Annotated in this window: 49 protein-coding genes, 4 tRNA genes and 1 riboswitch; of the genes, 46 read left to right on the top strand and 7 right to left on the bottom strand. The window is 53.3% G+C overall.

All coding sequences use genetic code 11. The features are described 5' to 3' along the window. Positions 1 to 54 precede the first annotated feature (54 nt). Together ABWP27_RS02270 and ABWP27_RS02275 are read left to right on the top strand one after the other, a co-directional pair. Positions 55 to 492, top strand: coding sequence for an antitoxin Xre-like helix-turn-helix domain-containing protein (locus ABWP27_RS02270; RefSeq protein ID WP_353152981.1), 438 nt, complete (start codon positions 55 to 57; stop codon positions 490 to 492). After that, positions 492 to 1,181: an RES family NAD+ phosphorylase gene (locus tag ABWP27_RS02275; protein WP_353152983.1), complete on the top strand. Its 690-nt coding sequence runs from the start codon at positions 492 to 494 to the stop codon at positions 1,179 to 1,181. Before ABWP27_RS02270 ends, ABWP27_RS02275 begins: the two co-directional genes overlap by 1 nt. A gap of 25 nt (positions 1,182 to 1,206) precedes the next feature. On the opposite strand, the gene ABWP27_RS02280 is transcribed toward ABWP27_RS02275, so the two are convergent. Next, the gene (locus tag ABWP27_RS02280) at positions 1,207 to 1,491 is read right to left on the bottom strand and encodes a hypothetical protein (protein WP_353152985.1); all 285 of its coding nucleotides are present in this window, start codon (positions 1,489 to 1,491) and stop codon (positions 1,207 to 1,209) included. 310 nt (positions 1,492 to 1,801) lie between these two features. On the opposite strand from ABWP27_RS02280, the gene ABWP27_RS02285 reads away from it, so the two are divergent. The 5 genes from ABWP27_RS02285 (at position 1,802) to ABWP27_RS02305 (ending at position 8,349) form a co-directional block, all read left to right on the top strand. After that, the gene (locus ABWP27_RS02285; protein WP_353152987.1) at positions 1,802 to 2,815 is read left to right on the top strand and encodes an adenosine deaminase; all 1,014 of its coding nucleotides are present in this window, start codon (positions 1,802 to 1,804) and stop codon (positions 2,813 to 2,815) included. A 149-nt stretch (positions 2,816 to 2,964) separates the two neighbouring features. After that, positions 2,965 to 5,466, top strand: coding sequence for an ABC transporter permease (locus ABWP27_RS02290; protein WP_353152989.1), 2,502 nt, complete (start codon positions 2,965 to 2,967; stop codon positions 5,464 to 5,466). Between the two features lie 75 nt (positions 5,467 to 5,541). Continuing rightward, the gene (locus ABWP27_RS02295) at positions 5,542 to 5,943 is read left to right on the top strand and encodes a group II truncated hemoglobin (protein ID WP_353152991.1); all 402 of its coding nucleotides are present in this window, start codon (positions 5,542 to 5,544) and stop codon (positions 5,941 to 5,943) included. Positions 5,944 to 6,005: 62 nt separating this feature from the next. Further along, entirely contained in the window at positions 6,006 to 7,475 is a 1,470-nt protein-coding gene (locus ABWP27_RS02300) for a DNA recombination protein RmuC (protein ID WP_353152993.1), read from the top strand. A gap of 96 nt (positions 7,476 to 7,571) precedes the next feature. Continuing rightward, positions 7,572 to 7,746, top strand: a riboswitch (FMN riboswitch). Between the two features lie 99 nt (positions 7,747 to 7,845). Further along, on the top strand, positions 7,846 to 8,349 hold the full coding sequence (locus ABWP27_RS02305) for a 6,7-dimethyl-8-ribityllumazine synthase (protein ID WP_353152995.1): 504 nt from the start codon (positions 7,846 to 7,848) through the stop codon (positions 8,347 to 8,349). Between the two features lie 118 nt (positions 8,350 to 8,467). Here the strand turns inward: ABWP27_RS02305 and ABWP27_RS02310 are convergent, their stop codons facing one another. Then, entirely contained in the window at positions 8,468 to 11,401 is a 2,934-nt protein-coding gene (locus ABWP27_RS02310) for an Rne/Rng family ribonuclease (protein WP_353152997.1), read from the bottom strand. Positions 11,402 to 12,102: 701 nt separating this feature from the next. Here ABWP27_RS02310 and ABWP27_RS02315 point away from each other — a divergent pair. The 4 genes from ABWP27_RS02315 to ABWP27_RS02330 all read left to right on the top strand — a co-directional run bounded on the left by ABWP27_RS02315 (position 12,103) and on the right by ABWP27_RS02330 (position 15,271). Continuing rightward, positions 12,103 to 13,122 (top strand): RluA family pseudouridine synthase, encoded by a 1,020-nt coding sequence (locus ABWP27_RS02315; RefSeq protein ID WP_502905309.1) that lies wholly within the window; start codon positions 12,103 to 12,105, stop codon positions 13,120 to 13,122. A gap of 72 nt (positions 13,123 to 13,194) precedes the next feature. Then, entirely contained in the window at positions 13,195 to 13,854 is a 660-nt protein-coding gene (locus ABWP27_RS02320; protein ID WP_353153001.1) for an HAD-IA family hydrolase, read from the top strand. 6 nt (positions 13,855 to 13,860) lie between these two features. Beyond that, a complete protein-coding gene (locus ABWP27_RS02325; protein WP_353153003.1) occupies positions 13,861 to 14,232 on the top strand; it encodes a Rieske (2Fe-2S) protein in 372 nt (123 codons plus the stop codon). A gap of 28 nt (positions 14,233 to 14,260) precedes the next feature. Continuing rightward, positions 14,261 to 15,271 carry a S49 family peptidase gene (locus ABWP27_RS02330; RefSeq protein WP_353153004.1) on the top strand — a complete coding sequence of 337 codons (1,011 nt, stop codon included), beginning with the start codon at positions 14,261 to 14,263 and terminating at the stop codon, positions 15,269 to 15,271. Positions 15,272 to 15,542: 271 nt separating this feature from the next. On the opposite strand, the gene ABWP27_RS02335 is transcribed toward ABWP27_RS02330, so the two are convergent. Both ABWP27_RS02335 and ABWP27_RS02340 read right to left on the bottom strand, forming a co-directional pair. Further along, a complete protein-coding gene (locus tag ABWP27_RS02335; protein WP_353153006.1) occupies positions 15,543 to 16,295 on the bottom strand; it encodes an SAM-dependent methyltransferase in 753 nt (250 codons plus the stop codon). 48 nt (positions 16,296 to 16,343) lie between these two features. After that, on the bottom strand, positions 16,344 to 16,958 hold the full coding sequence (locus ABWP27_RS02340) for a Maf-like protein (protein WP_353153008.1): 615 nt from the start codon (positions 16,956 to 16,958) through the stop codon (positions 16,344 to 16,346). 106 nt (positions 16,959 to 17,064) lie between these two features. On the opposite strand from ABWP27_RS02340, the gene ABWP27_RS02345 reads away from it, so the two are divergent. The 31 genes from ABWP27_RS02345 (at position 17,065) to ABWP27_RS02495 (ending at position 40,663) form a co-directional block, all read left to right on the top strand. Next, positions 17,065 to 17,562 (top strand): YceD family protein, encoded by a 498-nt coding sequence (locus ABWP27_RS02345; RefSeq protein WP_353153010.1) that lies wholly within the window; start codon positions 17,065 to 17,067, stop codon positions 17,560 to 17,562. Between the two features lie 123 nt (positions 17,563 to 17,685). Further along, the gene (gene rpmF / locus ABWP27_RS02350) at positions 17,686 to 17,868 is read left to right on the top strand and encodes a 50S ribosomal protein L32 (protein ID WP_011871497.1); all 183 of its coding nucleotides are present in this window, start codon (positions 17,686 to 17,688) and stop codon (positions 17,866 to 17,868) included. Positions 17,869 to 18,016: 148 nt separating this feature from the next. Continuing rightward, positions 18,017 to 19,108 (top strand): phosphate acyltransferase PlsX, encoded by a 1,092-nt coding sequence (gene plsX, locus ABWP27_RS02355; RefSeq protein ID WP_353153012.1) that lies wholly within the window; start codon positions 18,017 to 18,019, stop codon positions 19,106 to 19,108. After that, positions 19,105 to 20,091, top strand: coding sequence for a beta-ketoacyl-ACP synthase III (locus ABWP27_RS02360; protein ID WP_353153014.1), 987 nt, complete (start codon positions 19,105 to 19,107; stop codon positions 20,089 to 20,091). Before plsX ends, ABWP27_RS02360 begins: the two co-directional genes overlap by 4 nt. Before the next feature lie 58 nt (positions 20,092 to 20,149). Further along, a complete protein-coding gene (gene fabD, locus ABWP27_RS02365; protein ID WP_353153016.1) occupies positions 20,150 to 21,082 on the top strand; it encodes an ACP S-malonyltransferase in 933 nt (310 codons plus the stop codon). Further along, the gene (gene fabG / locus ABWP27_RS02370; RefSeq protein ID WP_353153018.1) at positions 21,082 to 21,825 is read left to right on the top strand and encodes a 3-oxoacyl-ACP reductase FabG; all 744 of its coding nucleotides are present in this window, start codon (positions 21,082 to 21,084) and stop codon (positions 21,823 to 21,825) included. Before fabD ends, fabG begins: the two co-directional genes overlap by 1 nt. Positions 21,826 to 21,951: 126 nt before the next feature. Next, entirely contained in the window at positions 21,952 to 22,194 is a 243-nt protein-coding gene (gene acpP / locus ABWP27_RS02375; RefSeq protein ID WP_011871492.1) for an acyl carrier protein, read from the top strand. 29 nt (positions 22,195 to 22,223) lie between these two features. Further along, positions 22,224 to 23,465, top strand: a complete 1,242-nt coding sequence (gene fabF, locus ABWP27_RS02380; RefSeq protein ID WP_353153021.1) for a beta-ketoacyl-ACP synthase II — start codon at positions 22,224 to 22,226, stop codon at positions 23,463 to 23,465. A 52-nt stretch (positions 23,466 to 23,517) separates the two neighbouring features. Then, a complete protein-coding gene (locus ABWP27_RS02385; RefSeq protein WP_353153023.1) occupies positions 23,518 to 24,018 on the top strand; it encodes a protein YgfX in 501 nt (166 codons plus the stop codon). Positions 24,019 to 24,100: 82 nt separating this feature from the next. Beyond that, the gene (gene rpoE / locus ABWP27_RS02390) at positions 24,101 to 24,703 is read left to right on the top strand and encodes an RNA polymerase sigma factor RpoE (protein WP_353153025.1); all 603 of its coding nucleotides are present in this window, start codon (positions 24,101 to 24,103) and stop codon (positions 24,701 to 24,703) included. 60 nt (positions 24,704 to 24,763) lie between these two features. Beyond that, on the top strand, positions 24,764 to 25,339 hold the full coding sequence (locus ABWP27_RS02395) for a sigma-E factor negative regulatory protein (RefSeq protein ID WP_353153026.1): 576 nt from the start codon (positions 24,764 to 24,766) through the stop codon (positions 25,337 to 25,339). Between the two features lie 5 nt (positions 25,340 to 25,344). Beyond that, the gene (locus ABWP27_RS02400; RefSeq protein WP_353153028.1) at positions 25,345 to 26,361 is read left to right on the top strand and encodes a MucB/RseB C-terminal domain-containing protein; all 1,017 of its coding nucleotides are present in this window, start codon (positions 25,345 to 25,347) and stop codon (positions 26,359 to 26,361) included. Between the two features lie 30 nt (positions 26,362 to 26,391). Continuing rightward, complete coding sequence (locus ABWP27_RS02405) at positions 26,392 to 27,867, top strand: DegQ family serine endoprotease (RefSeq protein WP_353153068.1); 1,476 nt, start codon at positions 26,392 to 26,394, stop codon at positions 27,865 to 27,867. Between the two features lie 119 nt (positions 27,868 to 27,986). Next, positions 27,987 to 28,217 (top strand): glutaredoxin family protein, encoded by a 231-nt coding sequence (locus tag ABWP27_RS02410; RefSeq protein ID WP_353153070.1) that lies wholly within the window; start codon positions 27,987 to 27,989, stop codon positions 28,215 to 28,217. Between the two features lie 153 nt (positions 28,218 to 28,370). Beyond that, the gene (gene lepA, locus ABWP27_RS02415) at positions 28,371 to 30,164 is read left to right on the top strand and encodes a translation elongation factor 4 (RefSeq protein ID WP_353153030.1); all 1,794 of its coding nucleotides are present in this window, start codon (positions 28,371 to 28,373) and stop codon (positions 30,162 to 30,164) included. Continuing rightward, a complete protein-coding gene (gene lepB, locus ABWP27_RS02420) occupies positions 30,161 to 31,084 on the top strand; it encodes a signal peptidase I (RefSeq protein WP_353153032.1) in 924 nt (307 codons plus the stop codon). The genes lepA and lepB overlap by 4 nt, the downstream gene beginning before the upstream one ends. A gap of 18 nt (positions 31,085 to 31,102) precedes the next feature. Further along, positions 31,103 to 31,495 (top strand): DUF4845 domain-containing protein, encoded by a 393-nt coding sequence (locus ABWP27_RS02425; RefSeq protein ID WP_353153034.1) that lies wholly within the window; start codon positions 31,103 to 31,105, stop codon positions 31,493 to 31,495. A 20-nt stretch (positions 31,496 to 31,515) separates the two neighbouring features. Continuing rightward, the gene (gene rnc / locus ABWP27_RS02430; protein WP_353153036.1) at positions 31,516 to 32,502 is read left to right on the top strand and encodes a ribonuclease III; all 987 of its coding nucleotides are present in this window, start codon (positions 31,516 to 31,518) and stop codon (positions 32,500 to 32,502) included. After that, the gene (era, locus tag ABWP27_RS02435; RefSeq protein WP_353153038.1) at positions 32,499 to 33,401 is read left to right on the top strand and encodes a GTPase Era; all 903 of its coding nucleotides are present in this window, start codon (positions 32,499 to 32,501) and stop codon (positions 33,399 to 33,401) included. Before rnc ends, era begins: the two co-directional genes overlap by 4 nt. Positions 33,402 to 33,413: 12 nt before the next feature. Further along, positions 33,414 to 34,268: a DNA repair protein RecO gene (gene recO, locus ABWP27_RS02440; protein ID WP_353153040.1), complete on the top strand. Its 855-nt coding sequence runs from the start codon at positions 33,414 to 33,416 to the stop codon at positions 34,266 to 34,268. A gap of 13 nt (positions 34,269 to 34,281) precedes the next feature. Further along, entirely contained in the window at positions 34,282 to 35,049 is a 768-nt protein-coding gene (gene pdxJ, locus ABWP27_RS02445) for a pyridoxine 5'-phosphate synthase (protein WP_353153042.1), read from the top strand. Beyond that, the gene (acpS, locus tag ABWP27_RS02450; protein WP_353153044.1) at positions 35,046 to 35,438 is read left to right on the top strand and encodes a holo-ACP synthase; all 393 of its coding nucleotides are present in this window, start codon (positions 35,046 to 35,048) and stop codon (positions 35,436 to 35,438) included. Before pdxJ ends, acpS begins: the two co-directional genes overlap by 4 nt. Positions 35,439 to 35,512: 74 nt before the next feature. Then, positions 35,513 to 36,526: a beta-N-acetylhexosaminidase gene (nagZ, locus tag ABWP27_RS02455; protein ID WP_353153046.1), complete on the top strand. Its 1,014-nt coding sequence runs from the start codon at positions 35,513 to 35,515 to the stop codon at positions 36,524 to 36,526. 40 nt (positions 36,527 to 36,566) lie between these two features. Further along, positions 36,567 to 38,423: an excinuclease ABC subunit UvrC gene (uvrC, locus tag ABWP27_RS02460; protein WP_353153048.1), complete on the top strand. Its 1,857-nt coding sequence runs from the start codon at positions 36,567 to 36,569 to the stop codon at positions 38,421 to 38,423. Positions 38,424 to 38,491: 68 nt separating this feature from the next. Then, a complete protein-coding gene (pgsA, locus tag ABWP27_RS02465) occupies positions 38,492 to 39,079 on the top strand; it encodes a CDP-diacylglycerol--glycerol-3-phosphate 3-phosphatidyltransferase (protein WP_353153050.1) in 588 nt (195 codons plus the stop codon). 63 nt (positions 39,080 to 39,142) lie between these two features. Continuing rightward, positions 39,143 to 39,218: transfer RNA gene (locus tag ABWP27_RS02470), tRNA-Gly, on the top strand. 120 nt (positions 39,219 to 39,338) lie between these two features. Further along, positions 39,339 to 39,414 (top strand) — tRNA-Gly (locus ABWP27_RS02475). Between the two features lie 130 nt (positions 39,415 to 39,544). Continuing rightward, positions 39,545 to 39,618 (top strand) — tRNA-Cys (locus tag ABWP27_RS02480). Between the two features lie 58 nt (positions 39,619 to 39,676). Next, a tRNA-Leu gene (locus ABWP27_RS02485) sits at positions 39,677 to 39,763 on the top strand. 5 nt (positions 39,764 to 39,768) lie between these two features. Then, positions 39,769 to 40,191: a DUF1178 family protein gene (locus tag ABWP27_RS02490; RefSeq protein WP_353153052.1), complete on the top strand. Its 423-nt coding sequence runs from the start codon at positions 39,769 to 39,771 to the stop codon at positions 40,189 to 40,191. Positions 40,192 to 40,207: 16 nt separating this feature from the next. Beyond that, positions 40,208 to 40,663, top strand: a complete 456-nt coding sequence (locus ABWP27_RS02495) for a MaoC family dehydratase (protein WP_353153054.1) — start codon at positions 40,208 to 40,210, stop codon at positions 40,661 to 40,663. Positions 40,664 to 40,713: 50 nt separating this feature from the next. Here the strand turns inward: ABWP27_RS02495 and ABWP27_RS02500 are convergent, their stop codons facing one another. The 3 genes from ABWP27_RS02500 to ABWP27_RS02510 form a co-directional block, all read right to left on the bottom strand. Continuing rightward, complete coding sequence (locus ABWP27_RS02500) at positions 40,714 to 41,406, bottom strand: glutathione binding-like protein (protein WP_353153056.1); 693 nt, start codon at positions 41,404 to 41,406, stop codon at positions 40,714 to 40,716. 125 nt (positions 41,407 to 41,531) lie between these two features. Continuing rightward, the gene (locus tag ABWP27_RS02505) at positions 41,532 to 42,242 is read right to left on the bottom strand and encodes a histidine phosphatase family protein (protein ID WP_502905310.1); all 711 of its coding nucleotides are present in this window, start codon (positions 42,240 to 42,242) and stop codon (positions 41,532 to 41,534) included. 1 nt (position 42,243) lies between these two features. Continuing rightward, the gene (locus ABWP27_RS02510; protein WP_353153060.1) at positions 42,244 to 43,023 is read right to left on the bottom strand and encodes an oxepin-CoA hydrolase, alternative type; all 780 of its coding nucleotides are present in this window, start codon (positions 43,021 to 43,023) and stop codon (positions 42,244 to 42,246) included. Between the two features lie 237 nt (positions 43,024 to 43,260). On the opposite strand from ABWP27_RS02510, the gene ABWP27_RS02515 reads away from it, so the two are divergent. The 4 genes from ABWP27_RS02515 to ABWP27_RS02530 all read left to right on the top strand — a co-directional run. Further along, positions 43,261 to 44,964: a GspE/PulE family protein gene (locus tag ABWP27_RS02515; protein ID WP_353153062.1), complete on the top strand. Its 1,704-nt coding sequence runs from the start codon at positions 43,261 to 43,263 to the stop codon at positions 44,962 to 44,964. Positions 44,965 to 45,408: 444 nt separating this feature from the next. Beyond that, positions 45,409 to 46,638, top strand: a complete 1,230-nt coding sequence (locus ABWP27_RS02520) for a type II secretion system F family protein (RefSeq protein ID WP_353153064.1) — start codon at positions 45,409 to 45,411, stop codon at positions 46,636 to 46,638. Then, entirely contained in the window at positions 46,638 to 47,186 is a 549-nt protein-coding gene (locus tag ABWP27_RS02525; protein ID WP_353153066.1) for a prepilin-type N-terminal cleavage/methylation domain-containing protein, read from the top strand. Before ABWP27_RS02520 ends, ABWP27_RS02525 begins: the two co-directional genes overlap by 1 nt. Positions 47,187 to 47,216: 30 nt before the next feature. Beyond that, positions 47,217 to 47,288, top strand: a 72-nt coding sequence (locus tag ABWP27_RS02530) for a type II secretion system protein (protein ID WP_353153072.1), incomplete at its 3' end; no start/stop codon positions are given.

The raw sequence follows: 47,288 nt of genomic DNA on the forward strand, positions 1-47,288 counted from the left end.
TTATGCTTGAATTTCCTGAAATGGAGTATATTATGTCCATAAACGGAGAAAATAATGAGCGCCGCTTACACCTATCCAAAAAGCCGATTCGAACCAGTCGGTCTGCTTGACTTGAATGTGAAGTCGGAACGGGAACGTTTGTCGCGTTCTGCGCTGAAGGGATTTTTTCGCCTTGCAGAAGCCTGGAAAGTGCGCGATGAAGATGCGCGCGAGTTGCTGGGCGGGCTGTCGAGCAGTGCGTTCTATGAATGGAAAAAGAATCCCGAGCGTGTGCTCGAAGTTGATCGCATTACCCGTATTTCGTATCTGATCGGCATCTACAAGGCCTTGCACATCCTGTACGGCGACAAGCTGGCTGATGAATGGGTGAGCCTGGCCAACAAGAATGTTATTTTTTCCGGACAGGCGCCGCTGGCCTACATGCAGGCGGGTGGCTTGCTGGCGATGCAGACTGTGCGGAAATTACTCGACGCCCGGCGCGGCGGATTGTAATGGCAGTTGCTCTGCCGATAGTGCCCTTGCGCCAGTTCGATACCTGCAGGCTGATTCCATCGCGTTTTGTCGATCGCGAGGATTCGGTGCTGGTGCCGCTCTCCGACAGTAGCGCGCATCTGGCGGATATCTTTGAACTCGATAATGCAACGAATGAAAGACTGATTGCCGAGCACGGACGCGCAAGCGGGATCGGCGTGGACGAGCTGGTATTCGGCGTGCCGAATTTCCGCATGATTAACGCGGCGTTTGCGTATGCGCGGCCGGAAGGCAGTCGCTTCAACAGCGATGAGCGCGGTGCCTGGTATTGCGGTTTCGATATCGAGACTGCGCTCGACGAAATAATTTTCCACAAGACGGTGGAGTATCACGAGATCAATCGTTTCGACGATAGCGTGCGCTATCAGAATCTGCTGGCGGATTTCAACAGTGAATTCCACGATCTGCGCGGTGCTAGCCGTCATGCACAATGTCTGACGCCGGATAGCTATGTCGCTTCGCAGAAACTGGCGGAGCAATTGCTGGAAGAGGGTTCGCTGGGCGTCATTTATCCCAGTGTCCGGCACGCAGGCGGAACCAATCTGGCCTGCTTTCGTCCTGCGCTGGTGGGAAATGTACGGCGCGGCATGGCGTATGAACTTACCTGGTCCGGCACGCCGCATCCCGAAGTCCGGTCCATCGCTGTTTGAATTGTCAAATGCAGCTGGCGAATGGCTAGCTTTCCGGCTTCATTGCCTTGGCAACGTTCTCTTTATTCAGTATCGTGCCCCACGATGCAATACGATAGGTTTCACCGAACTTATGGATGACCATGCCGTATTGCTCGCGCAACTTGTCGACCTCGCTGTCTATCGTGCTCTTGTCGATACCGGTCAGATCATCGATCGCGGTTGCAGTCGGGTGTTCCAGCAAATCGATGGCGGAAGCAAGCACAAATAATCTGCGAGCGTCGTCGTGAGGATACTGCGGTACGCCGAACTGATTCTTGTGGAATGTCATTCGTTTTCCCCTTCCTGCTATTTTTTATCGCCTGCGTTGCGAACACCTTGCTGGTTCATGTTTTCCTGATGTTCGGCAGACGCGATTGGTTTGCCGTATCGTGTTCGCAATTCCCCTTGCGCCATAGAACTGATTCAATACGCGAACGACGGGGATGAGAGCAGGCGTTCCGGTCTCACTATAATACTGACCGGGGTATATGACAAAAATTCCAATTGTTTTTCATCAATGCGAAGAATGCGAGGCTGCATTATTCGTCACGTAGAATAAGACTCTCGTCCGCATCTGCAAACGCAAGGAAAAAACAATCATGAACACGGCCCTGATCGACACGGCAAGGAAAATGCCGAAGGCAGAATTGCATATTCATATCGAGGGTTCGCTTGAACCGGAATTGATTTTTGCATTGGCGCAGCGCAATGCGATCGTGCTGGATTATCCATCGATCGAGGCATTGCGCGCAGCCTACGCATTTACCGATCTGCAATCCTTTCTCGATATCTACTATGCCGGCGCCAGTGTCTTGCAGACCGAGCAGGATTTTTACGATATGACCTGGGCGTATTTGCAGCGTGCACATGCCGATAATGTTTTGCACACGGAATTGTTTTTCGATCCGCAAACACATACGGCGCGCGGTGTGGCGTTTGGCGTAGTCGTCAACGGCATACATCGGGCATTGAGCGATGCCCATGAAAAATGGGATATGAGCGGTGGCCTGATCATGTGCTTCCTGCGCCATTTGTCGGAAGAAGAAGCCTTCGTGACGCTGGAACAGGCATTGCCGTATCGCGACAAGATGATTGGCATCGGCCTTGATTCGTCCGAGCGCGGTCATCCGCCGGAAAAATTTGCGCGTGTCTTTGCGCAATGCAGGGAACTGGGCTTTCATCTGGTGGCGCATGCAGGCGAGGAAGGCCCGTCGGCCTACATTGAAACTGCGCTGGATCTGCTGCAGGTGGAGCGCATCGATCACGGCGTGCGTTGCATTGACGATCCGGTATTGATGCAGCGTCTGGCGCGTGAAAAAATGCCGCTCACGGTTTGCCCATTGTCCAACATCAAGTTGTGCGTGTTTGAAAAAATGTTGCAGCACAATCTGCTGACTTTGCTGGATGCCGGCTTGACGATTACGATCAACTCCGACGATCCGGCGTATTTCGGCGGTTACATGAACGATAATTTTGCTGCGATCGTGGAAGCTCTGCCTGTGCAAAGACATCATCTGCAGCAGCTGGCGCGCAACAGTTTCACGGCCGCTTTCATAGCTCCGGATATCAAACAAAAGTATCTCGCTCAGGTCGATGCGTTTTTTGCGCGTTGAATCTGGTAGGCAAGGATTTTTTCGGTATCGGCGATGCTTGTGCTTTTACGCTAACCTTGTGCGTGCTGGTTTTTTCCTATTGTAATTTCCTGTGTCTGCCTCGCTTCATGACAAGCTGAGTGCAGCAGCTCCAGAAAGCGAATGTCCCGATGTTTGTTCAATCTTTTCGTATGACGCAGCGCGATTGGCGCGCCGGTGAACTGCGCTTCCTGCTGGTGGCGCTGATTGTGGCGGTGGCGGCCTTGTCGTCGGTCGGTTTCTTTGTCGATCGCATGCGCACCGGTTTGAATCAGGATGCACATCAATTGCTGGGCGCGGATATGGTGATCCGCGCGGATGAGCCGATTGCAGCAGCCTTGCGCAATGATGCCAAACAGCGTGGCTTGCAACTGGCCGAGACGGTTGTTTTTCCCAGCATGGCAATTGCCGGCGAGGGCGAGCAAAGCGTGTCCAGGCTGGCATCCATCAAGGCCGTCAGCAATGGCTACCCATTGCGTGGCAAGGTCAAGGTATCGGAGCAGCCGGAGAGCGAGGGTGTCGTCGCCGATTCAATTCCTGCCGCCGGGACGGTGTGGGTCGATGCAGCTATTCTGGATAGCCTGCATGTGGCGGTAGGCAGTCCGCTGAAACTGGGCGACAAGGTGTTCACGATTGCCAAAATCCTGACCTTTGAACCGGATCGCGGTGCCGGTTTCATGAACTTTGCACCGCGCGTGATGTTGTCGCAGGCTGATCTTGCTGCAACCAGCCTGGTGCAGAACGGTTCGCGTGTCACTTATCGCTTGCTGCTAGCAGGCAAGCCGGCCGATGTAAGGGCTTTCGATCAACAGGTGCAGAGCGCCATCGATACGCAGAATATCAAAGGCATGCGTACCGAATCGCTGGAATCCGGGCGGCCGGAAATGCGCGCCACGCTGGAACGCGCCGAGCAGTTTCTGTCGCTGGTGGGTTTGCTGTCGGCCATGCTGGCTGCAGTTGCCGTCGCGATGGCTGCACGCCGCTTCATGGTGCGTCATGTGAATGCCTGCGCGATGCTGCGTTGCCTGGGTATGACGCAAAATCAGGTGACGGCGTTATACCTGATCGAATTTCTTCTGGTTGGCGTGGTAGGCAGCGTGATCGGTGTGCTGATCGGTTTTTCTGCACATTTTGTCTTGATCGAATGGCTGGGCAAACTGGTTACCAAGGAATTGCCGGCGGCCTCATTCGTTCCTGCATTGCAGGCACTGGCAACCGGCTTGCTGCTGTTGATCGGTTTTGCGATTCCACCGATTCTGCAATTGCGCAACGTGCCGCACAATCGCGTGATTCGGCGCGAACAGGAGTTGCCGCAGCCGATGACGGTGGCGACTTATACGCTGGGTTTGCTGACCTTTATCGGCTTGCTGTTGTGGCAGGCCGGGAATGTAAAGCTGGGCCTGCTGACGGCGGTCGGTTTCCTCGGCGGACTTGCAGCTTTTGCCTTGATCAGCTGGCTGGCCTTGAAGTCGCTGCAGTTCTTGCGCGGAGCAATCGCAAATCCGGGTTGGCGCTTTGCAATCACGGCGCTGCAACGCCGCCCTGGCGCAACGGTGGTGCAGGTGGTCGCACTGGCATTGGGCTTGATGGCTTTGCTGCTGCTGACGGTAATACGAGGCGATCTGGTCAGCGCATGGCGCAACGCCACGCCGCCCGATGCACCGAACCGCTTCGTCATCAATATCCAGCCCGATCAGAAAGCGCAGTTTGAAGCACGGCTGGAGCAAAACAATATTGCCGGCAACGATTTGTATCCGATGATACGAGGTCGCTTGCTGGCGATTAACGATGTACCGATTACCGGCGAAACCTTTATTGAAGATCGCGCCAAGCGCCTGGTGGATCGCGAATTCAATTTATCCACCATGCTGGATATACCAGAACAAAATCAAATCACTGCCGGACGCTGGTATGACAATAGCAAGCCGGAAGCTTCGGTCGAGGAAGGTTTGGCAAAGACACTGAAGTTGAAGCTGGGCGATCGCCTGCAGTTCGAGATCGCCGGTGAAACGGTGGATGTGCCTATCACCAGTCTGCGCAAGCTGGAGTGGGGCTCGATGCGGGTGAACTTCTTTGTCATCATCAATCCCGCGACGATGAAAGACATGCCGCAAAGCTGGATCACGGCTTTTCATTTACCGGCAGCGAATGTCGCGTGGGAAAACCAGCTGACGCGTGACTTCCCGAATCTGACGGTGGTTGATATTGGCAGCGTGCTGAAACAGATACAGGAAGTTATTGATCAGGTGGTATCCGCAGTCGAGTTCCTGTTCCTCTTTACGCTGGCATCCGGCATGCTGGTTTTGTACGCTGCGCTGGTCAGTTCGCAGGATGAACGTACACGCGAGGCCGGCCTGTTGCGCGCGCTCGGTGCGACGCGCAAGCAGCTATCACAATCGCAATGGATAGAATTTCTGCTGGTTGGCAGCCTCGCAGGTTTTCTCGCCGCGACCGGCGCGACTGCGGTGGGCTGGAGTCTGGCGCATTTCGTCTTCGACTTCGCCTGGGTGTTCAGCCCTGTTGTGTGGCTGGCGGGTGTGGGCACCGGCGCAGTGTGTGCATTTATTGGAGGCTGGGTCGGCTTGCGGCATGTGCTGAATCAACCGCCGCTGCAAACCTTGCGCGAGGCTTGAAACACCGTATTCAGAGGCGTGTTGTTGAGCCTGCAAGCATGTCGTCCTGCATACCTATGCGTTATCATGCAGGCTATGACTACTGAAGATACTCAACAGCACACTTTGTACGAACTTCTGGACGGCGCGACCGGCCTGCGCGCGCTGGTCGATCGCTTTTACGATCTGATGGATCTGGAACCCGCTTTCGCCGGGATACGCGCGATGCATCCGACGTCTATGGATGGTTCACGCGATAAATTATTCTGGTTCCTGTCAGGCTGGACTGGCGGCCCCAATCTGTTTGTCGAGCGCTTCGGCCATCCGCGCCTGCGTGCGCGTCACTTGCCTTACGCCATTGCCACCGACGAGCGCGATCAATGGTTACGCTGCATGGAAATGGCGATGCAGGATGTCGGTATCGTTCCATCCCTGCAGGAACATCTGCAAAAAGCATTTGCCGAAACTGCCGACTGGATGCGTAACACGCACGGTTAAACAGTCGTGCTTGTGCCATGCATATTCGCGATTTGATTTGCCTTACCCGGACATAAACCTATATGACACAACTGCATTTTATTATCTTGCTGCTGCTTGCAGTCGTCATCATTGCGCTGCAAATCGTCGCGATACTGCGCAATCGCGCCGTCGATATCACGCCGCAACTGACGACCTTGCAAAACGAATTGCAGCGGCACCAGCAACAAGGCAGCGAACGTATCGAACGCGAATTGCGCGAACAGGTGCAATCGACAGCGCAAGCCACACGGCAGGAACTGGGCAGCAATTTCACGCAATTTCAGCAGGCGCTGGCAACCCAATTGACCAGCGTCGCGACCTTGCAAAACAATCAGATCGATTCCTTCGCGCAGCAACTCGCCAAATTGAACGAAGCGAATGCACAGCAACTGGAAGCGATGCGGCAGGCGATTACGCTGCAGGCACAGACCGGCAGGGAAGAGCAGGCAACGGCGCTCAAGCGTTTCGGCGACACTTTGAATCAGACATTGACGACGCTGACGGAATCCAATGCGCAACGCATGGCTGAAGTACGCGCCACGCTGGAAGCCAAGATCAAGGATCTGCAAACTGACAACGGCGCGCGCCTGGAAGAAATGCGCAAGACCGTCGATGAAAAACTGCATGCAACGCTGGAACAGCGTCTGGGCGAATCCTTCAAGCTGGTTTCCGATCGGCTGGAAAAAGTCCATCAAGGCCTGGGCGAAATGCAGCAACTGGCAATTGGCGTTGGTGATCTGAAACGCGTGCTGACCAACGTCAAGACGCGCGGCACCTGGGGCGAAGTACAACTGGAAATGCTGCTGGAACAGGTGTTGACGCCGGACCAGTATGCGAAGAATGTGGAAACGATACCGGGCAGCGGCGCGCGCGTCGAATTCGCGATCAAACTGCCGGGCAACGATGACGGCCAGACGCCGATCTGGATGCCTATCGATGCGAAATTTCCGAAGGAACAATACGAACGTTTGGCTGAAGCAGCCGATCGTGCTGATGCAGATGGCGTACTGTTGGCAGGAAAAGAACTGGAAGCCGTCGTGCGTGGCGAGGCAAAAAAAATCGCCGAGAAATATCTGTCGCCACCTTTGACCACTGATTTCGCCATTCTGTTTTTGCCGACCGAAGGCTTGTATGCAGAAGTCATGCGCAGGCCAGGTCTGGCTGACGATCTGCAGCGCACGCATCGTGTCAGCATTGCCGGCCCATCGACCTTGTCGGCATTGCTGAACAGTCTGCAAATGGGATTCCGCACGCTGGCACTGGAAAAGCGTTCATCGGAAGTGTGGCAGGTATTGGGTGCAGTCAAAACCGAATTCGGTAAATTCGGCGATGTACTGGCTGCGACCAAGGCGACGCTGGAGCGGGCAGCCAAGAACATCGAGCAGGCCGAGACCAGAAGCCGTCAGATGACGCGCAAACTGAAGTCGGTAGAGGCATTGCCAAGCGAGGCTGCACAACAGCTGCTCGGCGTGGATTTGCCGCTGGGTGATTTGCTGGATGATAAAGAGTAGATTTTTGTTCGCTGTCAGCAACATTTTTTGAATCATGATAAATTCACGTCTCACTGATGAAGTGATGCGCTGAGTTTTCAACACAAACCTTCATTAGAACGTTCTCGGGGCGGGGTGAAATTCCCCACCGGCGGTAATGACACGAATTTGTGTCTAGCCCGCGAGCGCTTGCTGGAAGTTCAAGCTGTTTCCTCAGCTTATTTCAACAAGGTCAGCAGACTCGGTGTGATCCCGAGGCCGACGGTCATAGTCCGGATGATAGAGAACGGGATGACTCATTACTCACTGACACTTTGTGGTCACGTGCGTTTGCCATTCCCGCTTGATATTCAAATTGCCCTGTACTTTCATTTGTACACAGGAGCTTTACATGCAACACGCTATCGACATCAAAACAAAATCGGCAACACGTCGTATCGCTTTTATTCAAGCAAGCTGGCACAAGGAAATCGTAGATCAATGTCGTATCGCCTTCGTGGCAGAAATGGCTGTGCGCGGCTATTCGGAAGATGTAATCGATTTCTTTGAAGTTGCCGGCGCATTTGAAATTCCACTGCACGCCAAAGTGCTCGCCAAAAGCGGCCGTTATGCTGCAATCGTCGGCACCGGCCTGGTAGTGGACGGTGGAGTTTATCGTCACGAGTTCGTCTCGCAAGCCGTGATCAGTGGTTTGATGCAGGTGCAACTGGAAACGGAAGTGCCGGTTATTTCCGCTGTGCTGACGCCGCATCATTTCCATTCGCACGATGAACATCAGGGTTTTTTCTTCGATCACTTCCTGGTCAAGGGAAAAGAAGCTGCGCATGCGTGTGCAGATACCATCCAGCGGTTGCAGCAGATCGATGCAATGACGCAGGAGCGTATTGCGGCATAAGTTTTATTTGCCAGTGGTTTTTTTCAGCTACTGGCAGAAGAAAACGAGGAAATAAAAAAGGGAGCCTAGGCTCCCTTTTTTGTGACTGAATATCCTGCCTATGCAGGATGAATCAGTCTTAGCGCTTTGTTTCCATCTGTACCAAAGGCTCAGTCGATTGCGGTGGCAGCGGTTTGCGTTCACGCGGTACGCGTGGAGGCGGAACGAACTTTGCAGCTTCTTCCTGTGCTGCACGCAATTTTTCCGGATTGGTGGACGCCAAAATCAAACCGACACTTTGCAGCACCTGGTCCAGGTCTTCAACTGTACTCGTACGTGTTGCCGGAGCTGCTGCAACAGCAGGTGCTGTAGCAGGAGTAATTGCCGGAGCTGCTTGAGGAGCTGGCGCTGCTGCTGGTGAAGCCTCAGCAACTGGTGCTGTCTCAATAACAGGTGCTGCTGTTACGACCGGTGCTACTTCAACAACCGGAGTTACTTCAGCCACTACAGGTGCAACGGCGACTGGTTCCGACTCGGCAACCGGTGCAGCAGCTTCAACAGCAACGACAGCTGGTGTGGCAACTTCCACTTCTGCCTGACGCATCACTTCTTGCGGAATCAGCGGTGCAGCGATGATTGATGTCAATGCGCTGACTGGTGCTTCGGCTGCAATGACTGTTTCCGCTGCGTGTGTGACTGTTTCCCGAGTTGTTGCGTTGACGGCGGCGGATGCCATTTCCGTTGCACTTGCATGTGCCGTAGCTGGAGTCTGGACCGCTTCATCCTGCGAGGAGTTCTCTTGCAGCGCGGCTACGCCATCTTCATTGCTTTCGTTTTCAGTACCGGATTCGGTAGTGTCACGATCACGACGATTACGGTTGCGACCGCCACGACGACGACGACGACGCGGTTGCTCTTCGCCTTCCACTGCTTCTACCGGAATGCCGTTTGCATCCAGTACGACAGCAACGTTGCCGTTTGCTTCAGCTGCTGGCAGTGTTGTTCTGGCTGGCGCGGTGCCGGCAACTACTGCGCTGACTGGCAACAAAGCTGCATCCTCAGCAACGACTTCCTTGCGGTCTTCGCGTGGTGGACGCGGATTACGCTGGCGTCCTTCATTGCCTTCACGTGGTTCACGCGGTTCGCGTGGCTCACGCGGAGGGCGAGGAGGGCGTGCATTTTGCGTTTCGCTGGCTGCCGGTGCTGCTTTTGTGGCTGCTTCTTCGCGCTCTTCGCCACGCTCACGACCACCACGGCCGCCACGACTGCGATTGCGCTGATTGCGGCCGCCGTCTTTGCGTTCGCCACGCTGGTTGCGCTGATTCTTGTCTTCCTTGGCAGCTTGAACCGGTGCAGCTGTCGGTTGTTCCGAGCTGCCGCTGAAGAAGGCCATGAGTTTCTGGAAGAAGCCTTTTTCGGCGGGGGCGGCTTTTACCGTTTCTGTCAGTTTGCGTTCAACGATAGGTGCCTGATCAGGTGTAATCCCTTTGACCACAGCTTCCTGACGCGGTTTGGCATCTTCCTTCTGACGCTTGCCATAGCTGATGTCGGTGTCGGCTTGTTCGGTCATTGCGTAGCTGGCTTGTGTTTCTTCCAGGCGTGGATCGTCGTGCTTGATGCGTTCGAGTTTGTAGTGCGGCGTTTCCAGATGCTTGTTCGGAATCAGGATGATGGAGACACGATGACGCGTTTCGATCTTCAGGATTTCGCCACGTTTTTCGTTCAGCAGGAAAGCGGCGACGTCGACTGGCGCTTGCACGTGAATCGATGCCGAATTTTCCTTCATTGCTTCTTCCTGGATGATGCGCAGGACTTGCAATGCGGATGATTCGGTATCGCGGATGTGGCCGGTGCCGTTGCAACGCGGGCAAGTCACATGGCTGCCTTCGGACAGCGATGGACGCAGGCGCTGACGCGACAATTCCATCAGGCCGAAACGCGAAATCTTGCCCATCTGGACGCGAGCGCGATCGTAGTGCAGAGCGTCTTTCAGACGTGTTTCGACTTCGCGCTGGTTTTTCGAATTCTCCATATCGATGAAGTCGATGACGATCAGGCCACCCAGATCGCGCAAGCGCAATTGGCGGGCGACTTCTTCAGCGGCTTCACAGTTGGTATGGAATGCAGTGGTTTCGATGTCGCTGCCGCGGGTTGCGCGCGCCGAGTTGACGTCGACGGATACCAGTGCTTCGGTGTGATCGATCACGATCGCGCCACCGGATGGCAAAGGCACGGTACGCGAGTACGCGGTTTCGATCTGATGTTCGATCTGGAAGCGCGAGAACAGCGGCACGTCGTCGCGATAGCGTTTGACGCGATGCACCATGTCCGGCATCACGTGACTCATGAACTGCTGAGCCTGCTCGTAGATGTCGTCAGTATCGATCAGGATTTCGCCGATGTCAGGCTGGAAGTAATCGCGGATGGCGCGGATGACCAGCGACGATTCCTGATAAATCAGGAATGCGCCAGCGCCGGATTGACCAGCGCCTTCAATGGCACGCCACAATTGCATCAGGTAGTTCAAATCCCATTGCAGTTCGTCGACGTTACGACCGATGCCGGCGGTACGTGCAATAACGGACATGCCTTGCGGCAAATCCAGTTTGTCCATGGTTTCGCGCAGTTCCTGGCGATCTTCACCTTCGACGCGACGCGATACACCGCCGCCGCGTGGATTGTTAGGCATCAGAACCAGATAGCGACCAGCCAGCGATACGAATGAAGTCAGTGCCGCGCCTTTGTTGCCGCGCTCTTCCTTCTCGACCTGGACCATGATTTCCTGGCCTTCGCGCAATGCATCCTTGATGGATGCGCTGCGAACATCGACGCCTTCCTTGAAGTAGGTGCGTGCGACTTCTTTAAAGGGGAGGAAACCGTGGCGATCTTCACCGTAGCTGACGAAGCAGGCTTCGAGTGACGGTTCGATACGGGTGATAACACCTTTGTAGATATTGGACTTGCGTTGTTCGCGTCCGGTTGTTTCGATATCGATGTCGATGAGTTTTTGCCCATCAACAATGGCAACGCGCAATTCTTCTTGTTGCGTTGCATTAAATAACATGCGTTTCATGTAAGTGCTCCGTGACCCGAAGGTCGGTTTAATGCCATAGCGTTACCTAAAGACATCAAATGCAGGCAGAAGGCATCTGGCGCGCCGGCGTGAAGCGATGAGCGGCAATAGCATTGTGGCTATCGGGGAACATCGCAGCGAATTGCGGCTCGCTGAGCGTTTCTATCTTGCATTGACGGCAATAAGCGCCATCTACAGCATCAGTACAGGGATGTACGCGGGGCAGGAGTGCTTGGGGAGGGAAATTGCCTTGGTGTGTGATACTTAGCGCAGACGCGCTGTAGTCACAACGGGGCGCGGATGCAGTAAAACGGTTGCCGAATGCTCACTTGATCCGCATCGTGCGCGTCGAATAAATCGAGCGCAACGAACGTTGCAGGTGGTGAACACAGTACTTGAGCCATATAAAACATAGCAGAATCGGCAAACAGTTGAACTACATCAACCAGCGAGCTTTCCCTTAAACGGCGAGCTTGCCGGACTTTATCCTAACAATCCAAACATTCTTGACCAACACCCTTGCGCGTTATCCGATTACAACAACGGTGCAACCTTGACTCGCACAGGGGCGGTGCATACACATCTTTTCCATCGAATTTGCAAATTGGCGAGGCCGATGGAGACGCCCCTGTGTAGAATGTCTTTTTTATTCTTACACCAGCAATGGTTTGTGACCATTGCGAAACGATTATATATTCAAAATGAAGGACTTAGCGAGATTTTCAGGGAAACAGGCTGAAATGCCATTACCCACCCGCTCGTCGCAGGTCCAATCCCAAGTTTCGGTCCAAGTTCAGCTTGTCACCATTTCCGAAGAAGAAGCCGGTCAGCGTATAGATAACTATTTGCTACGCATATGCAAAGGCGTGCCGAAAAGTCACATCTATCGTGTGTTGCGTTCTGGCGAAGTGCGCGTCAATAAAGGCCGTATTGACCAAACCTATCGTTTGGCTGAAGGCGATGTTGTTCGCATCCCGCCTATCCGCATTGCGGAAAAAACACCATCCACTGCGCCAGGTGCGGAATTCAAGATATTGCTTGAAGATAATCATCTGCTGGTGATCGACAAGCCGGCCGGGGTTGCAGTACATGGCGGTTCCGGTGTCAGTTATGGCGTGATCGAACAGTTGCGCGCAGCCCGCCCGGATGCCAAATTTCTGGAGCTGGTGCACCGGCTGGATAGAGATACCTCGGGGGTGCTGGTGCTGGCCAAAAAACGCTCGGCATTGACAAATTTGCATGAACAGATACGTGGCGGAGAGCCGGACAAGCGCTATTTAGTATTGGTGCATGGCGATTGGAAAAACACACGCCAGCATATTAAATTGCCGCTTCATAAATACTCGACGGCGGATGGCGAGCGACGGGTTCGCGTGCAGGCCGACGGCATGGAGTCGCACACGATCTTCAATCTGATTCAGCGTTATGGCGAATTCGCCTTGCTCGAAGCGGAATTGAAAACCGGTCGTACGCATCAGATACGCGTGCATCTGGCATCCAGCGGGTTTGCGATTGCAGGAGATGATAAATACGGTGATTTTGCATTGAATCGCGATCTGCAAAAAGCGGATGGCGAGCGCGTTGCGTTGAAACGCATGTTCCTGCACGCACATCAGATCACCTTCATTCATCCAGAAAGTGGCAAACCAGTGACGCTGAATGCGCCGCTGCCGCCAGAATGCGAACGCTTTCTCAAGAGCTTGAAGAAAACATCCAGCTAATATAAATAGTCACGAGCCAAGTAGGCTCATCGATACCGGAAAAGGAGTTGGCAGCGCGCGCTGTCAGAGGAAATGGCAAGAAAGCAATTTGATCTCATCGTTTTCGATTGGGACGGTACCTTGATGGATAGCACTGCAGTGATCGTCAACTGTATACAAGCAGCAGCCAAGGATCTTGGTTTGCCTATCCCTGACCAAAAGGCGGCGTCGCACGTCATCGGCCTGAGTTTGCAGAATGCAATGGAAGTTGCGTTGCCGGATATTGATCCCAAGTATTATCCGCGCATGGTTGAGCGTTATCGCTATCACTACCTGAATCAGGATGGTGGCCTGGTACTGTTTGATGGCGTGCATGAAATGCTGAACGATCTTTCGCAGCAAGGTTATTTCCTTGCCGTGGCAACCGGGAAGAGTCGTGTCGGTTTGAATCGCGCGCTGAATGCATCCAAATTATTGTCATTGTTTGATGCAACGCGCTGTGCGGATGAAACTTTTTCCAAGCCGCATCCGGCGATGTTGCAGGAACTGACGCGCGAATTGGGACAGGACATGAAACGCACAGTCATGATAGGCGACACTACCCATGATTTGCTGCTGGCGCAGAATGCCGGCGCATCCGGTGTTGCCGTGCATTACGGCGCGCATACACCGGCCGAACTGCAGGCGCTGAATCCGCTCTATGCGGCAAACTCAGTTGCCGAGTTGCATGCATGGCTGGGTACAAACGGGTAATCAGTTTTGACGACGGTGCTTATTCCTATCTGCGACGCCTCCGCTCTTGAAGAGGGCGGTAAAGGAGTGCGTTTTCCCGTGACTGCGGGGGGCGACGATGCCACCGGTTTTGTCGTTCGTTATGGCGGCCTCGCGCGCGGCTATCTGAACCGGTGTGCACATGTCCCGATAGAGCTGGACTGGAATGAAGGTGATTTTTTCGAGTCGAGCGGCTTGTACCTGATCTGCTCCACGCATGGCGCGGTCTATACACCGGAAACCGGGCGCTGCGAGGGCGGACCTTGTCGTGGCCGTAGTTTGCGACGGATAGAAATCATGGAAAAAGATAATCAGGTATTCTGGCAACCGGATGAATACGTAAGACCCGCGCGCGCATAAGCCAGCGTGGAACAAACAAAGTGATGATATGAGTAACGATAGCGATCAATTGAATCAAGCTCCATCGTGGCAGGCCGCAACGCCGGCTGCCGCTGCTCCCAAGAAAGAAGGCTGGGAGCGTGAGGTGCTGGAAAAGCTGGCCTTTGCGACAATCAAGGAACAGCGTGCGCGTCGTCGCTGGGGTATCTTCTTTAAATTCACGACCTTGCTGCTGATTGCGTTCGCCTTGTGGACGAGCTTTGGTCCCAGCGTCAGCGATATGGAAAATGTCGGCCCGCATACTGCCTTGATCAAGATAGACGGCACTATAGAAGCGAAGGGCGCCGGCGATGCGGAAACGGTTATTTCAGCGCTTACCAAGGCGTATGCAGATCCGGGTTCGGTCGGATTGATCCTGCAAATCAACAGTCCGGGCGGTAGTCCGGTGCAGGCAGGCATCATCAATGATGAGATCACGCGCCTGCGCAAGCAATATCCAAAGAAACCTTTGTACGTAGTGGTGAATGAAATTTGCGCTTCCGGCGGGTATTACATTGCTGCCGCCGCCGATCGTATTTATGTCAACAAGGCGAGCATCGTCGGCTCGATCGGCGTGTTGATGGATGGTTTCGGCTTTACCGGTGCGATGGAAAAACTCGGCGTTGAACGGCGTTTGCTGACGGCCGGCGAAAACAAGGGTTTCATGGACCCGTTCAGTCCGCAAACTGAAAAACAGAAAGAATATGCGCAGGGTATGCTGAATGAAATTCATCAGCAATTTATCGATGTCGTGCGCAAAGGCCGTGGCAAACGCCTGAAAGAAACACCGGAAATTTTCTCCGGTTTGTTCTGGAGTGGCGCGAAGTCGGTTGAGCTTGGTTTGGCAGATGGTTTTGGTACTGTTGAAAGCGTGGCACGCGACGAATTCAAAGTGAGCAATATTGTCGATTACACACAGCGCGAAGGCTTGTCTGATCGCGTGCTGCGGAAGTTGGGTGCGGCGGCCGGTGAGTCTGCAGTCAAATCGTTTGCTTCGCAAGCGGCGCCGAGTCTTAAATAATTTTCTCTGCTGGAAGAGTCAAAATTATTTTTGCAGCGCCTTGGAATTGACTTGTAATTTGATTCTGCTGGACTATATTAGAGATGCGTTACCGACATCTGAAGATGTGAATGCAACAACGTATGCAATTGAACAGTTGTAGTCGCTCGCATTTTGGTGACGTGTCGATGTAAAACATGAAGGTCTTTTGACCTCTCCTCATGTCTCCTTCGGAGGCAGGCAAAACGGCGGTGAAACACCGTCGTTTTGCGTTTACCCGCCAGGAATTTTTTTATTCCGCGAGTAATAAAAATACCGTTGGTTTTTTGTGGAAATCAGGTGTCTTGCCAGATGCGCATTCGGCTTTCCATTTTGCTGCTGTTTTCGTCTGGATATTTTCGGAAGGCAAGGTCAGATCGGTAGCGACGCTGATCAGCGTATTGCTGTTGCAGGTAGCGGCCAGTGTTTCCAGCATGCCTGCATTGCGATACGGCGTTTCAATAAAGAATTGGGTCTGCTTTTCTGCGCGTGAACGCTCTTCGAGTTGTTTGATGCGCTTGATGCGCGCCGCTGCATCGATAGGCAAGTAGCCGTTGAATGCAAAGTTCTGTCCGCTCAGGCCGCTTGCCATGACAGCAAGCAATAAAGAAGATGGGCCGACCAGGGGTTTGACTTGAATGCCTTGTGCATGCGCCAGGCGCACCAGATTTGCCCCTGGATCGGCAACCGCCGGTACGCCAGCTTCAGAAATTAGTCCGGCATCTTGCCCGGCCAGTATCGGCTCCAGCAAGGCGGGCAAATTCTTTGCGTCAGTGTTGACGTTCAGTTCGGCAATGCGGATTTCCTGTATCGGTTTTGTCAGCACATTGCGGGTGCCGATTAATTTGAGGAAAGCGCGCGTAGTCTTGGCATTTTCAGCAATGAAGTAATCCAGTTTGGCGGTCCTTGCCTGCACCTCGACCGGGATGATATGCGCGAGCGGATCGACAGCGTCGATTTCAGCCTGACCTAGTGTGTTGGGAATGAGATAGAGAATGCCGGGCATATGCTGAATAGATATAAGAATGGTTGAGTGCGCAGCCGAGTCTGGCTGTCAGGAATGGAAAAAACCGATTCCGGCCTGCCGTAACATGGAGGTGAGGGCGATCAAGGGCAGGCCTGTCAATGCCGTCGGATCGTCGCTTTCAATTTTTTCGAGGATGGCGATACCCAAGCCTTCATTTTTTGCGCTGCCTGCACAATCGTAAGGTTGTTCTATGCGTAAATAGGCGTCGAGTTCGGCGTCAGGCAAATTGCGGAAAGTCACGAAAGTCTGGATATTTTCCAGCTGGATGTGCGGCGATGCAATGCCGGAGCGCCCATCGAACAGACATAGGGCGGTATGGAATGTTACTTTGCGTCCGCGCATTTTCTGCAATTGTCTGAGCGCATTTTCATGCGTGCCGGGCTTGCCGATCTGTTCGCCATCCAGCGTTGCCACCTGATCCGAGCCGATGACGATTGCGTTCGGTGCCGTTGCGGCGATGACGGCTGCCTTTTGCTGTGCGAGCCTTAGAGCAGTTGCTTCCGGTGATTCACCGGGCATCGCGATTTCATCGATATTCGGCACCATCACTTCAAAAGGGAGCCCTAGCCGACTTAGCAATTCCTTGCGGTAAATCGAGCTGGAACCGAGTATCAATCGTGCTTGCGGGGAAGATGAAGGCATTATTTGAGGTTTATTTGAACGACCGCTCAATAAAAGTGCGCTAACACTTTGACGAATAAGGGAAAAGGCTGTTATTATCGCAGGTTTTGCGGGTTCGACTAAGCCTATGAGCGCTTTTGTAATCGATGCCTTCGAGTTCAGCCGGCTTAAAGAGCGGCGTGAAGGCGATGTTCCCGTCGCCAGTATGGCAAGATTTGCGGCAGAAACCGTGAATACGTCTGCATCCCTGCATTGGTCCTTGCAAGGCGGTTCCGATACGCTGAATCATCCGCAATTGATCATGTCGGTCTCTGGTTCGGTTGAGTTGATGTGTCAGCGTTGCATGACGCCGCTGAAATTCGCAATTGAGTCGGAATCAATATTGATTCTGGCAAAAGACGAAGAGCGCGCAGACGAGATCGACACCTTGCTGGCTGACGATACAATAGATGTCATTGTTGGTTCGAAGACGCTGAACGTGATGGAATTGATCGAGGATGAGGCTTTGCTGGCCTTGCCTTTGGCACCGAAGCATGATGTCTGTCCGGATAATGCAGCACTGAATGATTTGATGGGGGCAAAGAAACCATCGCCGTTCGATGTGCTGAAGGGCATGAAACAATAGATTTTTTACAATCGTTGCGTGTTGAGCGGACGTATTGAAAATGTGTGGCAAAGATTACGGTTTTTGCGTTGGTTTGCAAACCGGATGTGTTAAAATTTTAGAACTTAAGGTTTAGGAGTTATCATGGCTGTTCAACAAAACAAAAAGACACCGTCGAAACGCGGTATGCATCGTTCGCACGACTTCCTGGTTGCTCCGCAACTGAGCGTTGAGCAAACCACGGGTGAAACGCACATGCGTCACCACATCAGCCCGAACGGCTTTTACCGTGGTCGTAAAGTCCTGAAAACCAAAAACGACGAATAATTTGTTTGTCGTTCAGGCGAAGAAAGCGGCGCGATGAGTGTAAACTTTGCGCCGTTTTTTCATGTGCCGAGACAGCACAGTGCGTCATTTTGAATCAAGCCCGAATTTGGCCCATAATTGCGGCTAGAGTGAGGCACGAGTCAAACCAATGACAATAAAAATATCTATAGACTGCATGGGCGGTGATCATGGCCCTGCGGTCACTATTCCCGCCGCCATTTCGTTTGTCGAGAGCGAGCCAGACGCCGAGCTGATTTTAGTCGGACTGGAAGATCAGCTTTTGACAGAATTGAAAAAACACAAGGCCAGCGAACATCCGCGGCTGTCAGTCGTCAACGCGACTGAAGTTGTCACGATGGACGATACCCTTGAGGTTGCATTGCGCCGCAAGAAGGATTCTTCCATGCGTGTGGCAATCAATCTCGTCAAGCAGGGGAAGGCCGATGCTTGTGTCTCAGCCGGTAATACGGGCGCCTTGATGGCGATTTCGCGTTATGTGCTGAAGACCATTCCCGGTGTCGATCGTCCCGCCATCTGCAGTATTCTCCCCAATCAAAAAGACGGCCCGACTTATATGCTCGATCTCGGCGCCAATGTCGATTGCGAGCCGCAGCATTTGCATCAATTTGCATTGATGGGTTCTGCGCTGGTGTCGGCGATGGAAGGCAAGCCAAGGCCGACGGTCGGCTTGCTGAATGTCGGCGAAGAAGATATCAAGGGTAATGACATCGTCAAGCAGACGGCTGTCTTGCTGCGTGCCGATCATGAGCGTGGCACCTTGAATTTCTACGGCAATGTCGAAGGCAACGATATCTTCAAGGGTACGACGGATATCGTCGTCTGCGACGGCTTCGTCGGCAACGTGACCTTGAAGGCATCGGAAGGCCTGGGACGTTTTGTCAAAAGCGTTTTGACGACCGAATTCAAAAGAAATCCGCTGACGATGCTGGGTGCCTTGATTGCGCGTCCGGCATTGAAGGCAATCTCGCAACGCCTGAATCCTTCCCGCTACAATGGCGGCAGTTTGCTGGGTTTGCGTGGTCTGGTTTTCAAAAGCCATGGCGGTGCCGATGCCTACGGTTATCAATGGGCGATCAAACGCGCCTTCGATGCTGCCAAATATGATGTGCTGACGCGTATTTCAACCAAAATCGCTGATCTGATGCCGCAATCGGCATTGACGCCGCTTCCCGAAGATTCAGTTACTGCAACAGAAACAATAGAACAGAAAACCGCATGACTCCCTATAGCAAAATTATCGGTACCGGCAGCTACCTGCCACCTCAGCGTGTGACCAATCAGGATTTAATGGAGCGACTTGCTCTCGACGGCATAGAAACATCCGATGAGTGGATTGTTTCGCGTAGCGGCATCTCTGCGCGCCATTACGCCGATGCTGACATGCAGTCCAGCGATCTGGCGGTTGAGGCGGCAAAACGCGCGCTGGACATGGCCCAGTTGGCGCCGAACGATATCGATCTGATTATTTTGGCGACCTCGACACCGGATTTTTTCGGCGGCTTTCCGAGTACTGCATGCGTCGTGCAACGCAAGTTGGGTATCACAAACGAATGCGCAGCCGTCGATGTGCAGGCAGTGTGCAGCGGCTTTGTCTATGCGGTTGCGACTGCCGATAAATTCATCAAGTCCGGTTCGCACAAAAACGTTTTGGTGATCGGCGCCGAAGTGTTTTCGCGCATTATCGATTTCAAGGATAGAACGACTTGCGTACTGTTTGGCGACGGTTCCGGTGCGGTCGTCATGACTGCGTCTGAGGAGCCTGGCGTGCTGGCGACCAAGCTGCATGCAAACGGCAGTTATGGCGATATTCTTTGCGGACCTGGAAGAATCAGCAATGGCGTGCTTGAAGGCAGTGCGTTCATGTACATGGATGGTCAGGCGGTATTCAAATTGGCAATCGGACTGCTCGACAAGGTTGCCAACGAAGCCTTGAAGCTTGCAAAAATGGATGCATCCGAAGTCGACTGGATAGTCCCGCATCAGGCCAACATCCGCATCATGCAGGGCACCGCGAAGAAACTCGGCCTGGGCATGGATAAAATGATCGTGACGGTCGATCAGCATGGCAATACATCTGCTGCATCGATTCCGCTGGCACTGGACGTCGGCGTGCGCGATGGCCGTATCAAGCCGGGTCAGAATGTCATGATGGAAGGTGTGGGCGGCGGCTTTACCTGGGGCGCCGTGCTGGCGCGCATGTAATTCCATATTCAATTCCGTATTCGCATATATCTGTTGACCATTCAAATTAAAAAATAACATGAGCAAATTCGCATTCGTTTTTCCAGGGCAAGGTTCGCAAGCAATCGGTATGTTGAACGGCTTTGCCGATAACGCCGTGGTGCAGCAAACACTGGCAGAAGCATCGGACGCATTGCAGTTCGATCTGGCCAGATTGATTGCGGAAGGTCCGAAAGAAGAACTCGATCTGACGACCAATACCCAGCCTGTGATGTTGACAGCGGCGGTTGCGATGTATCGCGCCTGGATTGCTGCTGGCGGAAAAACACCAGCGCTGGTCGCAGGCCATAGCCTTGGTGAATATTCGGCACTGGTGGCTGCTGGCGTTATTCCATTCAAGGATGCCGTACCGCTGGTGCGTTTCCGTGCCAAAGCCATGCAGGAAGCGGTTCCTGTCGGCCAGGGCGGCATGGCGGCGATTCTCGGTTTGTCCGATGCCGATGTGCTTGCCGTATGCGCAGAAGCAGCGCAAGGCGATGTGGTCGAAGCGGTTAATTTCAATGCACCTGCGCAAGTCGTGATCGCCGGACACAAGGCAGCAATCGAGCGTGCTTGCGAGCTTGCAAAAGCCAAGGGCGCCAAGCGTGCATTGGTGTTGCCAGTTTCTGCGCCTTTCCATTCGTCCCTGCTGAAACCTGCATCGGATCGTTTGCGCGAATACATGGCTGCAGTGGTTTTCAGTACGCCGCAAATTCCCTTGATCAATAACGTCGATGTTGCAACTGTCAGCGATGTGGACAGCATCAAGGATGCATTGGTGCGTCAGGCAGCAAATCCGGTGCGATGGGTTGAGTCGGTGCAGAAGATGGCGGCCGAAGGGATAAAAGATGTGGTTGAATGCGGCCCTGGTAAAGTGCTGGCTGGTTTGACCAAGCGTATTAATGGCGAACTGACAGGTCACGCCATTGTCGATCAAGCGTCGCTGGATGCTGTTTTGGAGCTATTGAAATAATGACTACAGTTGAATTGGCAGGTCAGGTTGCCCTCGTCACCGGCGCATCGCGCGGTATCGGCCGTGCCATCGCGCAGGCACTGGCGAAGCAGGGTGTAAAAGTAATCGGTACGGCAACGTCGGAATCCGGCGCGGCTGCAATCTCGGAATATCTCGCCGATGGCGGCAAGGGTGTTGTGCTGGATGTCAACGATGCTGCGCGCTCGGTGGCATTGATTGACGAGATCCAGAAGGAATTCGGTACCGTTACGATTCTCGTCAACAATGCGGGTATTACTCAGGATCAGCTGGCCATGCGCATGAAGGATGAAGAGTGGGACAGCGTGATTGCGACCAATCTGACATCAGTGGGGCGCTTGTCGCGCGCAGTGTTGCGCGGCATGATGAAAGCCAAGCATGGTCGTATTATTAACATTACATCGGTTGTGGGTTCTGCTGGTAATGCAGGCCAAATGAATTATGCTGCTGCCAAGGCAGGTGTGGCCGGCATGAGTCGTGCGCTGGCGCGCGAAATTGGCAGCCGCAACATTACCGTCAATTGCGTGGCACCGGGTTTTATCGATACCGATATGACCAAAACGCTGAGCGAACAGCAAATTTCTGCCTTGCTGCAACAGGTTCCGTTGGGACGTTTGGGTGTGCCGGAAGACATCGCCGCTGCTGTCAGCTTCCTTGCATCGCCTCAAGCGAGTTACATTACGGGTACCACCTTGCATGTCAACGGCGGAATGTACATGAATTAATGTTGTAATTAGGTACTTTTAGCTGAAGTTTCTGTTTTATTGGCGACAAAAGCTAAAAGTGAATTTTCAGTGCGCAAACCTGCTAAAATGCGCGCACTTTCTGTAACCACTCATTGGAGTTAAAACATGTCGGATATCGAACAACGCGTTAAGAAGATCGTCGCTGAACAACTGGGCGTCGCCGAAGCAGACATCAAAATCGAATCGTCTTTCGTGGACGATCTGGGTGCCGACTCGCTCGACACCGTTGAACTCGTGATGGCACTCGAAGATGAATTCGAAATGGAAATCCCTGACGAACAAGCTGAGAAAATCACTACTGTGCAGCAGGCGATCGATTACGCCAAGGCACACGTAAAAGCAGCCTAAGTTTTGTTGAACGACTCCAGGAGAATTGCTTGAGCCGCTCTAGTAAACGTCGTGTCGTAGTCACTGGTCTAGGTTGTGTTTCTCCCGTTGGTAACACTGTTGCTGATGCATGGAATGCCATCCTTGCAGGACAATCCGGTATTGCTACCATCACCAAGTTTGATGCGACTCCCTTCAGCACGCACTTTGCTGGAGAAGTAAAAAACTTCAATATCGAGGACTACATTCCCGGTAAAGAAGCGCGCCACATGGATACATTCATCCATTACGGCGTGGCAGCAGGTATGCAAGCCTGGCAGGATTGCGGTTTGGTCGTGACCGAGGAAAATGCCGAGCGTATCGGCGTCATTGTCGGTTCCGGCATTGGCGGTTTGCCGCTCATCGAAAATACGCATGCTGAACTGGTTAATCGCGGCCCACGTCGCATCAGCCCGTTCTTTGTGCCTGCTTCGATCATCAACATGATTTCCGGCCATCTTTCGATCATCTACGGTTTGAAGGGCCCGAATCTGGCGATTGTGACTGCATGCACCACCGGTTTGCATTCGATCGGCGCTGCCGGTCGCATGATTGAATACGGCGATGCGGACGTGATGATTGCCGGCGGTGCGGAATCGACCATATCGCCATTGGGTCTGGGCGGTTTCGCTTCAGCTCGTGCGCTGTCTTCGCGCAATGACGATCCGGCAACGGCTTCGCGTCCGTGGGACAAGGATCGCGATGGTTTCGTGCTTGGTGAAGGCGCCGGTGTCATGGTGCTGGAGGAGTACGAACATGCGAAGGCACGTGGTGCGAAAATCTATGCGGAGCTGGTTGGCTTCGGTATGAGTGGCGATGCCTACCATATCACTGCGCCGAACATGGATGGTCCGCGTCGCAGTATGGTCAACGCTTTGAAGAGTGCGGAAATCGCAGCCGATCAAGTGCAGTACCTGAATGCGCATGGCACATCGACTCCGTTGGGCGACAAGAATGAAACAGATGCAGTGAAAGCCGCATTTGGCGCGCACGCGAAAAAACTGACTGTCAATTCGACCAAGTCGATGACAGGTCATTTGCTTGGCGGTGCGGGTGGTCTGGAATCGGTATTTACCGTGCTGGCCCTGCATCACCAGATTTCGCCGCCGACCATCAATATCCTCAATCAGGATCCGGAATGCGATCTCGATTACTGCGCCAATACGGCGCGTGAGATACCGATTCAGTACGCCATGAAAAATAACTTCGGTTTTGGCGGTACGAACGGTACCCTGATTTTTGGTAAAGCCTGATAAGAATCCGGTCACCTTTCAAGGCTGACCGGATTTTTTACTTCAACCACACATGTCTATCGCGGTCTCTGCCGTGGTGCAGCCATCCAGGCAATTATTCTTGCTGGTTGGCGGAATGCTTGTGATACTGTTTTTCATAGCTGGCCTCATTGCTTCCGGCAGCATGGAAACTCTGCCGAGTGCAGCAAGAATTGTATTGGTGCTGATGTGTATTGCAGTGGCGTCGCACGTGTTTTTTCGTACGATGTGGCGCCGGAAAATACATGTCATCCACATTTCAGGCACCGGTCAGATTCGCGTGGCGCAGCGACAAAAGAGTGGGCTGTCTGAAGGTGGTAGTGTTGAAGGAGAGGTGGTGCATTTGCTGCCAGTATCCACACTATGGTCAGGTTTGTTACTCTTGCATTTGCAGAATGACCGGCAGCAAACTATTGTCGTGACGATTTTGCCAGACTCGGTTTCTCCTGCCAGTTTCAAGGCGCTGCTGCTTGCCTGTCGCTGGATAGTGTTGCGTCATGCAGATGCCGAAATCAAGCGTCAAACCGGGAATTAATTCTGGAATTTTTGAACCAATCGCGTTTCGCCCAGTCAATAATGCGAACCGCGTGCGTGTTGCAAAATAACAAGGGAATGGATTGACGACAGAACGCGATATTGATCAGCTCCTTGTCGAGCGCGTACAGCGTGGCGACAAAAAAGCTTTCGAGCTGCTAGTGATCAAATACCAACGAAAATTGATGCGACTGGTTTCGCGGCTTGTGCGCGACCAGGCTGAGGCCGAAGATGTGGTGCAGGAAGCATTCATCAAGGCATATCGCGCACTACCGCAGTTTCGCGGTGATTCAGCGTTTTATACTTGGCTTTATCGCATCGGTATCAACACTGCAAAAAATTATTTGGTTACTCAGGGACGTCGTGCACCGACATCAACTGAAGCTGATATCGAAGAGGCCGAAACTTTTGACGACGGCGAGCACCTAAGAGATATCAACACACCAGAATCGCTATTGGCTACCAAGCAAATCGCGCAAACGTTGAATCTTGCGATGGAAGAGTTGCCAGAGGAGTTGCGTATGGCAATTACCTTGCGAGAGATCGAAGGCTTGAGTTACGACGAAATTGCTGAGTCGATGGGTTGTCCCATCGGCACAGTGCGTAGCCGGATTTTCCGCGCACGCGAGGCAATCTCGGAGAAGTTAAGGCCGTTGCTGGATACGGCGCTCGATAAACGTTGGTGAAAAATAAATAAACGCTTTTGCTGTAAGTACAGGGGTAGCCTTAATTTTTTCGAGGTAGCGATGAATACGACGAATATGACGCGTGAACAGATTTCCGCTTTTGCTGATAACGAATTGTCCGATGGACATCTCGATATCACCTTGGCTGCGTTGCGTCAGCAGGACGGACGTGAGGCATGGAGTTTTTATCACAAGATTGGTGATGCCCTGCGCTCCGACGATTTGAACCTGCAGCCTGATGCTGCTTTCACTGCACGGATATTTGCCAGCCTTGACGCAGAACCGACGATCATGGTGCCGGCGGAAAAGCGCATTGGCGGCGGACGGGAAAATACACTTAAACGTTTTGCAATGCCCGGCATGGCGGTAGCTGCCGTTGCGGTTGCTGCATTCCTGACCGTGCCGCAAATGATGTCGCAGAATGCGCCACTGGTCGCGTCCCATTCCTCATCCGCACCTGTCGTACTGGCCGCAACCACACCGGAAACGGTCACTGTCGCCAGCCACGAAGGCGATGTGTTGCGCGATCCGCGCATAGACGAATATCTGCTGGCGCACCAGCGTTTCTCATCCTCTGTGTATAACAGTGCGCAATATGCACGCTCAGCCACGTTTGCTGTTGACTCGGACAAGTAATCGACATGCGGCAGACATTAGGAATTTTCCGGCTGGTTATTCTTTTTTCCAGTCTTCTTGCGTTTACTTCACACGCACAGAACGTTGAGTCATCAAGCGCGCAGCAAGACACGCACGCCTGGTTGAAGAAAATTCAATCTTCGGCACAGAAATTGAGCTATTCGGGCACCTTTGTGTATCAGCAGGGGAATCATGTTCGTACTTCCCGCATCACGCATATCCTGCATGGCAAGAACGAAGTCGAAAAACTTGAAATCCTCGATGGCAAACCACGCGAATACATACGCAACAATGAAGAAATTACCTGCTATGTTCCGGAGAGCAAATCGATACGGGTAGAAAAGCGCGTGACGCCGGACGTGTTCCCTGCAATTCTGGGTGCAAGCCCGGCCGATCTGGCAGAACACTACAAGCTGAAGAAAGGTGAAACGGGTCGCGTTGCCGGCTTCGATTGCCAGGCCATCATTCTGGAGCCGAAAGACAAGCTCCGTTATGGTTACAAGCTGTGGTCGGAAAAGACGACGGGTCTGTTGCTCAAGGCGCAAACCATCAACGAGAAAAACGATGTGGTCGAACAGATCGCCTTTACGCAACTGGTCATTGGTCATGTGGATCCCAGCCGCGTGAAGCCCAGCTTCAAGAATACGCATGGCTGGCGGGTTGAAAACACCGTCATGAGCGAAACGAAACTTTCAGGCTGGTCAGCCAAGAGCATGCCTGCAGGTTTCAAGAAAATTCGCGAAATGAAACGCCTGATTACCGATACGCCGGCAAATGCAACTGCTGAAAGTGCAGCGCCGACGCAGCGTGAAGTTTCACAGATTGTCTACTCGGACGGTCTGGCTGCAATCTCTGTCTTCATTGAGTCCGCATCGCAAAGCCGTACTGAAGGTTCGATGCAGCAAGGTGCGATGAACATCGTCGGCAAACGCCAGGGCGAACATTGGCTGACAGTAGTAGGTGAAGTGCCTGCGGAGGCCATCAAGCAGGTGGCCAATTCGATAGAATTCAAATCCGAATAATCGTCCGTCTTTTTTGAGTATATGAAAATGATGCTCCCAGTTCAGAAGAAACTCTCCGTTATCTTGCTTGGTGTCGCAAGTGCATTCCTTGTCCCGGTCGCCACTGGCTTGGTGCCATCGGCGATGGCGGCGCCATCTGTTGCCGGTTTGCCTGATTTCACTGATCTGGTTGAAAAAACCGGCGCTGCAGTCGTCAATATCCGTACGACTGAAAAGGCCAAGATCAATCAGGGTAATCCGACCAGCGAAGACGAAGAAATGCAGGAATTCTTCCGCCGCTTCTTTGGTGTACCGATTCCTCCGCGTCAGCAGCAGCCAGCGCCACGTGGCCGCAACAAGCCGGATGCCGAGGCTGAAGAAGAAGTACCGCGCGGTGTCGGTTCCGGTTTCATTATTTCTGCCGATGGTTACGTGATGACGAACGCACACGTGGTTGACGGTGCGGATGAAGTCTATGTCACCCTGACCGACAAGCGCGAATTCAAGGCCAAGATCATCGGCTCGGACAAGCGCACCGATGTGGCGCTGGTCAAGATCGACGGTACTAATCTGCCGCGCCTGACGGTAGGTGATTCCAACAAGGTCCGCGTGGGTGAATGGGTGATTGCCATCGGCTCGCCGTTCGGACTGGACAATACGGTGACGGCAGGGATTGTATCGGCCAAGGCGCGCGATACGGGCGAATACCTGCCGCTGATCCAAACCGACGTAGCGGTCAATCCGGGTAACTCCGGCGGTCCCCTGATCAATATGCGCGGCGAAGTCATCGGCATCAACTCGCAAATCTACAGCCGTTCCGGCGGCTACATGGGTATTTCGTTTGCGGTGCCTATGGATGAAGCGATGCGGGTTTCGGATCAGTTGCGTGCCAGCGGCAAAGTGACGCGCGGTCGCATCGGTGTACAGATTGGTGAAGTGACGAAGGACGTTGCCGAATCGCTTGGCCTGACGCGTCCGCAAGGCGCGCTGGTGCAGCGTGTGGAAGCGGGCGGCCCGGCAGAAAAAGCTGGAGTCGAAGCCGGTGACGTGATCTTGAAATTCAACGGCGCCACAGTTGAGCGCTCCAGCGACTTGCCGCGTGTGGTCGGCAGCACCAAACCGGGCACCCGTTCTACCTTGACGGTATGGCGCAAGGGCGCGATGCGCGATCTGAGTGTGATGATCACGGAACTTGAGCCAGAGAAGAGTGCAAAACAGGATGTGAAAAAAGCCAAACCGGAGCAGGTGGCGAATACGCTGGGTCTGGTCGTCAGCGACCTCACGGCGGCACAAATCAAGGATTTGAAAATTGATGGCGGTGTATTGGTCGAGTCCGCAGAGAATTCTTCGGCACGTGCAGGCTTGCGCGCCGGCGACATTCTGTTGCGCTTGAATAATACGGATATCAAGGATGCGCGCCAGTTCAATGCACTGGTGGCAAAACTGGATATCAAGAAAACCGCCTTGCTGCTGGTGCGCCGTGGCGACTCGTCGCAGTTTGTAACCGTCAAGCCGCACGTTCAATAAACACGTTCTCAGAGACAAGGCTGCCTGCTGAAAAGCTTGCAGCCTTTTCTTTTGACCGGAATTCAACCTTGATAAAATTTACTCTTTATTCGCGCAGTTATTGTCATCTGTGCGATGACATGCTGGCGGCCCTGCATGCGCTCAACCTCATTGAGCCACATTCCGTTTCTGTTGTTGATGTGGATGCCGATGAGTTGCTGCTTGCACAATACGATGAACTGGTGCCGGTACTCGTCGCCAGCAAAAGCGCTCAGCCGGCGCGGCAACTGTGCCATTATTTTCTGGATGAAGCGGCGGTACGGGCGTTTGTAGCCCGCGCTGAGGCGGATGCCGGCGGGGATGCGGTATAGAAAAAATTCGCCCGCCGGCTCGCAGGCCCGGAATTTACGGGCTTTCACCTCTGAAATACGGTAAAATGCCGGGGCCGTCATCCCTCTGTAACAAGGCGCTCGCTTGGGGAAATATCCCAGCACTGAGCGCTTTTTTTGTATGCAACCTGGTTAATGAACAACATCCGCAATTTTTCCATCATCGCCCATATCGACCACGGTAAATCGACACTTGCCGACCGCATCATTCAATTGTGCGGCGGCTTGTCGGATCGCGAAATGGAAGCGCAAGTCCTCGATTCGATGGATCTCGAGCGCGAACGTGGTATCACGATCAAGGCGCAGACCGCTGCGCTGTCATACAAGGCACGCGATGGTCAGGTCTATAACCTGAATCTGATCGATACGCCGGGTCACGTCGATTTCAGCTATGAAGTCAGTCGTTCACTATCCGCTTGTGAAGGCGCATTGCTGGTGGTGGATGCATCGCAGGGCGTCGAAGCGCAAACGGTGGCGAACTGCTATATGGCGCTGGATCTGGGCGTCGAAGTGGTGCCGGTACTCAACAAGATCGATTTGCCGAATGCCGATCCGCCAGCTGCCATGGCTGAAATCGAAGATGTGATCGGTATCGATGCAACGGATGCCGTGCAATGCTCGGCCAAGACCGGCCTGGGTGTGGCCGATGTGCTCGAATCGCTGATCGCCAAGGTGCCACCGCCTAAGGGTGACCCGGACGCGCCGCTGCAAGCGCTGATCGTGGATTCATGGTTCGATAATTACGTCGGCGTCGTGATGCTGGTGCGTGTTGTCAACGGTACCTTGAGGCCGAAAGAAAAAATTCGCTTGATGGCGAGCGGCTCGGTCAATCTGGTCGAAAACATCGGCATCTTTGCACCGCGCTCGGTATCGCTGCCGACGCTGTCGGCCGGGCAGGTAGGTTTCATCATTGCCGGCATCAAGGAATTGAAAGCCGCCAAGGTTGGCGATACGGTGACGCTGGCAAGCCGTCCGGCCGCCACGCCTTTGCCTGGCTTCAAGGAAGTGCAGCCGCAAGTATTTGCCGGCCTGTTTCCGGTTGAGGCAAATCAATACGATGCACTGCGCGATTCGCTGGAAAAGTTGAAGCTCAATGATGCTGCGCTGATGTACGAGCCTGAAGTCTCGCAAGCGCTTGGCTTCGGCTTCCGTTGCGGCTTCCTCGGCTTGCTGCACATGGAAATCGTGCAGGAAAGACTCGAGCGCGAATTTGACATGGACCTGATCACGACGGCACCGACTGTTGTGTATGAAGTCATCATGGGCGACGGCAGCCTGATCAAGGTCGACAATCCATCCAAGATGCCTGAGCCATCCAAGATTGAAGAAATACGTGAGCCTATCGTCACAGTCAATCTGTACATGCCGCAGGAATATGTAGGTTCTGTGATCACATTGTGTATCGCCAAGCGTGGCATACAGATGGATATGAGCTACCACGGCCGCCAGGTGAAGCTGGTGTATGAAATGCCGATGGCCGAAATCGTGCTCGACTTCTTCGATAAATTGAAATCGACGTCGCGTGGTTATGCGTCGATGGATTACGAGTTCAAGGAATATCGCGCCTCCGATGTGGTCAAGGTCGACATGCTGATCAACAGTGAAAAAGTCGATGCGCTGGCCATCATCGTGCATCGCTCGAACAGCCAGTATCGCGGACGTCAGGTGGCGTCCAAGATGCGTGAACTGATTCCGCGCCAGATGTTCGATGTGGCGATTCAGGCCACGATCGGCGCCAACATCATCTCGCGTGAAAACGTGAAAGCCTTGCGCAAGAACGTGCTGGCGAAATGTTATGGCGGTGATATCAGCCGCAAGAAAAAACTGCTGGAAAAACAAAAGGCCGGTAAAAAACGCATGAAGCAAGTGGGCTCGGTCGAGATCCCGCAGGAAGCGTTTTTGGCAATTCTACAAGTGGACGATAAATGACATTGCAAGACCTGTTGGGCAATTTTTCACTGATCCTCTTCGTCCTGACGATAGGAACAGGGATAGTCTGGGTGCTGGATGTTTTTTATCTGGCGAAAAAACGTCGCGCCAGGGCGGATGCCGTGCTGGCCGAATTCGATGCGCGCAATGCCAAACTGGCAGGCGAGGGCATCAAGCCGGACAACAATGGTCGCGCCGCGCTGCAAGCCAGCCTGATGCGCCAGCCGGCGTGGATAGAATATTCGGGCAGCTTTTTCCCGGTGATTGCGCTGGTGTTCGGCTTGCGCTCCTTCCTGTACGAACCGTTCAAGATTCCATCGACGTCCATGGTGCCGACCTTGCAGGTGGGCGACCTGATTCTGGTCAATAAATATACCTACGGCATACGTTTGCCCATCATCAACAAGAAAATCATTGAAGTCGGCAATCCGCAACGCGGCGACGTGATGGTTTTCAAATATCCGGAAAACATGACGCTGGATTACATCAAGCGCGTGGTTGGTGTGCCTGGCGATACCGTGACTTACCGCAACAAGCGATTAATTGTTAATGGAAAGCAAGTTTCTTACAAGCCATTGCCGGATTACCTGGATGAAGAGACACTGAGCTATTCCAAGCTGTTGACCGAGAATCTGAATGGCGTGGCGCATCAAATCCTGAATAATCCGCGTGCACCGTCCTATGTATCCAACCCGCATGATTTCCCGAATCGGGATTTGTGTACCTACGATGCAGAAGGATTTACCTGTAAAGTCCCGGCTGGACAATATTTCATGATGGGCGATAATCGGGATAACAGCCTGGATAGTCGTTACTGGGGCTTCGTTCCGGACAAGAATATTGTCGGAAAAGCATTTTTTATTTGGTTGAACTTGAACAGTTTCCCGAATAACCTTGGTCGTATCGGCAGTTTTCAATAATCCTTCAGGAGCGAGTACATGGCATTATCGTCAGGCATGCATCGTCGGCAAAAAGGCATCACCTTGGTGGGATTGATTCTGGTCCTGGCTATCGTTGGCTTGATTGCAGTGCTCGCGATGAAGGTGACGCCGACAGTGACCGAATATTTCTCGATCAAGAAGGCAATTGCCAGCGTCAAGGCATCGGGCGGCTCGATTCCTGAAATGCGTGCCGCCTTCAATCGACAGGCCGAGGTTGGCTACATCGATGCAATCAGTGGCAATGATCTGGAAATCATCAAGAATGGCGACGCTGCCGATATCAGTTTCGCCTACCAGAAAATCATTCCACTCGTCGGTCCCGCGAGCCTGCTGATCGACTATGCCGGCTCGACCAACGACAACAAATTAAAGAAAAAAGCTGCCCCTTAAGGCGAGAAGCGATCAATAAAATGGATGTAACGTTACTGCAAAATCGGCTGGGCCATACGTTCAAGGATGCTGTGTTGCTGCAGCAAGCCTTGACGCATCGCAGCCATAGCAGCGTGCATAACGAAAGGCTGGAATTCCTCGGCGACTCCATTTTGAATTGTGTGGTGGCTTCCTTGCTGTTCGATCGTTATAGCAAGATCGATGAAGGCGACTTGTCGCGTTTGCGCGCCAACCTCGTCAAGCAGCAATCCCTGTATGAAATCGCGCAGCGTCTGGAACTGTCGCAGTTTTTGCGTCTGGGCGAAGGCGAGTTGAAATCCGGCGGCTTTCGTCGTCCTTCGATTCTGGCCGATACGCTGGAAGCGTTATTCGGGGCGATTTTCCTTGATGCCGGCTTCAATGCCGCGCGCGATGTGATTCGTGCGCTCTATATTCCGATACTCGATAGCGTCGATCCGAAAACGCTGGGCAAGGATGCAAAAACGCTGTTGCAGGAATACCTGCAAGGCAAGAAGATCGCACTGCCGCAATACAATGTCGTCGCCACGCATGGCGCTGCGCACAATCAGGAATTCGAAATTGAATGCCTGGTGCCCAAGCTGGATATTCAGGTGTTCGGCACCGGTGGCAGCCGTCGCGCAGGCGAACAGGCAGCGGCCAAACTGGCGCTGGAGGCCGTGCAGGCAGCACTGGTCAAAACACCTGGCGCCAGCCGCAAGAGCAAGCCGCGCACCGCGCAATTGAAACTGGCCGGTATCGCGACTGTGCAGCCTGATGCACCGCCGCTCAATGAAGTCGCGCCGGTATCCAAATCCTCGAGCAAGGCCGATGCAAAAAATGCCAAGGCTGAGATAAAAGCAGAATCCGATCTGGCGACGCAACAGGACAAACCATCAGACGCACAAAAAAGCCTGATTGCCGAAGCGCATGCAGAACAAACATCCGACGCTGCATCTGACAATGCAGCAAACAAATCTTCTACCACTTCCCATTCCAAAATTGCATGACTGAATCCACCGCACTGTCTCACTTTCGATGCGGTTATATCGCGATCGTCGGTCGTCCCAACGTAGGCAAATCGACGTTGATGAATGAACTGATCGGCGCGAAGGTCAGCATTACTTCGCGCAAGGCGCAAACCACGCGCCATCGCATCACCGGTATTCAAACCGTGGACGATGCGCAGTTTGTGTATGTCGATACGCCTGGCTTCCAGACGCGTCACTCGAATGCGCTGAACAAGACCCTGAATCGCACGGTGACGACGACGTTGACCGCATCCGATGTGATCCTGTTTGTGATTGAGGCGGGTACTTTCGGTCAGGCCGATCAGCAAGTGCTGGATCTGATACCAAAGAACGTACCGTGCATTCTGGTGATCAATAAATCCGATCGCACCAAGGACAAGGCTGTACTGTTGCCGTTTGCCCAGCAAATTGCCGCCAAGCGCGACTTCACGGCAGTGGTGCCGGTTTCTGCAAAGCTGCGTTTCCAGCTCGATAATCTGCAAGGCGAGATCAAGAAACACTTGCCGGAAAATCCGCCGATTTTCGGTGAAGACGATATCACCGACCGCAGCGAAAAGTTTCTTGCTGCTGAAATCGTGCGCGAAAAACTGTTCCGTTTCGTCGGCGATGAATTGCCTTATACCAGCACCGTGCTGATTGAGAAATTTGAAGTCGAAGGCAATCTGCGTCGTGTTTTTGCTGCGATTCTTGTCGAGCGCGATACGCACAAGTCCATGGTCATCGGCAACAAGGGCGAACGCCTGAAGGATATTTCCACTCAGGCGCGGCTCGATATGGAGCGTCTGTTCGGTGGTCCGGTGTATCTGGAGATCTGGGTCAAGGTCAAATCCGGCTGGGCCGATAACGAAGCCGGCCTGCGCGCATACGGCTACGAATAAAACCGATTCAAGATGGCCGCACTCATCGTCGAGGTCCAATCTTCATCTGCTGCTTCCGCTGACGAACAGTCGGCGAGCAGCGGCGATGCCAGAGTTGTCCAGACTGCTGCAACGCCTGCCAAAACTACCACGCGTCGTCCGCGCACGCTGGAAAAAGACACCCGCATCGCCGAGCAACCTGGCTTCGTTCTGCACAGCTATCCGTATAAGGAAACCAGTCTGATCGTCGATGTTTTTACACGCGATCATGGCCGTATTGCGCTGGTAGCCAAGGGGGCAAAACGCCCGCATTCCAAACTGCGCGGCGTACTGCAAACTTTTCAGCCGTTGTCGGTGGGCTGGAGCGGCAAGGCTGAAGTGCGGACGCTGACCTCCGCCGAATGGGTAGGTGGACTTTTACCGCTTGAAAAATCGGCGCTCCTGTGCGGTTTTTATCTCAATGAATTGCTGGTCAAGCTGCTTGCGCGCGACGACCCGCATCCCGCCTTGTTCGATCATTACGTCAGTGCCTTGAATCAGCTGGCGCACGATGAACCGGCAGCCATCGTGCTGCGCAAATTCGAGCGTGCGCTGCTGAAGGAAAGCGGCGTTTCCGGCGACTGGACGATCTGTACCGCCACGCGCAATCCTTTGCTGGCCGGTTTGAATTACGTGGTCGATCCCGAGCGCGGCCCACGCCCGGTGCGCCCGGCCGATACCTGGCCGCAGGTTGCCGGCAAGACCCTGCTGGATATGGAGAAGGAAGACTACAGCGATGCGGCTACGCAAATGCAAAGCAAATTCCTGATGCGCTTCCTGCTTGCGCATCATCTGAATGGCGCACCCCTGAATACGCGCCAGATACTGATAGACCTGTTGCAGCTTTAACGGAATATTCAACATGAGTTTTCTCCAGCCACAATCATCGATCATCGATCTCGGCATCAACATCGATCACGTCGCCACTTTGCGCAATGCGCGCGGTACCGTGTATCCCGATCCTTTGCAGGCGGCCTTGCTGGCGGAAGAAGCCGGCGCCGATGCAATTACCTTGCATCTGCGCGAGGACCGGCGGCACATCAAGGATGCAGACGTCGAGTTGATCCGTCCGCAACTGCGTACGCGCATGAATCTGGAATCGGCGGTGACGAGCGAGATGGTCGATTTTGCCTGCCGCATCAAACCGCAGGATGTCTGTCTGGTGCCGGAACGGCGCGAAGAGGTCACGACCGAAGGCGGTTTGGATGTCGTCAAGTATTTTTCGGAAGTATCGGCGGCAATCAAGCAGTTGCAAGCTGAAGGCATACGCGTGAGCCTGTTCATCGATGCCGATGCGGCGCAGATCCAGGCCGCGGCTGAAGCCGGCGCGCCGGTCATTGAATTGCATACGGGACGTTATGCCGATGCACACGATGTCACGCAACAGCAGACGGAATTGCAACGGGTCGAGAACGGTGTGCTGGAAGGCGTCAAGCGCGGCTTGAAAGTCAATGCCGGCCACGGCCTGCATTACACGAATGTACAGGCAATTGCGGCGATTCAGGATATTGCCGAACTCAACATCGGCCATGCGATCGTGGCCCATGCGGTGTTCGTCGGCTGGCAAAATGCAGTACGTGAAATGAAGGCGATCATGACGACTGCGCGATTGAACGGACTGCAAAAATGATTTACGGCATAGGCACCGATATCATCAAGATAGATAGGATAGAAGCGGCGCTGGGACGGCATGGTGATCGTTTTGCCGAGCGCGTGCTGGGTGTCGAAGAACTGGAAAAGTATCACAGGCGCAAAGCCAAGGTGGCGGCGCGCGGTTTGCGCTTTCTGGCAACGCGCTTTGCGGCGAAAGAAGCATTTTCCAAGGCGATCGGTTTGGGTATACACATGCCGATGACTTGGCGTGCCGCACAGATTTTGAATGCGCCCGGCGGCAAACCTATCGTGGTTACCAGCGGCAAGCTGGCAGAATTCATGCAGGAAAACGGACTGACCGCACAGGTTTCGATTACAGATGAAGTCGAATACGCGGTCGCTTTTGTGATTGTGGAGAAAAAATGAACGCAGCAGTGGCTACAAATTCGGCTTCAAAATCAGCTTCAAATTCGACAGTAAATTCAGGCTTCGGTCCCGTGATGCTGGACGTAGTGGGTACGCAATTGTCCGCAGACGATATTCGTCGCATTCAACATCCACTGACCGGCGGCGTGATTCTGTTCGCCCGCAATTATAAAAACCGTGCGCAATTGACGGAGCTGACGGCAGCGATACATGCAGCACGCCCCGGTATCGTGATCGCAGTCGATCACGAAGGCGGGCGCGTGCAACGTTTCAAGACGGATGGCTTCACGCATTTACCCGCCATGCGCAAATTGGGTACCTTGTGGGACAAGGATGTGCTGGCTGCGACCAAAGCGGCGACGGATGTCGGTTATGTACTGGCGGCGGAATTGCGTGCCTGTGGCGTCGATCTGTCGTTCACTCCCGTACTTGATCTGGACTATGGCGAGTCCGGCGTGATCGGCGATCGCGCTTTCCATCGCGATGCGCGCGTGGTCAGCCTGCTGGCGAAAAGTCTGAATCACGGCCTGATGCTGGCTGGCATGCTCAATTGCGGCAAACATTTTCCCGGCCACGGTTTTGTCAAAGCGGATTCTCACCTGGAAATTCCAGTCGATGAACGCGAGTTGAAAGAGATTCTGGCCGAGGATGCAGCACCTTATGACTGGCTCGGTTTGAGTCTTGCAGGCGTGATGCCGGCACATGTCATTTATCCCAAGGTGGATAAACATCCAGCCGGCTTTTCGCGCAAATGGCTGACGATGTTGCGCAAGGATTTTGGCTTTGACGGTATTATTTTCAGCGACGATTTGAGCATGGAAGGCGCAAGTGTCGCAGGCACCGTGATCGATGGCGCGCATGCGGCTCTGGCAGCCGGCTGCGACATGGTCCTGATCTGCAATGCGCCGGATAAAGCCGATCAATTGCTGGCCGGTTTGAAGATCAAGGATGGCAAGGCAATGGCGAGATCGGCGGCACGCATTGCCGCGCTGACGCCGCAAGCGCCTGCATTGGACTGGAATGACTTGCAGCAGGAAGCACGGTATATCGCAGCGAAGAAAACAGCATTGTCGCTGGCTGCCGCTTGATGATGTTGTTCGGTTTTCGATAATGGGCAGGTAGTGCAATATGTCTGACATGGAGACGCCAGATCCGCGTGCAGTTGTGCTGGAGACGGTAGCCAAGCTGCCGAATCTACCGGGCGTCTATCGCTATTTTGATGCCGAGAATAATTTGCTGTATGTCGGCAAGGCGCGTGATCTGAAGAAGCGGGTATCCAGTTACTTCCTGAAAAATCTTGCCAGTCCGCGCACTGCGTTGATGGTCGAAAAAATCGCGCGGTTGGAAACAACAGTCACGCGTAGTGAAGCCGAAGCGCTGCTGCTTGAGAATAATCTGATCAAGACCCTGCAGCCGCGTTACAACATTCTGTTTCGTGACGATAAATCCTACCCTTACCTGAAAATCACCGGCCAGGAATTTCCGCGCATGGTGTATTACCGTGGCGCGGTGGACAAGAAGAACCAGTACTTCGGTCCTTTCCCCAGCGGCTGGGCAGTCAAGGAATCGATGCAGATTTTGCAGAAGGTATTTTTGCTGCGTACCTGTGAAGACTCCGTTTTTGCCAATCGCACACGGCCTTGCCTGTTGCATCAAATCCATCGCTGTAGTGCGCCGTGCGTCAACTACATCAGCCAGGAAGATTACGCACTCGATGTGGATAACGCGGCGAAATTTCTGCGCGGCCGACAGACGGAAGTGCTGGAAGTATTGCAGGCCAAGATGCTGGCCTATGCAGAAGAGCTGAAGTTCGAGCAGGCCGCGCTGGTGCGCAATCAGATCAATGCCTTGTCGCGCGTATTGCATCAGCAAAGCATGGACACCGGCGGCGATGCCGATATCGACATCATTGCAGTGATCGTGCAGGGTGGTCGTGCCTGCGTGAATCTGGCGATGGTGCGTGGCGGCAGGCATTTAGGCGATCGCGCCTATTTCCCTACGCATGTCGATAACGTGCTGACGAATGCGGAAGAGTCGGTGGCGGCGGAAGTGATGAAGGCTTTTCTCGCGCAGCATTACATCGATAAATTCATTCCCGGAACATTGATCCTGAATACGGAAATCGATGAGCCGGAACTGATGCTGGCCTTGATGGAGCAGTGCGGTCATCGCATCAACCTGATTTTCCAACCGCAAGGGCCGCGCAGGCAATGGCTGGAAATGGCGCAGAAGGGCGCGGAAATTTCGCTGGCACGTTTGCTGTCGGAGCAGGGCTCGCAACAGACACGCACGCGCATGCTGGTCGATGCATTGAAGATAGACGTTGAAGATATCGAAGCATTCCGCGTCGAATGTTTCGATATCAGCCATACGCAAGGTGAAGCGACGCAGGCTTCGTGCGTGGTGTTCCATCATCATGCGATGCAGAACGGTGAATACCGTCGCTACAACATCAACGACATCACGCCTGGCGACGATTATGCAGCGATGCGGCAAGTGCTGTTGCGTCGCTATGAAAAGGTGGCGAACGGCGATGGCGTGATGCCCGATGTGGTGTTGATTGACGGCGGCAAAGGGCAGGTTGAAATGGCGCGCCAGGTTTTTGTCGAGCTGGGACTGGATATCAGCCTGATCGTCGGTGTCGCCAAAGGCGAGGGACGCAAGGTCGGCCTGGAAACGCTGGTCTTCGTCGATGGCCGTGCGCCGCAGGAGCTGGGTAAGGAATCCGGCGCCTTGATGCTGATTGCGCAAATTCGCGATGAGGCACATCGCTTTGCCATTACCGGTATGCGCGCCAAGCGTGCCAAGGCGCGACAGACCTCACGGTTGGAGGAAATAGAAGGCATAGGCGCGAAGCGACGGCAGAAATTGCTGGCGCGCTTTGGCGGTCTGCGCGGCGTGATGGATGCCAGCGTCGAGGATTTGGCATCGGTCGAAGGCATTTCGCGGCAATTGGCAGAAGACATTTACAAGCAATTGCATTAGATTACGGGTGCGCATGCAATGCGTGCTTATGCGAGACTCAGCACATTCATGAAAATGTAAAGTTTGATATGCCCATCAATATTCCTATTCTTCTCACATGGTTGCGCGTTGCGCTGATTCCGCTGATGGTTGGCGTGCTGTACATACCGGATGCCTGGCTGGGATCATTCAATAAAACGCAAGGCCTGGCCGCCACCCTGATTTTCATTGTTGCTGCCCTGACTGACTGGATAGATGGTTTTCTGGCGCGTCGCTGGAATCAGACTTCGGCCTTCGGTGCATTTCTCGATCCGGTGGCCGATAAATTAATGGTGGCCGGCGCCTTGCTGGTGCTGATCGAACTTGATCGCGTCAATGCCGTCCTCGCGTTCATCATCATCGGTCGCGAAATCACGATTTCCGCCTTGCGCGAATGGATGGCGCAGATTGGTGCAGCGAAATCGGTTGCCGTCAGCTCGCTCGGCAAGATCAAGACTATTGCGCAAATGGTGGCGATACCGATGCTGCTTTATTACGACAGTATCTGGGGTATCAATCTCAAATTCTGGGGTGACATTCTGTTATGGGTTGCGGCAGTGCTTACTGTCTGGTCTATGTTTTATTACCTGCGCAAGGCCTGGCCGCTGATCAAGGAAAGCGCAGGACATTTGCTGTAAGTTTGACGCGCAGAGTGCTTGACAAGCAAAGTCATTCCTCTATAATACGCACCTGTTGTTGATGCGGGAGTAGCTCAGTTGGTAGAGCGCAACCTTGCCAAGGTTGAGGTCGAGAGTTCGAGACTCTTCTCCCGCTCCAGATTTCTACAAGGGAGCTGATCAGGCTTCCTTTTTTATTGATTGATAAGTCGGCAGTAATTCTGCAGTCGTCATTTCAATCAGGTAGTTGAAATAGCTGTAATGAAGTAGATGTAAATATGCGGGAGTAGCTCAGTTGGTAGAGCGCAACCTTGCCAAGGTTGAGGTCGAGAGTTCGAGACTCTTCTCCCGCTCCAGATTTCTACAAGGGAGCTGATCAGGCTTCCTTTTTTATTCGCGAGCAGTGCCAGTTTTTTCGCAATTCGGTTTTAGTGTTTGTGTGTGTCGCATGTAGCAGGTTTGATTCGCGATACAATACGAATCCGTGGCGGGGTAGCAAAGTGGTTATGCAGCGGCCTGCAAAGCCGTTTACGCCGGTTCGATCCCGACCCCCGCCTCCAGTTTTTCCAAAAGCGCCGAGGGCGCTTTTATTTTTTGTCTGTTTTAGAATCGTGACATGCCCGGGTGGTGAAACAGGTAGACACAAGAGACTTAAAATCTCTCGCCGGTAACGGTGTACCGGTTCGATTCCGGTCCCGGGCACCAAACTCATGAAAGTCTATAACCTTTGTTGTGAACATGATCATCGCTTTGAAGGATGGTTTGCTTCCGAAGATGACTTTCTCACGCAATCCTCGCAACATTTGATCGAATGCCCACTGTGCGGCAATCAAACGATCAAACGCTTGCCATCTTCCCCTCGTTTGAATTTATCCGGTGCCACTGCGCGTGCGCGTGAGGACGGCAATCGCGTGCAGGATCAATTGATGGAATTTGCACGCAAGGTGATTGCCGATACTGAAGACGTTGGTACCCAGTTTGCCGAGGAAGCGCGCCGTATTCATTACAATGAAGCGCCCGAGCGCGGCATTCGCGGTGTGGCGACGGTTGAAGAACGCGCTGAACTCGCCGACGAAGGTATTGATGTCGTATCCTTGCCGCTGCCAAATACATTGAAACAATCGCTGCAATAATTTGATCGGAACCGATATGCGCCACATTGCATCGCTGGACGAACTCAGGAATCTGGCTGGCCAGGAAGTTGCAGTATCCGACTGGGTACTCATCGATCAGGCGCGCATCAATCTGTTTGCACAAGCCAGCGGCGATCATCAATGGATACATGTCGATATCGAACGCTGCCGTAGTGAGTCACCATACGGTGTGCCGATTGCACATGGCTTCCTGACGCTTTCCCTGCTGCCCATGCTGTTGCAGTCTTCAATCACTTTTCCACCGTGCAAACTGGCCGTGAATTACGGTTTGAATAAGGTGCGTTTCCCGGCGCCGGTGCTAGTCGATAGCCGGGTGCGTGCACGACTGTTGCTGCAATCGGCGGAAGAATTTTCCGGCGGCGTGCAGATGGTATGGGAAGCGACGATGGAATGCGCGGATGGTGAAAAACCGGTTTGCGTGGCGGAACTGATACTGCGGCATTACGCTTAAGACGAACGATTTTTCCTGCTACGAAAAATCGTTCGCCTGGTCTGCCCTGATTAATGTTTGGCGTACTGCGTTGCGCCGAATAATATTTCCTTCGATTTATCATCGGTGATCGGCTTGCGTACATCGGTAAACAGCGTGACGCCTTTTTGCACTGCGGGACGCGCACTGATTTCATTGAACCAGCGTTGCACGTTGGGGAAGTCCGCTAATTCTATCCCCTGATTTTTCCACGAACGCAGCCACGGGAAAGTGGCGATGTCGGCGATGGTATAGGTTTCGCCGGCGAGGTAGCTGCTTGCTTCCAGGCGCTTGTCGATGACACCGTACAAACGCTTTGCTTCATTCGTGTAACGATTGACTGCATAGTCGATTTTTTCCGGTGCGTAGAGACGGAAGTGGTGCGCCTGACCCAGCATCGGCCCGACGCCGCCCATTTGAAACATCAGCCATTGCAGGGTCGTGAATTTTTCTCTATCGGTAGCGCCGAGAAATCTGCCTGCCTTGCCAGCGAGATAAACCAGGATGGCACCGGACTCAAACAAGGACATCGGTTTGCCGTCCGGCCCCTTGCTGTCAATAATCGCCGGGATTTTATTGTTGGGCGAAATCGCCAGAAACTCCGCTGTGAACTGGTCACCGGCACCGATATCGATATGATGCATGCGGTAAGGGAAGCCGCATTCTTCCAGCATGATGTGAATTTTGTGACCGTTGGGTGTGGCAGTGGAATAAAGGTCTATCAATTTTTTCTCCTGAAGTAGCCGTGGCGTGCAGAAGCGCATGCGCAAATTTTGTACGATTATGCAGAAATTTGTATTTGTCTGCTTTGGCTGGTAATTGCAGACAGAGAGTGCAGAAGAATGGAGGCTTACAGTCCGCGCGACTTGCGGTATTGATGCAGCACTTCTTCCATGGTGGTGTATCGCGACTCTGTCTGTAGCGGCAGTAGTGGCGCGTAATTAATGGTTTGCACGACCCAGTCCTTGGCGCGTTCGCCGACATCCAGCACATTGATGCAACCAGGGGATTGTTCCAGATTGCCGAGGAACAGCCGCTGACCGGTGATCGCGTAGGACAGCACGGCGCGATTGACGCCGCCATGCAGCACCAGCAGCACGGTATCCCACGATGCATCTGCGCGCAGTCTATCGATGACGGGATGGATGCGATCGATCAACTGGCCGACGCTTTCGCCTGCGAGAAATTGCTTGTGTTCCTCTGCCATGCAGGAGAAGGCGCTGGTGAAGGCTTCTTCCAGATCATCGTCGAGAATGTCTTCCAGCACGCCGCCACGCACTTCCTGAAATTCCGGCCATTGTTCGAGTTCGATTTGCTGGCCGGTTTCTGCCAGCACGCGCAGTGCAGATTCGATCGTGCGCGGCAGATTCGATACGATCACGCGATCGAAGCGTATTCCTTGTTGCGCGAAGACCACTCCTGCCGCGCTGGTTTGCCTGCGGCCTTGTTCATTTAGCGGTACTTCATCCGGCGGGTAGGGTGTGCCGTCGGCATCGAAGTAGGTCACACTGCCGTGGCGCATCAGATAGACGCGCCGTCTTTTTGTCGCGTTCATTTGCAATTCATTTGTAATGCGGTGCGCGCTTTTCCAGAAATGCATGGATGCCTTCCTGTGCATCGCGATGATTCAGGCTATCGACGAAGTGATTTTTTTCGATTTCGAAATGCTGCGGCAGCGAATGATCGCGCACTTCTCTCGCCAGCGATTTGATGCGTTCGACAGCATGGCCTGACAAGGCGGCCAGTTCATCGGCCCAGTCCAGCGCAGTTTGCAGCGTTGAACCATCGGCGACGATGCGGTTGATGACGCCGAGATCGTGCAAGCGTTGTGCCGGAACAGGTTTTCCTTCCAGCATGATTTCAGTTGCCAACTGACGCGGCAAGGCCTGCGACAAGAACCAGGACGAACCGCCATCCGGCGTCAGGCCAACCTTGATATACGACATCGCGAATTTCGCATTGCTGCCGGCGACGATCAGATCGCAGGCCAGCGCCAATGAAAAGCCCGCGCCTGCGGCCGCAGTTTCGACTGCGGCAATCACCGGTTTAGGACAATCGCGGATCGCTTCTATCCAGCCGCGCAGACTGTCGACTGCATCTGCCTGATCGCTTCTATCCTGCGCGCGCAGTTCCAGCAAGGTGTTGAGATTGCCGCCGGCGCAGAAAAAATTGTCGGCGCCGGTCAGGATCACGGCGTGTACCGAGTCGTCGCGTTCTGCAGTGGAGAATGCTTCGATTGCTGCGGCGAACATATCCGGATGCAGTGCGTTTTTTGCGCCGGGATTGGAAAGCGTGAGTATGAGTGTTGCTTCGTGGCGCGATGCCTGGATTTCAGCCGACATAGGGTCTCAATAGAATGAATCAGTGCCTGAGAATATACATGAAGGCATTGTGTTGTACAGAATCTGCATATGCATTCCGTTGCATTGTCTGCGTGTGCAAGTCCAATTCTGCAAACAATTGTCATACACCGCCGGTTTGCTTTGACGCTGCCCGAATTGTTAATTCACAATGACTGCGCTTGGAATGGCATTGTTCCAGCATAGAATACGCACGTATTTTTATATTAAGAGGACTCTATGGCTCGGCCCGAAAAGGTTCGTCTAGGCGAAATCCTGGTTCAACAAAAATTAATTTCCGAGGAGCAACTTCTGTTTTCTCTGACGGAACAAAAACGAACAGGTCGCAAACTCGGGCGTGTTTTTGTGGAAAACAGTTTGGTGACCGAAGAGCAGATATCGACTGCGCTCGCTAGACAGCTGGATATCCCGTATATCAATATCAAATTTTTCAATGTCAATCCGGAGACTGTGCGTCTGTTGCCGGAGACGCAGGCGCGTCGTTTTCGCGCCATCGTACTGGAAGATCGCCGCAAGTCGCTGCTGATCGGCATGGCCGATCCGACTGATCTGTTTGCCTACGATGAAATTTCCCGTTCGCTCAAAAGAGATATTGAACTCGCCGTCATCAATGAAAGCGAGTTGTTGCAGGCGATCGATCGCATTTACCGCCGTACTGAAGAAATCACCGATTTCGCACGTGAGCTGGAAGAAGATCTGAGCGACGGCCCGGTTGATTTCGGCACCATGGGCATGACGCCGGGGCTGGAAGAGGCGCCTATCGTCAAGCTGCTGCAATCCGTGTTCGACGATGCGACGCAGGTGCGCGCGTCCGATATTCATATCGAGCCGCAGGAAGGGCGTTTGCAGATTCGTTTCCGTATTGATGGTGTTTTGCATTTGCAGACAGAAGCGGATATTAAGATCGCTGCGTCGCTGGCATTGCGTTTGAAGTTGATGTCCGAACTGGATATCTCGGAAAAACGCCTGCCGCAGGACGGACGTTTTGCAATCAAGGTACGCCATCAAAATATCGATGTGCGTATTTCGACCATGCCAACGCAGTATGGCGAATCGGTCGTGATGCGGCTACTCAATCAGAGCGGCGGCACCTTGATGCTGGACTCCATCGGCATGCCGGTCGAGATGATGAAACGCTTCCGTCAGATCATTCGGCGCCCGAATGGACTGGTGCTGGTAACCGGCCCTACCGGCAGCGGTAAAACCACGACGCTGTATGGTGCGCTGGCAGAATTGAATTCGCTGGAACGCAAGCTGATTACCGTCGAAGATCCAGTCGAGTATCGTCTGCCCGGCATCAATCAGGTACAGGTCAACGACAAGATCGATTTGAGTTTTGCCCGCGTGTTGCGTTCTGCATTGCGGCAGGATCCGGACGTGATTCTGGTCGGCGAGATGCGCGATCAGGAAACCGCACACATCGGTATGCGCGCTGCGCTGACCGGCCATCTGGTGCTATCCACCTTGCATACGAACGACGCCATCAGTACGCCGATTCGCTTACTTGATATGGGGGTGCCGCGCTATATGGTCGCCACTTCGCTGCAGGTAGTGTTGGCACAACGGCTGGTGCGGGTTATTTGCGAAAGCTGTGCGACCGACTATGAATTGCTTCCAGCCGAACACGAATGGTTGACAAGCGAGTTGGGCGATACGGTCAATGCGCATCGCTACAAACATGGTCGTGGTTGTTCGCACTGTAATGGCACAGGTTATCGCGGACGTACCGGCGTGTATGAAATGCTGGAAATGACAGAAGCCGTGGCCCATGCGGCAAACAGTCATGACCCTACGCATTTCATCAAGGTAGCCGAAGGGCAAATGGCAGGGCAAACCTTGCGACGTCATGCGGTATCTCTGGTTGCCGTCGGCAAGACCACAGTCAGCGAAGCGATGCGGATTACCAATCAGCAGGAAGATTGAACAGACGCACCGATGGTGCAGTATGCAAGGTCCGGGATGGAGTTAAAAGTTGGCGTGAAATAACAATGTTGTTTCACGCCAATTTTTTATCGCAAGACTTCTCATAAATGCGGTATTGCTCCGCGTTCAATTTTCTGCTCGCGATGAAAAACCGTTTTTCATCAAACGCGATGTGAAATCGATTCAATCGCGTATGCGTCATTTTCCAGTGAAATTTCACCTTGAATGCTCGTTTAATCGCCGCAATTATTTCCATGTGGAAATAATTTTATTTTCCCCGATGCGATTAAAAAATGCCGAGCATGCTCGATAAATTTCCGTGTGGAAATTTATTAGCACTTAGTTCCAACACATTCGTTAAATTTTGTTAATTGGCGTAATTACTTGTGTTGGAGGAAGCTTTTTTCTCTTACTCTCGCGCATGATTTAATTTTAGGAATCAATGTGCCGTTTTTCGCATACAAGGCTCGCAATGCACGTGGAGAAATGCTGCAAGGTGTTCTTGAAGGTATGGACAGCGGCAGTGTGGCCGATCAGTTATTTACTACCGGTGTCACGCCAGTCGAGATCGTTGTAACGGTCAAGCCTGCAGGCAGCGATGGCAATGACTGGTGGAGCAAGCTGACTGCACCGAAGATACGTTCGATCGATGTGCAATTGTTCAGTCGCCAGTTGTATACCTTGTTGAAGGCAGGGGTGCCCATCATGCGCGGACTGGCAGGTTTGCAGGAATCTGCGATCAACAAGTCGTTCGGACTTGTGGTCAAGGATTTGCGCGAATCGCTGGATGCAGGACGTGAATTATCTGCCGCCATGCGTCGTCATCCAAAAGTGTTCAGCCCGTTTTATACCAACATGGTACGCGTGGGTGAAATGACAGGACGGCTGGAAGAAGTATTTTTGCGCCTGTTCGATTACCTCGAGTTTGATCGCGATATGCGTCAACGAATTCGTACAGCTTTGCGTTATCCGATCTTTGTTGTATCGGCATTGATGGTGGCAATGATCGTGATCAATCTGTTTGTCATTCCGACCTTTGCCAAGGTGTATGCAGGTTTCAAGGCCGAGCTGCCGTTCATGACAAAGATGCTGATCGGGACGTCGAACTTTACGGTGCAGTATTGGTATCTGTTGCTGGCGATAGTTTTGGGTGCAGCGTTCGCTTTCAAAATGTATGTCGATACAGCGAACGGCAGGTACCAATGGGACAAGTTCAAGCTGCGTATTCCGATTGCCGGAAAAATCATGTTGAAGGGAACACTGGCGCGTTTTGCTCGCAGCTTTGCGCTCTCAAGCAAAAGTGGCGTACCCATCGTGCAGGGCTTGAACGTGGTGGCGCAGACGGTAGGCAATACCTATATCGCCAGTCGTATCGAACAGATGCGCGATGGTGTGGAACGCGGTGAAAGCATTTTGCGTACGGCAGTGACAACCGGTGTGTTCACACCAGTCGTGATGCAAATGATTGCGATCGGCGAAGAGACAGGTGAGCTGGATAGTCTGATGGATGAAATCGCTGCCATGTATGAGCGTGAAGTCGATTATGAATTGAAGACCTTATCCGCGCAGATCGAACCGATTCTGATTGTCGGCTTGGGGATACTGGTGCTTGTCCTGGCTTTGGGCGTGTTCCTGCCGATCTGGGATCTGGGCAAGGCAGCCCTGGGTCGCTGATGCGGAATCAGTCAGGCTTCGGAACAGGATGTGCGCATCGGCAAGGGGGATTTACCTTGCTGGAGTTGATGGTGGTGGCCTGCGTTGTTGGCGTACTGGCGACGGTGCTGCTCAACCGTGTGCGTTTCTACCAGAAGATGGCGGAAAAAACGGCGGTGGAACAGACGGTAGGCGTGTTGCAAAGTGCATTGCAGTTGCGCGTTGCATCGCTGATCGTGAATAACCGCCTGGATGAGGCCAGCGATCTGGTGCAGCAGAACCCGATGCTGTGGCTGGCGCAAAAGCCGAACAATTATGGCGGCGAATATTTTGATCAACTGCCGGAAGGCGATGTGTCGGGGCGCTGGTATTTCGATTTGAAGGAACGCAATCTGGTGTATTTCGTGCATAGCGCTGCGAAAGGCAAAGATACCGCATTGCCGCAGTTGCGTTTCAAGACAAATTTGTTGTTGGCAGCAAGAAGTTTTCCAGTGGCGGAACGGCCGGTTTCTGGAAAGGCAATTGAAGGTGTAGTGCTGGAACAGATCGTTCCGTATGTGTGGGATTGAGTTAATTAATTTTTTACAGGGAGTTTCAAAATGAAAGTGAAATCTTTTTCCAAGCAACAAGCCGGTTTTACCTTGATTGAACTGGTCGTTGTGATTGTTATT

The organism is Herminiimonas fonticola (assembly GCF_040395855.1).
Taxonomy (GTDB): Bacteria; Pseudomonadota; Gammaproteobacteria; order Burkholderiales; family Burkholderiaceae_D; genus Oxalicibacterium; species Oxalicibacterium fonticola_A.

Excerpts from the sequence above, each read along its gene's own strand:
- ABWP27_RS02305 (WP_353152995.1), top strand. The coding sequence starts at position 7,846 with ATGCAACACGCTATCGACATCAAAACAAAATCGGCAACACGTCGTATC.
- ABWP27_RS02310 (WP_353152997.1), bottom strand. The coding sequence starts at position 11,401 with ATGAAACGCATGTTATTTAATGCAACGCAACAAGAAGAATTGCGCGTT.
- ABWP27_RS02340 (WP_353153008.1), bottom strand. The coding sequence starts at position 16,958 with ATGCCTTCATCTTCCCCGCAAGCACGATTGATACTCGGTTCCAGCTCG.
- ABWP27_RS02270 (WP_353152981.1), top strand. The coding sequence starts at position 55 with ATGAGCGCCGCTTACACCTATCCAAAAAGCCGATTCGAACCAGTCGGT.
- ABWP27_RS02360 (WP_353153014.1), top strand. The coding sequence starts at position 19,105 with ATGACTCCCTATAGCAAAATTATCGGTACCGGCAGCTACCTGCCACCT.
- ABWP27_RS02320 (WP_353153001.1), top strand. The coding sequence starts at position 13,195 with ATGGCAAGAAAGCAATTTGATCTCATCGTTTTCGATTGGGACGGTACC.
- lepB (WP_353153032.1), top strand. The coding sequence starts at position 30,161 with ATGACATTGCAAGACCTGTTGGGCAATTTTTCACTGATCCTCTTCGTC.
- ABWP27_RS02335 (WP_353153006.1), bottom strand. The coding sequence starts at position 16,295 with ATGCCCGGCATTCTCTATCTCATTCCCAACACACTAGGTCAGGCTGAA.
- acpP (WP_011871492.1), top strand. The coding sequence starts at position 21,952 with ATGTCGGATATCGAACAACGCGTTAAGAAGATCGTCGCTGAACAACTG.
- ABWP27_RS02345 (WP_353153010.1), top strand. The coding sequence starts at position 17,065 with ATGAGCGCTTTTGTAATCGATGCCTTCGAGTTCAGCCGGCTTAAAGAG.
- ABWP27_RS02290 (WP_353152989.1), top strand. The coding sequence starts at position 2,965 with ATGTTTGTTCAATCTTTTCGTATGACGCAGCGCGATTGGCGCGCCGGT.
- ABWP27_RS02385 (WP_353153023.1), top strand. The coding sequence starts at position 23,518 with ATGTCTATCGCGGTCTCTGCCGTGGTGCAGCCATCCAGGCAATTATTC.
- ABWP27_RS02490 (WP_353153052.1), top strand. The coding sequence starts at position 39,769 with ATGAAAGTCTATAACCTTTGTTGTGAACATGATCATCGCTTTGAAGGA.
- ABWP27_RS02395 (WP_353153026.1), top strand. The coding sequence starts at position 24,764 with ATGAATACGACGAATATGACGCGTGAACAGATTTCCGCTTTTGCTGAT.
- fabG (WP_353153018.1), top strand. The coding sequence starts at position 21,082 with ATGACTACAGTTGAATTGGCAGGTCAGGTTGCCCTCGTCACCGGCGCA.
- ABWP27_RS02515 (WP_353153062.1), top strand. The coding sequence starts at position 43,261 with ATGGCTCGGCCCGAAAAGGTTCGTCTAGGCGAAATCCTGGTTCAACAA.
- lepA (WP_353153030.1), top strand. The coding sequence starts at position 28,371 with ATGAACAACATCCGCAATTTTTCCATCATCGCCCATATCGACCACGGT.
- ABWP27_RS02405 (WP_353153068.1), top strand. The coding sequence starts at position 26,392 with ATGCTCCCAGTTCAGAAGAAACTCTCCGTTATCTTGCTTGGTGTCGCA.
- ABWP27_RS02295 (WP_353152991.1), top strand. The coding sequence starts at position 5,542 with ATGACTACTGAAGATACTCAACAGCACACTTTGTACGAACTTCTGGAC.
- recO (WP_353153040.1), top strand. The coding sequence starts at position 33,414 with ATGGCCGCACTCATCGTCGAGGTCCAATCTTCATCTGCTGCTTCCGCT.
- pdxJ (WP_353153042.1), top strand. The coding sequence starts at position 34,282 with ATGAGTTTTCTCCAGCCACAATCATCGATCATCGATCTCGGCATCAAC.
- ABWP27_RS02495 (WP_353153054.1), top strand. The coding sequence starts at position 40,208 with ATGCGCCACATTGCATCGCTGGACGAACTCAGGAATCTGGCTGGCCAG.
- ABWP27_RS02330 (WP_353153004.1), top strand. The coding sequence starts at position 14,261 with ATGAGTAACGATAGCGATCAATTGAATCAAGCTCCATCGTGGCAGGCC.
- pgsA (WP_353153050.1), top strand. The coding sequence starts at position 38,492 with ATGCCCATCAATATTCCTATTCTTCTCACATGGTTGCGCGTTGCGCTG.
- ABWP27_RS02280 (WP_353152985.1), bottom strand. The coding sequence starts at position 1,491 with ATGACATTCCACAAGAATCAGTTCGGCGTACCGCAGTATCCTCACGAC.
- ABWP27_RS02300 (WP_353152993.1), top strand. The coding sequence starts at position 6,006 with ATGACACAACTGCATTTTATTATCTTGCTGCTGCTTGCAGTCGTCATC.
- rnc (WP_353153036.1), top strand. The coding sequence starts at position 31,516 with ATGGATGTAACGTTACTGCAAAATCGGCTGGGCCATACGTTCAAGGAT.
- ABWP27_RS02275 (WP_353152983.1), top strand. The coding sequence starts at position 492 with ATGGCAGTTGCTCTGCCGATAGTGCCCTTGCGCCAGTTCGATACCTGC.
- plsX (WP_353153012.1), top strand. The coding sequence starts at position 18,017 with ATGACAATAAAAATATCTATAGACTGCATGGGCGGTGATCATGGCCCT.
- ABWP27_RS02315 (WP_502905309.1), top strand. The coding sequence starts at position 12,103 with ATGAAGGACTTAGCGAGATTTTCAGGGAAACAGGCTGAAATGCCATTA.
- ABWP27_RS02525 (WP_353153066.1), top strand. The coding sequence starts at position 46,638 with ATGCGGAATCAGTCAGGCTTCGGAACAGGATGTGCGCATCGGCAAGGG.
- ABWP27_RS02400 (WP_353153028.1), top strand. The coding sequence starts at position 25,345 with ATGCGGCAGACATTAGGAATTTTCCGGCTGGTTATTCTTTTTTCCAGT.
- ABWP27_RS02285 (WP_353152987.1), top strand. The coding sequence starts at position 1,802 with ATGAACACGGCCCTGATCGACACGGCAAGGAAAATGCCGAAGGCAGAA.
- ABWP27_RS02510 (WP_353153060.1), bottom strand. The coding sequence starts at position 43,023 with ATGTCGGCTGAAATCCAGGCATCGCGCCACGAAGCAACACTCATACTC.
- era (WP_353153038.1), top strand. The coding sequence starts at position 32,499 with ATGACTGAATCCACCGCACTGTCTCACTTTCGATGCGGTTATATCGCG.
- uvrC (WP_353153048.1), top strand. The coding sequence starts at position 36,567 with ATGTCTGACATGGAGACGCCAGATCCGCGTGCAGTTGTGCTGGAGACG.
- nagZ (WP_353153046.1), top strand. The coding sequence starts at position 35,513 with ATGCTGGACGTAGTGGGTACGCAATTGTCCGCAGACGATATTCGTCGC.
- fabD (WP_353153016.1), top strand. The coding sequence starts at position 20,150 with ATGAGCAAATTCGCATTCGTTTTTCCAGGGCAAGGTTCGCAAGCAATC.
- acpS (WP_353153044.1), top strand. The coding sequence starts at position 35,046 with ATGATTTACGGCATAGGCACCGATATCATCAAGATAGATAGGATAGAA.
- ABWP27_RS02410 (WP_353153070.1), top strand. The coding sequence starts at position 27,987 with ATGCTGGCGGCCCTGCATGCGCTCAACCTCATTGAGCCACATTCCGTT.
- ABWP27_RS02425 (WP_353153034.1), top strand. The coding sequence starts at position 31,103 with ATGGCATTATCGTCAGGCATGCATCGTCGGCAAAAAGGCATCACCTTG.
- rpmF (WP_011871497.1), top strand. The coding sequence starts at position 17,686 with ATGGCTGTTCAACAAAACAAAAAGACACCGTCGAAACGCGGTATGCAT.